At 58.7% G+C, this 57,325-nt stretch carries 52 protein-coding genes, 1 pseudogene and 1 CRISPR repeat array (1 of these 54 cut by a window edge); of the genes and pseudogenes, 24 read left to right on the top strand and 29 right to left on the bottom strand.

Going from position 1 to position 57,325, the window contains the following annotated elements; translation table 11 throughout:
* From casB to B0H98_RS11015, 6 genes are all read right to left on the bottom strand, one after another.
* Nucleotides 1–729, bottom strand: partial view of a type I-E CRISPR-associated protein Cse2/CasB gene (gene casB / locus B0H98_RS11040; RefSeq protein ID WP_106375117.1) — the 5' portion only. Its footprint begins 342 nt before the window's first position; the window shows 729 of its 1,071 coding nt (coding positions 1–729); its start codon is at nt 727–729; the stop codon falls past the left edge of the window.
* Nucleotides 726–2,330 carry a type I-E CRISPR-associated protein Cse1/CasA gene (gene casA, locus B0H98_RS11035; RefSeq protein ID WP_106375116.1) on the bottom strand — a complete coding sequence of 535 codons (1,605 nt, stop codon included), beginning with the start codon at nt 2,328–2,330 and terminating at the stop codon, nt 726–728. Before casA ends, casB begins: the two co-directional genes overlap by 4 nt.
* Before the next feature lie 203 nt (nt 2,331–2,533).
* Nucleotides 2,534–5,332: a CRISPR-associated helicase Cas3' gene (cas3, locus tag B0H98_RS11030; protein ID WP_208623607.1), complete on the bottom strand. Its 2,799-nt coding sequence runs from the start codon at nt 5,330–5,332 to the stop codon at nt 2,534–2,536.
* A gap of 317 nt (nt 5,333–5,649) precedes the next feature.
* Nucleotides 5,650–6,054, bottom strand: coding sequence for a type II toxin-antitoxin system HicB family antitoxin (locus B0H98_RS11025; RefSeq protein WP_106375114.1), 405 nt, complete (start codon nt 6,052–6,054; stop codon nt 5,650–5,652).
* A gap of 23 nt (nt 6,055–6,077) precedes the next feature.
* Nucleotides 6,078–6,281 (bottom strand): type II toxin-antitoxin system HicA family toxin, encoded by a 204-nt coding sequence (locus B0H98_RS11020; protein ID WP_279628388.1) that lies wholly within the window; start codon nt 6,279–6,281, stop codon nt 6,078–6,080.
* Between the two features lie 251 nt (nt 6,282–6,532).
* Nucleotides 6,533–9,124: a CRISPR direct-repeat array (repeat unit 29 nt; unit sequence CGGTTCATCCCCACGCCTGTGGGGAACGG).
* 273 nt (nt 9,125–9,397) lie between these two features.
* Nucleotides 9,398–10,831: an aminotransferase-like domain-containing protein gene (locus B0H98_RS11015; RefSeq protein ID WP_106375113.1), complete on the bottom strand. Its 1,434-nt coding sequence runs from the start codon at nt 10,829–10,831 to the stop codon at nt 9,398–9,400.
* Between the two features lie 156 nt (nt 10,832–10,987).
* Between B0H98_RS11015 and B0H98_RS11010 the strand changes: the two genes are divergently transcribed.
* Both B0H98_RS11010 and B0H98_RS11005 read left to right on the top strand, forming a co-directional pair.
* Nucleotides 10,988–11,179, top strand: a complete 192-nt coding sequence (locus B0H98_RS11010) for a DUF1127 domain-containing protein (RefSeq protein ID WP_106375112.1) — start codon at nt 10,988–10,990, stop codon at nt 11,177–11,179.
* Entirely contained in the window at nt 11,176–12,033 is an 858-nt protein-coding gene (locus B0H98_RS11005) for a PhzF family phenazine biosynthesis protein (RefSeq protein WP_106375111.1), read from the top strand. Before B0H98_RS11010 ends, B0H98_RS11005 begins: the two co-directional genes overlap by 4 nt.
* A 97-nt stretch (nt 12,034–12,130) precedes the next feature.
* Here B0H98_RS11005 and hmuQ read toward each other — a convergent pair whose 3' ends face one another.
* Nucleotides 12,131–12,433, bottom strand: coding sequence for a heme-degrading protein HmuQ (hmuQ, locus tag B0H98_RS11000; RefSeq protein ID WP_106375110.1), 303 nt, complete (start codon nt 12,431–12,433; stop codon nt 12,131–12,133).
* Nucleotides 12,434–12,515: 82 nt separating this feature from the next.
* On the opposite strand from hmuQ, the gene B0H98_RS10995 reads away from it, so the two are divergent.
* Entirely contained in the window at nt 12,516–14,096 is a 1,581-nt protein-coding gene (locus tag B0H98_RS10995; RefSeq protein ID WP_106375109.1) for a cryptochrome/deoxyribodipyrimidine photo-lyase family protein, read from the top strand.
* Between the two features lie 7 nt (nt 14,097–14,103).
* Here B0H98_RS10995 and gabT read toward each other — a convergent pair whose 3' ends face one another.
* The 3 genes from gabT to B0H98_RS10980 are packed head-to-tail and all read right to left on the bottom strand — an operon-like array spanning nt 14,104 to nt 18,282.
* Nucleotides 14,104–15,375: a 4-aminobutyrate--2-oxoglutarate transaminase gene (gene gabT, locus B0H98_RS10990; protein WP_106375108.1), complete on the bottom strand. Its 1,272-nt coding sequence runs from the start codon at nt 15,373–15,375 to the stop codon at nt 14,104–14,106.
* 10 nt (nt 15,376–15,385) lie between these two features.
* Entirely contained in the window at nt 15,386–16,837 is a 1,452-nt protein-coding gene (locus B0H98_RS10985; RefSeq protein WP_106375107.1) for an NAD-dependent succinate-semialdehyde dehydrogenase, read from the bottom strand.
* 29 nt (nt 16,838–16,866) lie between these two features.
* Nucleotides 16,867–18,282 (bottom strand): APC family permease, encoded by a 1,416-nt coding sequence (locus B0H98_RS10980; protein WP_106375106.1) that lies wholly within the window; start codon nt 18,280–18,282, stop codon nt 16,867–16,869.
* A gap of 236 nt (nt 18,283–18,518) precedes the next feature.
* On the opposite strand from B0H98_RS10980, the gene B0H98_RS10975 reads away from it, so the two are divergent.
* The 6 genes from B0H98_RS10975 to B0H98_RS10950 all read left to right on the top strand — a co-directional run bounded on the left by B0H98_RS10975 (nt 18,519) and on the right by B0H98_RS10950 (nt 23,980).
* Complete coding sequence (locus B0H98_RS10975; RefSeq protein WP_106375105.1) at nt 18,519–19,955, top strand: aminotransferase-like domain-containing protein; 1,437 nt, start codon at nt 18,519–18,521, stop codon at nt 19,953–19,955.
* A 37-nt stretch (nt 19,956–19,992) separates the two neighbouring features.
* The gene (locus B0H98_RS10970; RefSeq protein WP_208623606.1) at nt 19,993–20,673 is read left to right on the top strand and encodes a transglycosylase SLT domain-containing protein; all 681 of its coding nucleotides are present in this window, start codon (nt 19,993–19,995) and stop codon (nt 20,671–20,673) included.
* 26 nt (nt 20,674–20,699) lie between these two features.
* Nucleotides 20,700–21,440, top strand: a complete 741-nt coding sequence (locus B0H98_RS10965; RefSeq protein ID WP_106375104.1) for a sulfite exporter TauE/SafE family protein — start codon at nt 20,700–20,702, stop codon at nt 21,438–21,440.
* Between the two features lie 111 nt (nt 21,441–21,551).
* A complete protein-coding gene (locus tag B0H98_RS10960; RefSeq protein WP_106375103.1) occupies nt 21,552–21,923 on the top strand; it encodes a hypothetical protein in 372 nt (123 codons plus the stop codon).
* A gap of 181 nt (nt 21,924–22,104) precedes the next feature.
* Nucleotides 22,105–23,223, top strand: a complete 1,119-nt coding sequence (locus B0H98_RS10955) for an alkene reductase (RefSeq protein ID WP_106375102.1) — start codon at nt 22,105–22,107, stop codon at nt 23,221–23,223.
* A 154-nt stretch (nt 23,224–23,377) separates the two neighbouring features.
* Nucleotides 23,378–23,980 carry a cell division protein ZipA C-terminal FtsZ-binding domain-containing protein gene (locus B0H98_RS10950; RefSeq protein WP_106375101.1) on the top strand — a complete coding sequence of 201 codons (603 nt, stop codon included), beginning with the start codon at nt 23,378–23,380 and terminating at the stop codon, nt 23,978–23,980.
* A 3-nt stretch (nt 23,981–23,983) separates the two neighbouring features.
* On the opposite strand, the gene B0H98_RS10945 is transcribed toward B0H98_RS10950, so the two are convergent.
* Both B0H98_RS10945 and B0H98_RS10940 read right to left on the bottom strand, forming a co-directional pair.
* Nucleotides 23,984–25,573, bottom strand: coding sequence for an ABC-F family ATPase (locus B0H98_RS10945; protein ID WP_106375100.1), 1,590 nt, complete (start codon nt 25,571–25,573; stop codon nt 23,984–23,986).
* An 83-nt stretch (nt 25,574–25,656) separates the two neighbouring features.
* Nucleotides 25,657–26,520 carry a sirohydrochlorin chelatase gene (locus tag B0H98_RS10940; protein WP_106375099.1) on the bottom strand — a complete coding sequence of 288 codons (864 nt, stop codon included), beginning with the start codon at nt 26,518–26,520 and terminating at the stop codon, nt 25,657–25,659.
* A gap of 67 nt (nt 26,521–26,587) precedes the next feature.
* On the opposite strand from B0H98_RS10940, the gene B0H98_RS10935 reads away from it, so the two are divergent.
* Nucleotides 26,588–27,145 (top strand): gamma-glutamylcyclotransferase, encoded by a 558-nt coding sequence (locus tag B0H98_RS10935; RefSeq protein WP_244183118.1) that lies wholly within the window; start codon nt 26,588–26,590, stop codon nt 27,143–27,145.
* 5 nt (nt 27,146–27,150) lie between these two features.
* On the opposite strand, the gene B0H98_RS10930 is transcribed toward B0H98_RS10935, so the two are convergent.
* Complete coding sequence (locus B0H98_RS10930) at nt 27,151–27,678, bottom strand: HPP family protein (RefSeq protein WP_106375097.1); 528 nt, start codon at nt 27,676–27,678, stop codon at nt 27,151–27,153.
* A gap of 172 nt (nt 27,679–27,850) precedes the next feature.
* The gene (locus B0H98_RS10925; RefSeq protein WP_106375096.1) at nt 27,851–28,144 is read right to left on the bottom strand and encodes a hypothetical protein; all 294 of its coding nucleotides are present in this window, start codon (nt 28,142–28,144) and stop codon (nt 27,851–27,853) included.
* Between the two features lie 223 nt (nt 28,145–28,367).
* Here B0H98_RS10925 and B0H98_RS10920 point away from each other — a divergent pair, with 223 nt between their 5' ends.
* From B0H98_RS10920 to madM, 5 genes are all read left to right on the top strand, one after another.
* The gene (locus tag B0H98_RS10920) at nt 28,368–29,129 is read left to right on the top strand and encodes an SDR family NAD(P)-dependent oxidoreductase (RefSeq protein WP_106375095.1); all 762 of its coding nucleotides are present in this window, start codon (nt 28,368–28,370) and stop codon (nt 29,127–29,129) included.
* A gap of 227 nt (nt 29,130–29,356) precedes the next feature.
* Nucleotides 29,357–30,694 carry a malonyl-CoA decarboxylase gene (locus tag B0H98_RS10915; RefSeq protein WP_106375094.1) on the top strand — a complete coding sequence of 446 codons (1,338 nt, stop codon included), beginning with the start codon at nt 29,357–29,359 and terminating at the stop codon, nt 30,692–30,694.
* Between the two features lie 92 nt (nt 30,695–30,786).
* Nucleotides 30,787–32,328 (top strand): malonate--CoA ligase, encoded by a 1,542-nt coding sequence (locus B0H98_RS10910; RefSeq protein ID WP_106375093.1) that lies wholly within the window; start codon nt 30,787–30,789, stop codon nt 32,326–32,328.
* Nucleotides 32,329–32,417: 89 nt separating this feature from the next.
* The gene (gene madL / locus B0H98_RS10905) at nt 32,418–32,885 is read left to right on the top strand and encodes a malonate transporter subunit MadL (protein ID WP_106375092.1); all 468 of its coding nucleotides are present in this window, start codon (nt 32,418–32,420) and stop codon (nt 32,883–32,885) included.
* A 15-nt stretch (nt 32,886–32,900) separates the two neighbouring features.
* On the top strand, nt 32,901–33,662 hold the full coding sequence (madM, locus tag B0H98_RS10900) for a malonate transporter subunit MadM (protein WP_106375091.1): 762 nt from the start codon (nt 32,901–32,903) through the stop codon (nt 33,660–33,662).
* Nucleotides 33,663–33,668: 6 nt separating this feature from the next.
* Here madM and B0H98_RS10895 read toward each other — a convergent pair whose 3' ends face one another.
* Nucleotides 33,669–34,556 (bottom strand): LysR family transcriptional regulator ArgP, encoded by an 888-nt coding sequence (locus B0H98_RS10895; protein WP_106375090.1) that lies wholly within the window; start codon nt 34,554–34,556, stop codon nt 33,669–33,671.
* A gap of 133 nt (nt 34,557–34,689) precedes the next feature.
* Here B0H98_RS10895 and B0H98_RS10890 point away from each other — a divergent pair, with 133 nt between their 5' ends.
* From B0H98_RS10890 to B0H98_RS10865, 6 genes are all read left to right on the top strand, one after another.
* Nucleotides 34,690–35,292 carry a LysE/ArgO family amino acid transporter gene (locus B0H98_RS10890; RefSeq protein WP_106375089.1) on the top strand — a complete coding sequence of 201 codons (603 nt, stop codon included), beginning with the start codon at nt 34,690–34,692 and terminating at the stop codon, nt 35,290–35,292.
* Between the two features lie 432 nt (nt 35,293–35,724).
* Nucleotides 35,725–36,570 carry an alpha/beta fold hydrolase gene (locus B0H98_RS10885; RefSeq protein ID WP_106375088.1) on the top strand — a complete coding sequence of 282 codons (846 nt, stop codon included), beginning with the start codon at nt 35,725–35,727 and terminating at the stop codon, nt 36,568–36,570.
* Between the two features lie 326 nt (nt 36,571–36,896).
* A complete protein-coding gene (locus B0H98_RS10880; RefSeq protein ID WP_244183099.1) occupies nt 36,897–37,328 on the top strand; it encodes a YbaN family protein in 432 nt (143 codons plus the stop codon).
* A 90-nt stretch (nt 37,329–37,418) separates the two neighbouring features.
* A complete protein-coding gene (locus B0H98_RS10875) occupies nt 37,419–37,757 on the top strand; it encodes a DUF6482 family protein (protein ID WP_106375086.1) in 339 nt (112 codons plus the stop codon).
* A 144-nt stretch (nt 37,758–37,901) separates the two neighbouring features.
* Nucleotides 37,902–39,260, top strand: a complete 1,359-nt coding sequence (gene mgtE, locus B0H98_RS10870; RefSeq protein ID WP_106375085.1) for a magnesium transporter — start codon at nt 37,902–37,904, stop codon at nt 39,258–39,260.
* A 149-nt stretch (nt 39,261–39,409) separates the two neighbouring features.
* A complete protein-coding gene (locus tag B0H98_RS10865; RefSeq protein ID WP_106375084.1) occupies nt 39,410–40,495 on the top strand; it encodes an HDOD domain-containing protein in 1,086 nt (361 codons plus the stop codon).
* 43 nt (nt 40,496–40,538) lie between these two features.
* Here the strand turns inward: B0H98_RS10865 and B0H98_RS10860 are convergent, their stop codons facing one another.
* From B0H98_RS10860 to B0H98_RS10845, 4 genes are all read right to left on the bottom strand, one after another.
* Nucleotides 40,539–41,843 (bottom strand): TRAP transporter large permease, encoded by a 1,305-nt coding sequence (locus tag B0H98_RS10860; RefSeq protein ID WP_106375083.1) that lies wholly within the window; start codon nt 41,841–41,843, stop codon nt 40,539–40,541.
* Nucleotides 41,844–41,888: 45 nt separating this feature from the next.
* Entirely contained in the window at nt 41,889–42,452 is a 564-nt protein-coding gene (locus B0H98_RS10855; protein ID WP_106375082.1) for a TRAP transporter small permease, read from the bottom strand.
* A 67-nt stretch (nt 42,453–42,519) separates the two neighbouring features.
* Nucleotides 42,520–43,509, bottom strand: a complete 990-nt coding sequence (locus B0H98_RS10850; RefSeq protein WP_106375081.1) for a TRAP transporter substrate-binding protein — start codon at nt 43,507–43,509, stop codon at nt 42,520–42,522.
* A 17-nt stretch (nt 43,510–43,526) separates the two neighbouring features.
* The gene (locus B0H98_RS10845) at nt 43,527–44,516 is read right to left on the bottom strand and encodes a LysR family transcriptional regulator (RefSeq protein ID WP_106375257.1); all 990 of its coding nucleotides are present in this window, start codon (nt 44,514–44,516) and stop codon (nt 43,527–43,529) included.
* Between the two features lie 539 nt (nt 44,517–45,055).
* Here B0H98_RS10845 and B0H98_RS10840 point away from each other — a divergent pair.
* Genes B0H98_RS10840 through B0H98_RS10830 form a run of 3 tightly spaced genes read left to right on the top strand, consistent with a single transcriptional unit; the run spans nt 45,056 to nt 47,438 of the window.
* Complete coding sequence (locus tag B0H98_RS10840) at nt 45,056–45,808, top strand: 5-oxoprolinase subunit PxpA (protein ID WP_106375080.1); 753 nt, start codon at nt 45,056–45,058, stop codon at nt 45,806–45,808.
* A complete protein-coding gene (locus tag B0H98_RS10835; RefSeq protein ID WP_106375079.1) occupies nt 45,805–46,509 on the top strand; it encodes a 5-oxoprolinase subunit B family protein in 705 nt (234 codons plus the stop codon). Before B0H98_RS10840 ends, B0H98_RS10835 begins: the two co-directional genes overlap by 4 nt.
* Nucleotides 46,506–47,438: a 5-oxoprolinase subunit C family protein gene (locus B0H98_RS10830; RefSeq protein WP_106375078.1), complete on the top strand. Its 933-nt coding sequence runs from the start codon at nt 46,506–46,508 to the stop codon at nt 47,436–47,438. Before B0H98_RS10835 ends, B0H98_RS10830 begins: the two co-directional genes overlap by 4 nt.
* A 69-nt stretch (nt 47,439–47,507) precedes the next feature.
* Here the strand turns inward: B0H98_RS10830 and B0H98_RS10825 are convergent, their stop codons facing one another.
* The 10 genes and pseudogenes from B0H98_RS10825 to B0H98_RS17065 all read right to left on the bottom strand — a co-directional run bounded on the left by B0H98_RS10825 (nt 47,508) and on the right by B0H98_RS17065 (nt 57,277).
* Nucleotides 47,508–49,364, bottom strand: coding sequence for a hypothetical protein (locus B0H98_RS10825; protein ID WP_106375077.1), 1,857 nt, complete (start codon nt 49,362–49,364; stop codon nt 47,508–47,510).
* 96 nt (nt 49,365–49,460) lie between these two features.
* Nucleotides 49,461–50,930: a sodium:solute symporter family protein gene (locus tag B0H98_RS10820; RefSeq protein ID WP_106375076.1), complete on the bottom strand. Its 1,470-nt coding sequence runs from the start codon at nt 50,928–50,930 to the stop codon at nt 49,461–49,463.
* A complete protein-coding gene (locus B0H98_RS10815) occupies nt 50,923–51,114 on the bottom strand; it encodes a hypothetical protein (RefSeq protein WP_340162380.1) in 192 nt (63 codons plus the stop codon). Before B0H98_RS10815 ends, B0H98_RS10820 begins: the two co-directional genes overlap by 8 nt.
* 382 nt (nt 51,115–51,496) lie before the next feature.
* A complete protein-coding gene (locus B0H98_RS10810) occupies nt 51,497–53,443 on the bottom strand; it encodes a DUF2207 domain-containing protein (protein WP_106375075.1) in 1,947 nt (648 codons plus the stop codon).
* Nucleotides 53,444–53,477: 34 nt separating this feature from the next.
* Nucleotides 53,478–54,038, bottom strand: coding sequence for a LemA family protein (locus B0H98_RS10805; RefSeq protein WP_106375074.1), 561 nt, complete (start codon nt 54,036–54,038; stop codon nt 53,478–53,480).
* Between the two features lie 26 nt (nt 54,039–54,064).
* Nucleotides 54,065–54,190: pseudogene (locus B0H98_RS17325) on the bottom strand (IS30 family transposase); the annotation flags it as partial.
* A 17-nt stretch (nt 54,191–54,207) separates the two neighbouring features.
* Nucleotides 54,208–55,278, bottom strand: a complete 1,071-nt coding sequence (locus B0H98_RS10800; protein WP_106375073.1) for a hypothetical protein — start codon at nt 55,276–55,278, stop codon at nt 54,208–54,210.
* Nucleotides 55,279–55,357: 79 nt separating this feature from the next.
* A complete protein-coding gene (locus B0H98_RS10795) occupies nt 55,358–56,059 on the bottom strand; it encodes a hypothetical protein (RefSeq protein ID WP_146130250.1) in 702 nt (233 codons plus the stop codon).
* A 76-nt stretch (nt 56,060–56,135) separates the two neighbouring features.
* Nucleotides 56,136–57,113 carry a tetratricopeptide repeat protein gene (locus B0H98_RS10790; RefSeq protein ID WP_146130249.1) on the bottom strand — a complete coding sequence of 326 codons (978 nt, stop codon included), beginning with the start codon at nt 57,111–57,113 and terminating at the stop codon, nt 56,136–56,138.
* The gene (locus B0H98_RS17065) at nt 57,110–57,277 is read right to left on the bottom strand and encodes a hypothetical protein (protein WP_167392673.1); all 168 of its coding nucleotides are present in this window, start codon (nt 57,275–57,277) and stop codon (nt 57,110–57,112) included. Before B0H98_RS17065 ends, B0H98_RS10790 begins: the two co-directional genes overlap by 4 nt.
* Nucleotides 57,278–57,325 lie beyond the last annotated feature (48 nt).

The following is a 57,325-nucleotide window of genomic DNA, read 5'->3' as shown; positions in this document are numbered from 1 at the left end:
ATGGCACGCGAAAAGGCCTGCCACGAGGTAGCGCGCGCGTCTTCTCGAATCGCCGCTTTCCCATGCGGGGTCAACAAAAGGCTCCACTGATGGGAAAACCGCAGGGTCTTCCCCGGGCGGCAGCGTCAGGCTTCGTCGCAGACGAGATAGTACAGGGGACTCATTGTTCGCGAGCGCCAGCAGATGCTGTTTTAACGCCTCAGAGTCACTTTGAACGTCTTGACCGGCAAGCGCCGCACCATAGAACTCGCGGCCCCAGCGCTGGCGCATCGCCTGCCACCGGTACTCTTTCCTGAAGGGATCTAGCCACAACGCGATATCTGCCATGAGCTGGACGTAATTAAAGCCGTAATCGTCTGACGCGAGCAGCGCTATGGCCTGGCGCAGGCGTACCGCAAGCTGCTGCTCGTCGGATTCCAGCAGAACGATAAAACGTTGCTCTATGCTCGGATTGTGTCGCTCGCGCCAAAGCGCGCCGAAGGCTTCGGCAAGCGTGGTACCTGATTGTTTCGGATGATTCGCGTAAAGACCTGCGATGAGATACAGCGCCTGTCGATACGGGTCGTCCACGTCGCGCTCTGTGCCTACGAAACGCTCGACAATCGCCACCGCGTTTGGATCTTCGCCGATCGGCTGCGCCAGGCTATGGCGTAGCCGGGCAATGGCTCCCCGATTTTTTTCATTCAGCGCTTCGAGATAAGCGACGAATTTGCCTGCATGGGAGGTCATGGCTTTTCTCCTGCGGCGGGGACTGGCTTGGGCGCATATTTGGTGAGCAGACCCAGCAGGCGCGGATAGTACCGGGCTTCTGCGCGCAGTCCGCGCGGCGTGCTGCCCAACCCCGCAACCACATCGCGCCAGCCACGTTGGGCCGCGTCACGCAGTACAGCATTCCAGTGACCTGTTGCAGCTTCGAATTCGTCAGCGGCAAGCTTTGCCATCAGCGTGGACAAGGCACGCTCTGCGGTTGCGAAATAGGTGGGCACCAGTGGCCCGGCCGCCAGCAAGCTTTGAGCGCGGGCCTTTGTCTCCTTGTTCTCCGGATCCGGCATGCTATCGGCGAGCATCGCGCCTGCGAGCGCTCGCAACGCCTTGTAGAGCGCTTCGGCATCCGCCACTTTCTCTTGGAGAGTTTCGGAGCGGTCAGGGTCGACCATCAGGCTGGCGGGCAGCACGACCTGCTCCATACGCCAGCGCAGCAGTTTGGCCTGATCACTGGCCAACCCGGCCACCAACAGCGGCTGATAGCGGTTTGAGCCGGGCCCCAGTGCTTGATGCAGACTTGCGGCGTACGCGATGACCGCTGCGGGACGCTGGTTTTCAGTTACGGTCGCAGGCCCGGGAACGAGCGCGGGTAAATCGCGCCACGTCGCACGACCCTCCGTAAAGCTGATGCGCACGGGGCCGTTGTGACCGGGCCGAAAGCTGGCCATTGGGTCGGGCTGGGTCTCACTGTCGCCCAGGGCCAACCCGGCTCCGAAACGCAGCCAGCGAATATTGCCGTTGTCTTCTCGCTTGAACAGCACAGCTCGACTCTGGCGCGTGTAGCGATCGTTCGGTCCCGTGGCGAAGACCGGCTCACCGGCGAGCTGTTTCTCGGTGAGCGGTTCGCGCTCCCAGCTGGGGAGATCCGACTCCGCGTTCGAGCGGCGCCCATCCGGGTGAAGCCCCAGCGCGATCGTCTCTGCAAGCGTCTGGCCCAAGGGGATAACCGCCGCCGTATTGGCCAGTGCACCGGCCTTGTCCGAACCACGAAACACCTTGACCAGCCCGCCGGGCGTGAATTGCAGAAACCCGAGCAGCGTGTTCAACGCCTGGGCCGGTGTGACTTCTGCCGGCTCGCTGTCATAGGCGTGGTCGAACACCACGGGCGTATTGCCGGTCGCGCTCGCCAACGATATTTGCGCCACGCTCTTGAGTTTATCGCGGGTGGGCCCGGCCATATCCAGAACGGCCGCCTGCATGAACGGGTGGGTATCGTGAAACAGCCAGAAACGCTCTTGCCAGTGCTCAAGATACGCGCGTATCGCATCGACGGGCAGACCGCTTCGGTACCACTCGGCCCGCTCGGACTCTCGCCAACGCCCTTGCGCCATGGTGAGGGCACGATGAGTGATCGCCAGCAGTAACCGGTATTGCGCCACGACACTCGGCGGTGCGGTGTCGGCCAACGCCACGATTTCTTGGCTACGCTCGAACGTTTCGAGCAGCCCCATTGAGGTAACCGTGCCATCTGTTAGGCGGACAGACAACCAAGGTTCTCGGAGCAGGTCATAGGCCGGAATAGGAAGTTCAGCCCACGCCAAAGTACTATCGCTCGTGTCTGTCATATATTCCCCTGTACAGATACAACCCTGACGACCAAACTTTGATTAATAATAGGCCTTTAAAAATCTATTCGTAACCTCGACGATTGGCTTATAGTCGAGCGCTCGAATCAAGCCCAGATAAACCGAATAGCCCTTCTACTTACGCGCGAATTGCTCAACTTCTCCACATAAGTGCGGCCGACAAGGGAAAAAGCTTTTTCTCCTCACTTCTCACCCGCTGCGTAAACGAGTCCCAGAGCCGAATCCAGATAGAGCGACTGCCCACCTAATTCGCAGTGGCTCTCTACCATAGGCATGGGGTGGAGATGTCGCAGCAACGGGTGATCTGCAAACGCCAAAGGCAGTTCACTCTGCTGGCAATGCAGCACGACCGACTTGCGCGATACGCGCAGCTGACGGGTATAGAGGCGGCGTGCGACATCGTCGGAGGGTATTTGCGCTGGATCGATGGCCGTACCGTCTACCGTCCACGCACCGTCGATCACATCGATCGGCACAAGAGTCACCGAATCCGGGCCCAGCCGGGTCACGTTACGCATGCCCTCTTCATCATCACCGCCGAACGGCTTGTTCTGGTAGGCGCGGGCCGGCTCATCCTCCGGGTCGAGCGAGATATCGATCGCCAATTGGTGCTTGCCCTTCTCGACCCCAAGATGCGCGCCGTAGGATTCGATCTCTAAAAAGTCTCGAATCTGTTCGCTGATCGAGGTCGACAACTCCGGAAAGCTGTAGACATGTTGGACGAGCACATCGATATCGGTCGGTAACTGCAGCGTTTCCCGTTCGCGTAGACAGGCCCAGGTATGCCCCAGCACGAGTGGGTCATAGACATATTCCCAGGCGGTTTCCTTGAGCGACGGCAAACGATCGTAATGCAGTCCTGCAATCCAGAAGCGTGCCTGCACGTGCGCGGCCGGTCGCTCCCGGTCATGACGATGCATGCGGCCAGCCCGCTGTAGCAGCAAATCGATGGGTGCGAGATCGCTCAACATGAAGTCGAAGTCCAGATCTAGCGATTGCTCGGCCACTTGCGTGGCGATCAGCACTCCCTTTCCCGGCCGAGTCCCGTCATCAACACTTGCTGATTCGCCAAAAAGAGTGAGCACGCGCTTTTCGATTTCTGCACGCTGATCTGCGGGAAACCGTGCATGAAACAGTACTATCTCAGTGCCGTTTTCTTTTGCGTGCGATTTCAGCAATTGGAACAGTTGCTGAGCACGATCGACGGTATTGACGATCACCGCGCCGCAACCGCCCTCTTCGAGCAACGCGATCGTCTGGTCCTTGATAGTCTCCAACGACTCGTCGAGGCCATGCAGGGTAATGGGGGCCTGCGGCCGGCTTTCGAACGTCTCGCAGCGAATCGGATGTGCGTCGATTTTCGTTAGGCGCGGATAATTAGTTTCCGGCACTTCCTGTGGATCGGCACCCCAGGCCCGCACCAGTCGATCGCGCTTGCTTTTTGGCAGGGTCGCGCTCATGAGTACGACCGAGCTCCCCATGGCCTTGAGCCAACGTACAAGTGCCTCGATCAACACGCTGGTATAGGTGTCATAGGCGTGCACTTCATCCAGCACGACCACGCGGTTCGCCAACCCCCACAACCGCACAAAATGATGTTTAGCATTGAGTACCCCGAGCAGCGCTTGGTCGACCGTGCCCACACCGTACGGCGCCAGCAATGGCCGACGCCGCTGGGAAAACCAGACCGAGGCCGAGACGGTCTCCTGCTTGTCGTGCGCGATGCCGCGCAAATGACGCAGCTGCTCGCTCATTGCCGCACCACCATGGACAAGCTTCACGGTCGTGGTGTCGTCGAAAGCCTTCAAAAACGCCTGGGTGCGGTCGAAAAGCGCATTACCGGTCGCCTGGGTGGGCAAGGCAACATAAAGTCCGCGATGCGCGTTCGCAGCTTGCAAACGCAGATAAGCCAGGTAGGCCAACTCGGTCTTGCCCTCGCCCATCGGTGCTTCAACAAGCAGCAAGGTAGGCCCACGCGCGTCTTGAAGCAGCGCCTCACCGACCTGCTGCAACGGGCGCGGTGCCGTCGGTTTGCCGCGGATACGGCCAAGCAGGGTCTCCGTCTTGATAGATTCAGTCAAAAGCTGGCGAAACTGCGGCCAACCGGCATTCGCCAATGCAACCACAGCGAGCGAGCGTGCGTGCTCGTAGTACTCGTGCAGGTCGTCATGACGCTCGCCGAGCGCGAACCACTCCACATTGGACGCGATCCAATCTGCGGTACTGGTCAAACCGGCCAGCCAGTTCACCGCGACCAGATCCAGGTCCTCGTGACTCGGACACCCTTGAGGATTCAGCGTCTGCCAGTACACATCGAGTATCTCGCGACGCGCTCTTGCCCACTCGGGAGGCTCGCCTACAGGCCGCCCACGCCCTGTCTCATCCGCGCGAAAATGGCGGCCGTGATGGGCAGCGATCGCCTGCACGACCGCCCGCACCCACCCCCATGGCGCCCGTGTCAGCTCGCTGAGCGGCTCTGCCAGAAGGGCTGCGGTGGCCAGTGAATGATTGCTGCGCGCTTCTGCCCGGCCCGGGAAAACAAGACCTGCAGCTTGAGCACGCGCGTGGCCTACCGGCCACTTGAGCACGAAGCCCGGTATGGCCTTACCAAAATCGTGCAATCCGGCAATGGCAGCGATCCAACGAATACAGCCTTCCTGCGGCAGACCAAGCGCTTGACTGGCCCAGCTCAGGCTTTTCTGTGATTCTCGTTCGAGCAGCGTTTCCACCACTGCAGCCACGTCCAGCATGTGCGCTAAAAGATTATGCCCAGGCCCCTCAATGGCGCTTTTCGACCATAGACTTCGCGCAGCTACTGACAGGCTGGAAAAACTATCTACTGGCATGATTTTCACGCCCCCTTTCTGCGCGTCGGCTTGTGTAGCGCCTAAAGGATTCGCCTTGCGACTTGGCCATATACTCAGCACCTCCTGGAAGGCGTGAGAGAGCTTGACGTGGTCGTGCAGGCCAGCAGATGGCAAGCATCTCCCGCCTGCCCCGGCAGGGCCTTGCCGGCATAGCGGTGATAGACCGGCAAACGTGAAGATCGAGTCGGCATGGCCAGAACATTCTCCCTTGATCAGGATGACAGCCACGCTCGCTCAGTAAAATTAGCGAACTGACCAAAACCGACGATAGCGTGTCTACAAGTTGAAGGGAAGGTCCAAAACGACCGTTGGGTGAACGCGTTGCGTCATCATGAAAAAACCCGCTCTCGGTCGAGAGCGGGTTTTCCATTTGGCCTGCGGCTTCAGCGTCGCCACATCAATACGCCTGCCTCTTTGAGCCAGGCTATTCGTTACGCGTGGGTCAGCTTTTCCAACGCCGCCGAGGCAATGAACGCAGAGCGGCTTTTGATACCGTGAGTACTAACGTACTTGTCGATCTGGCGGATGACGTGGCCTGGCAACGTCACATTCACCTTTTCGGTTTTGCCGAGGTAGGGCGTGATATCAATGTCGATAATCCCCCAGCCGTACCCCTCGAACTCCGGATTTTTACGATGCTCCGCAATGCTGCGGGGCATAGGAATATCTTTATTTTCGTTGGCTAATTCTTCCAGCTGGATATGGGCCACTTCCACCGCCATTTCATAGGCGTGTTCGGTCGTGTCACCTGCTGTCACAGCCCCGGGAATATCCGGAATGACGATACCGGTGGCGGTGCGCTCATCGCCCCATTCGATAGCAATCGGATATTGCATGATCTACCTCCTGAACGCCCGGGCTACCTGAGCCCCGCGAGTTTCCTGATATTGTGGATAGTGCCCTTGGGCAAATCCTTTTTCGGATGAGGAACGGGCACGCTGCCGGGTTTGGTAGGGTGCTTGAATACGTGGTGGCTCCCGCTAACACGGTCTAGATACCACCCATCGGCCTCCATCTCCTTGATTACATCCTTGCTTTTCACCCTTTTCCCTTGTTCGTACATGATCAATAAAATATAACTCCAGGGTTATAAATTTTCAAATATTGATAACCCCAGGCGCATATTTTTATCCCAAAACAGTCTTAAAAAGGATATTCCGTCGATGTATCAGCCGAGGGTCATCGGAGTATCAGCTTGATCGCCAGCCGCGGTGTGCACCGCCTTAATTAGTCAGCAAACGCTCCCGGGAAATTGGTTCATCCCCGTGCCGGCGGGGAGCGGCAGTTTTGCACTGCCCTTTGAAAACCCGAAGCCGGTTCATCCCCACGCCTGTGGGGAACGGAAGGTGATGGTTTCGGAGATGGCGCGCAGCACCGGTTCATCCCCGCGCCTGCGGGGAACGGGCGCTTCAGTTGCGCGGCCAGATCGCTGAGCGCGGTTCATCCCCACGCCTGTGGGGAACGGAGCGTTTTCGTGCCGTTGCCGTGAACCACGTACGGTTCATCCCCACGCCTGTGGGGAACGGACGTTATCGAGTACAAGGGCATGCGCCCCCCGCGGTTCATCCCCACGCCTGTGGGGAACGGCCCGGCATTGCAAGACTCACAGATACCGCACGCGGTTCATCCCCACGCCTGTGGGGAACGGCAGCGCTGATCCTTGACGATCACCTCAATCAGCGGTTCATCCCCACGCCTGTGGGGAACGGAAAACCGATCCGGTATATGAAGAGCTAGACAAGCGGTTCATCCCCACGCCTGTGGGGAACGGGTCGTGGTCATGAGGCTAACCTCCTCCCGTGAAGGTTCATCCCCACGCCTGTGGGGAACGGACCGGGAAGAAATGGCGAAGATACGCCAAGCGCGGTTCATCCCCACGCCTGTGGGGAACGGTTGGATTAGGGGTATAGCGTGCGCTGGCTCTGCGGTTCATCCCCACGCCTGTGGGGAACGGCGTAGGATTGTAAAAATTCAGACTGGCCGGGTCGGTTCATCCCCACGCCTGTGGGGAACGGTTCTGCTTCCTGCGCTTTGCGCTTATAGATGGCGGTTCATCCCCACGCCTGTGGGGAACGGTCGTTGATGACGTACTGGCTACCCTGTTCAGTCGGTTCATCCCCACGCCTGTGGGGAACGGCTAGGCGTTTCCAGCCTCGGCGCTCAAGCGACTGGTTCATCCCCACGCCTGTGGGGAACGGGTCCCGCTGACGACGCAAAACCTCGAGGAATTCGGTTCATCCCCACGCCTGTGGGGAACGGTCAATGCGCGCCAGCTCGTCTTCGTGCTGCTGCGGTTCATCCCCACGCCTGTGGGGAACGGGGGTATGGGCAGCATGAGCACTCACTCCAGCGCGGTTCATCCCCACGCCTGTGGGGAACGGGACTGGCGATGAAAAACGTAAGACCATGGGCGCGGTTCATCCCCACGCCTGTGGGGAACGGTCGGAGCATTAGGGCATCGCGACGTTTACGCACGGTTCATCCCCACGCCTGTGGGGAACGGGCGCACGCCAACGACAACACCGACCCGGACGACGGTTCATCCCCACGCCTGTGGGGAACGGACCCATGTTGGAAAGACCGCTGTCGCTGCCGGCGGTTCATCCCCACGCCTGTGGGGAACGGACTCCAATAGCTATTAGCTGGGTTTCTACAGCCGGTTCATCCCCACGCCTGTGGGGAACGGGAAGATTGACACAGCTACGCCGTACTTACGGCCGGTTCATCCCCACGCCTGTGGGGAACGGCTTCCCGAGTTCGTCGAAGACGCCATGGCCGACGGTTCATCCCCACGCCTGTGGGGAACGGACGGCCCCGTCTATTTTGTTGTGGCTGCCCTGCGGTTCATCCCCACGCCTGTGGGGAACGGGTGCCGCGCTTGACTGTTCACGACGAGCTTGACGGTTCATCCCCACGCCTGTGGGGAACGGTTTGCTTGGGATGAATACTACGTGATGGAGTGCGGTTCATCCCCACGCCTGTGGGGAACGGGGGTATGGGCAGCATGAGCACTCACTCCAGCGCGGTTCATCCCCACGCCTGTGGGGAACGGTAATCTAAGGAGAGTTTCATGCAAAGAAAAAACGGTTCATCCCCACGCCTGTGGGGAACGGGATCTTGGCAATAACCAGGCTGCCATTAATGGCGGTTCATCCCCACGCCTGTGGGGAACGGCAGATCCATGCCATCCAACGCATCCAAGATCGCGGTTCATCCCCACGCCTGTGGGGAACGGTATGTGTGGGATTCGTTTTTCAAGATGGAGTGCGGTTCATCCCCACGCCTGTGGGGAACGGGGCGTCTGGGGCAGCTGGTGAACGTTATCCGTCGGTTCATCCCCACGCCTGTGGGGAACGGTGGTTGTTGAGGTGGATGGCCGTCTATCCGTGCGGTTCATCCCCACGCCTGTGGGGAACGGGCGATGCGGGACACCGACCAGTTATAGGCATCTGGTTCATCCCCACGCCTGTGGGGAACGGGCAATGGCCAGGGCATGTCTTTATGTTTCATGCGGTTCATCCCCACGCCTGTGGGGAACGGCAAGGCTCAGCAAGAACGCAGAGCAAAACGCTCGGTTCATCCCCACGCCTGTGGGGAACGGCAAACCGAGGCATAACATGGCGCTCAAAATCACGGTTCATCCCCACGCCTGTGGGGAACGGGTGCGTTCGAATTTCCGATATTGTTTCATGATCGGTTCATCCCCACGCCTGTGGGGAACGGGATACGTGATTAGTTCCAAAACGACCGTGACGCGGTTCATCCCCACGCCTGTGGGGAACGGCTGGCTGGCTATTCATGGGCCGCTTCCGGAAGCGGTTCATCCCCACGCCTGTGGGGAACGGGTTTGGGGGTGACGCCGGCGGAGTACCAGCGACGGTTCATCCCCACGCCTGTGGGGAACGGTCTAATTGTAGATGACTGTTCTGCAAGATAAAAATAGGCAGTAGAAAATCCACCAGCGATTTAGGTCAATTTTTGATCAGTACAATATTATTAAAGAACATAAAAATCAAAACGTTGCAGAAACCTGTAAAAATTGCACCAAGCCTCGTTCGAAGGTATGAGTATGCATCGTTTTCATAATAGAGGCTTCTCTTATGGTATGCGCATTCGCCAACGGCGGGTTACTCGTGCAGAACGCTCGTCAGGCGTGCTTATTAGCTGATTCCGACATTTTCACACAAGCGATGCCCGCGACTCCCCCACCATCTCGCCAGCCAGCTCCCCCACCGTGCGTACCGCGGTTTCGATTGCTGGCGTCAGAGTAAACGCGTAGTTGAGCCGTAAACACTGGCGAAACTTGCCGGAGGCGGAAAACAGCGAGCCGGGGGCGACATGCACGTTATGCCGGGCCAGGCGCTCGTTCAGGCGCACGCAGTCTACCGCGGCAGGAAGCTCCACCCACAGCAGAAAGCTGCCTTGGGGGTAGCTGATGCCTGTGCCTTCGGGAAAGTAGCGCTGCACCCAGCCAATCATCACATCGCGCTGGCGCTGATACTGGCGAATAGCCACGCGCAGATGACGTTCGTAGTGCCCTTTGGCGACGAACTCGGCTACCGCCCGTTGCGGGAGCGTGGCCGATGCGCCGGTGGAGACGTACTTCATGTGCAGCGCTTGATCCCGATAGCGCCCCGGTGCCATCCACCCGACCCGTAATCCCGGCCCCAGCGTCTTGGAAAAACCGCTGCACAGCAGTACCCGCCCGTCGTCATCGAAGGATTTAATGGTGGGCGGCCGGGGCTGAGTGAACGACAGGTCGCCATAGATATCGTCTTCGATAATCGCGACGTCAAAGCGCTGGGCGAGCTGCACCAGGGCACGTTTGCGCGCGGGTGGCATGGTATAGCCCAGCGGATTGTTGAAGGTCGGCGTTACCTGAATGGCGCGGATCGGCCACTGCTCCAGGGCAAGCTCGAGCGCTTCCAGGCTGATGCCGGTTTGCGGGTCGGTGGGAATTTCCAGGGCCTTCAGGCCGCTGGCCTTCAATATCTGCATGGTGCCGTAGAAGCTGGGTGAATCGACCGCGACCACGTCGCCGGGCTGAGTCAACAAGCGCAGCGCGATGGAGAGCGCCTCCTGGCAGCCCGTGGTGATCAGAATGTCGTCCGGGTGAAGCAGGCAGCCTGATGCCACGGCAAGCTTGGCCACCTGCTGGCGCAGTTCGGGGCTGCCGCTCAGCTTGTCGTAATTGAAGCCGTGCAGATCGGCACTTCGATGCAGCCCGCCAAGGATCTTCGACAGCGGCTTGAGCGACGCATACTCGAGGTTGGGCACGCCGCGCCCCAGCAAAAGCCGGTTGTCGTCGCGCTGGGTGGCGACAAGCTCCAGCACCTGATCCCACTGGGAAATGTCCAGCGGCCGCTGGGCCGGGCGCGATATCGAGGGCAGCACCGATGGCGCCCGGCCAGGCAGCACGAAGTAGCCCGACTTGGGCCGCGACTCGATCAGTGTGGCATCCATCAGCTGACGATACGCCTCCTGCGCGGTCGAGATACTGACCTCCATCTCCTGGCAGACGGCGCGAATGGAAGGCAGACGATCACCCGGGCGGTAGATACCGTGCTCGATACGCTCGCGCAATACAGCGGCGACCTTTTCATAGCGCGTCATGGCGCTTCCTCCCGTGGCGCCATACAGTTGATGGCTGAAATGAGCATACAGCGGCGCAACATGGCTTATCTGTATCTCTAAAATAGCCAATCCTATATCTGTATCATGAATCGCGCACTGAGTAATCTGAAATGGCCCATCACCGGAGAGATCACCATGCCCCGTTTCAGCCTTGCTCAGCTTCGCTATCGGCTGCGCTGCTACCGCGAATGCCGCCGTAGCCGCCGCCAGTTACTGACACTCGATGACCGGCTGCTCAAGGATATCGGTATCAGCCGCGCCCAGGCCCGTCAGGAGAGTCGAAAAACCTTCTGGCAACACACAACGTTCAACAAGGAGCAGCCATGAACCGCGCCGAGTACTACCTGCTGGATGTATTCACCGACACGCCGTTTGCCGGCAATCAACTGGCGGTCTTTCTGGAAGCCGACGGCCTTGAAACCGCCACCATGCAGGCCGTGGCCCGTGAGCTCAACCTGGCGGAAACGGTATTTCTCGGCGCGGCAAGGGCGGCCAATCACTACCCGATGCGCATCTTCACGCCGACACAGGAGCTCGACTTTGCCGGCCACCCCACCGTAGGCACCGCGCAGCTGCTGGCCGAGCTTGGTCTGGCAAGCCGCGAGCAGACGCTGATTCTCCAGCCGCCGGTCGGCAAGCTGCCTATCAACTTCGCGGGCAACAAAGCCACCTTCACTACCGCGCGGCCCGCGAGTATCAGCCCAAGCACGCTGGATACATCCCGCGCTGCGACACTACTTGGGCTGCAACGCCATCAGGTCGTCGGCATGCCCGTCATTTCTTCCTGTGGGTTGGCTTTCCACTTGATTGAACTTGATGATCTCGCGGCCTTGCAAAACATACACATATCCGGGACCGAGTGGGCCAACACGGTGACGCCCAGCGGTGCCGAGCAGGTATACCTGTATGTGGCCGAGTCATCGGGCGGTGCAGAAACCGTGCTTCGCAGCCGTATGTTCTCAAGAGAGCATGGTCTGTGCGAAGACCCGGCCACCGGCAGCGCTGCGGCGGCGCTGAGCGGTTACCTGGCTACTACGGGAGATGCCCGGCGCTGGGTCATTCATCAAGGAGTGGAGATGGGCCGGCCGAGCGTCATTGAAACTGCCATGGCTAACGGGCTGGTTCAGGTCGGTGGCAATGCCGTGCTGGTGGGCAAGGGTGAGATTTATCTACAAGACTAATGCCACCTTACCCACTCGCTTAAACCGTTACGATTGCTTTCAGGATCACAGAAATACGCAGCGCAGGATGAAGACCCGGTTCCTGGAAAGCCGGGCTTTAAAGCACTACTTCAAACCCTTCGAACTTCGGCGGGCCCAAGTAAATACCTTCCGGCGACTTGGCCCCCGCATGCGCCTTGCGAAACGCTTCCGACTGGGTCCAGGCGCGAAAGGCGTCTTCCGACTCCCACACGCTGTGAGAGATGAACACGGTGTGATCCTCCTGCTTGTCGCCCTGAAGCATCTGGAACTGCTTGAAGCCCGGCACTTCATTCAGGTGCGAGTCGCGGTTGCGCCACACATCTAGAAAATCCTCTTCGCGGCCCGGGGCGATACGGAAACGGTTCATGGCGATATACATGGGCTTGCTCCTTTGGGGATGGTGACAGTGCAACGCTTGATGGTAACGTCGTCACTCGGGCACGGATAGCCCAGGAGGCGACATGGCAAAGACCGGCATTCAGGTGGTTTGGTTCAAGCGCGACCTGCGCGTTCACGACCATGCGCCGCTTTCCCATGCCGCCGCGGCGGGGACGGTGCTGCCCGTCTTTGCCATCGAACCCAGCCAGTGGCAGGCGCCGGATAGCGCGCTTCGCCACTGGCAGTTTGCCGCCGACTCGCTCATTGACCTGTCCCATGCCCTGAAAGAGCGAGGGCTGCCCCTGTGTCTCTGGCAGGGCGGCATCATTGATCTCTTGAACGCCTTGAAAGCACATTACGGCACGCTGGTGCTTCACTCCCACGAGGAAACCGGCAATGCCTGGAGCTTTGCCCGTGACCTTGAGGTCAAGGCGTGGTGCCAAGCGCATCAAACCCCATGGCACGAAGCGCGCCAGCACGGCGTTGTGCGCGGATTGACCTCTCGCGTGGCGGACCGCGGCGCCTGGGAAGCCCAGTGGGAAGCGCTGATGACCGCGCCGACCTGCCAGGCCCCGCAGAACGCACGAGTAGCCCAGGGCTGGGAAGCCTTTCACCATGTCGAAGCCGACGAGCTTCACGGGCTGACGCTCGGGTTCGACGCCACGCCCTGCCCCGAGCGCCAGCCCGGGGGCCGTCAGGCGGGCCGGGCGCTGTGGCACAGTTTCATCACCCAGCGCGGGCGGCGCTATCGCGGCTCGATCTCCAAGCCGTTGCTGGCCGAGGCGTTCGGATCAAGGCTTTCGCCGCACTTGGCCTGGGGCACGCTCTCCATGCGCGAAGTGGTTCAGTCGCTGCGCCGTCAGCGCAGGAAGCACGCTGATGACTCCGCCTGGGGCCGCTCACTGCGCGCCCTTGCCTCGCGGCTTCACTGGCACTGCCACTTCATTCAAAAGCTCGAGAGCGAGCCGGGTATGGAATCGCACACCCTGCACCCGGCGCTACGCGGCCTGCGCGAACGCGATGCCGAGCACCCCAACCTGATCGCCTGGAAACAGGGCCAGACCGGCGTGCCGCTGGTGGATGCCTGTATGCGCTGCCTGGTTCATACCGGCTGGATCAACTTTCGCATGCGCGCCATGCTGATCTCGCACGCCACCTTTGGCCTCGGGCTGCACTGGCATGAGCCCGCCCTGCATCTGGCGCGGCTGTTCACCGATTTTGAGCCCGGCATTCACTACCCGCAGGTGCAGATGCAGGCCGGCGCGACCGGCACCAACGCGCTGCGGGTCTACAACCCGATCAAGCAGGCCGAGGACAACGACCCGAGCGGCGAATTCGTCGCCCGCTGGGTGCCGGAGCTGACCGTGCTGCCCGTCGAGTGGCGCACCACGCCCTGGGCGCTGCCGGAAAGCCTGCAAACGCGCTTCGGCTTTCAGCCCGGCGAACATTACCCGCAGCCGTTTGATTTCGAGTCTGAGGCGCGCCGCTGGAAAAAGACCCTGCATGAGCGGCGGCAAACGCCGGAGGCGCGTAAAGCGAGCAAGGCCATTCTGGATAAACTCGCCAGCCAGCGCCGCCCGCCGGGGCGACGCTCCAAACCGAAAAAACCCGCCAATCGCCAGCAGCTTTCGCTGTTTGACGAGGGCGGGTTAGATGATGCTTAGAAGGGTATCAGCCAAGCGCTTCCAGAGAGGCTTCGATAATACCCAAGCCCTCTTCCAGCACCTCACTCGATACCGTCAGCGGCACCAGAATGCGGATCGCGTTGCCGTAGAAGCCGCAGGAGAGCAGGATCAAGCCTTGCTCGCGCGCCTTGGCGCAGAGTTTGCCGGTCAGGGCGGCGTCGGGCTTGCCGTTTTCATCCAGAAGCTCGAAGGCGGCCATGGCGCCCAGCTGGCGGCCGTGGGCCACGGCGGGGAACCGCTCTTCCCACACGCCAAAGCGCTCGGCGAGCATCCGGCCCATCTGTTCACTGCGGGCCAGGATATTCTCTTCCTCGATCACCTCGATGACCGCCAGCGCTGCCGCACAGGAGAGCGGGTTGCCGCTGTAGGTGCCGCCGAGCGAATTGGGGCCGGAAGCGTCCATCACCTTGGCGGTGCCGACGACAGCAGAGAGCGGCATGCCGTTGGCCAGGCTCTTGGCGGTGGTGAGAATGTCCGCTTCGATGCCGCTGTGTTCCAGCGCAAACAGCTTGCCGGTACGCGCGAAGCCGGACTGCACTTCGTCGGCGATCAGCAGAATGCCGTGCTCGTCGCACAGGGCGCGTAGCGCCTGCAGGTACTCGGGGGAGGCGATGTAAAAACCACCCTCGCCCTGCACCGGCTCGATCACGATAGCCGCGGTGCGGTGCGGGGCGATATCGGTCTTGAACAGGGTGCGAATGGCGTCCAGGGATGCCTCTTCGCTGATGCCGTGCAGCGGGTTCGGGAACGGCGCGCGGAACACGTCGCCCGGCATCGGGCCGAAGTCGTTCTTGTAAGGCAGCACCTTGCCGGTCATGGCGAGCGTCATCATGGTGCGGCCGTGAAAGGCGCCGTCGAAGGTGATGATGCCGGTGCGGCCGGTGGCGGCGCGGGCAATCTTAACGGCGTTTTCCAGCGCTTCGGCACCGGTATTGACCAGCATCGCCTTGCGCTCGGGGCCGCGTACCGGCGTCAGCTCGCAGAGCTTCTGGCACAGCTGCACGTAGGGCGCGTAGGAGATCACCGCCGCGCTGGTGTGCATCACCTTCTTGAGCTGCGCTTCTACGGCGGCCACGATTTTCGGGTGGCGGTGACCCAGGTTCAAGACACCGATGCCGCCGGCGAAATCGATCCAGCGCTTGCCGTCGGCATCCCAGATTTCCGCGTTTTCCGCACGCTCGGCAAACTGGGTGGTCGGGGTGGCGGCGCCGTTGGCGACAAAACGGTTCTTGAGTTCGTTCAGTTCGTGATTGGTCATCATCAGTATCCTAAAGCCCGCCAACGCAGACGTATTTGAGTTCGGTAAATTCATCGAGGCCGTGGTGGGAGCCTTCGCGGCCAAGGCCGGACTCCTTCACGCCGCCAAAGGGCGCGAGTTCGGTCGAGATCAAGCCTTCATTAACGCCGACCATGCCGTACTCGAGCTGCTCCATGGTGCGCCAGATGCGCCGGTAGTCGGTGGCGTAGAAGTAGGCCGCCAGACCAAACGGCGTATCGTTGGCCATGGCGATGGCTTCTTCGTCGTGCTTGAAGCGGAACACCGGCGCCACCGGGCCGAAGGTTTCCTCATCGGCCACGGCCATGGCGGTCGTCACGTCCGCCAGCACCGTGGGCGTGAAGAAGCGCTCGCCGGCTTCATGGGGCTTGCCGCCGCACAGCACACGCGCCCCTTTGCCCTGGGCGTCATCCACATGGCGCTGCACCTTGTCGACCGCGGCCTGGTTGATCAGCGGGCCGATGGTGCTTCCCTCGGCCAGGCCATCCCCCACCTTCAGGGCGCTGACGCGCTGGGTGAGCTTCTCGACGAACGTATCGTAAATGCCGTCCTGGACCAGAAAACGGTTGGTGCACACGCAGGTCTGGCCCGCGTTGCGGAACTTGGAGGCGATGGCGCCATCCACCGCGGCGTCTACATCGGCGTCGTCGAACACAATGAACGGCGCGTTGCCGCCCAGCTCCATGGCGGTTTTCTTGACCGTGCTGGCGCACTGGGCGAGCAGGCGCTTGCCCACCGGCGTGGAGCCGGTGAACGACACCTTGCGCACGCGCGGGTCAGTGGTCAGCACCTCGCCCACCTCGGCCGGTTTCGAGGCCGTGACCACATTGATGGTGCCGGCGGGCAGGCCGGCTTCCAGCGCCAGGTACGCCGCCGCCAGCGCGGTCAGGGGCGTGGCCTCGGCGGGCTTGATCACCACGGTACAGCCGGCGGCCAACGCCGGGGCGCACTTGCGGGTAATCATCGCCAGAGGGAAGTTCCAGGGCGTGATGGCGGCCACCACGCCCACCGGCTCGCGCAGCACCAGCAGGCGCTTGTCGGCGCCGTGGCTGGGCAGGGTTTCACCGGCCATGCGCTTGGCTTCCTCGGCGAAGAACTCGATGAACGAGGCGCCGTAGGTCACCTCACCCTTGGCCTCGGCCAGCGGCTTGCCTTGCTCCAGGGTCATCAGGCGTGCGAGATCATCAGCGTGCTCGGTAATCAGCTCGAACCAGCGGCGCAGGATTTTTGCGCGCTCCTTGACCGGCGTGGCGCGCCAGGCGCTGCCTGCCGCATAAGCGGCGGCCACGGCGTCGCGGGTGTCATCGGCGCCAAGCTCCGCCACGCGGGCGATGGTCTCGCCGGTGGCGGGGTTATCCACGGCAAAGGTTTCTTTTCCGGTGCGCCACTCGCCGCCTACCAGGGCGGGGACGGCTTCGTGCAACCACTGTTCGATAAAGCTCATGCAATGCTCCTGTGAATGTCGTAGACGGCTTACAGATCCGCCATCATGTGTTGGTCGCTATAGGCGCGGCCGTAGGTACGCAGCGCGTGGATATACAGCACCACGCCCAGTACCGACCAGCCAGCGAAGATGCTCCACTCAGCGCCGCTTAGCGCCGCCGGGCTACCCGGCAGGTAGAGGCAAGCCATGCCGAAGGAAAGAACGATGGCCAGGGTGCCGCACAGCTTGCCATGGCGAATACGGAACGGACGCGGCATGTCCGGCTCGCGAACACGCAGTACCATGAAGGAGATCGCGACAAACAGGTACGCGATCACGATGCCCAGGCCGCCTGCGTTAACGATCCAGACCAGCGCCGGACGGCCGAAGAACGGTGCGATGCAGGAGAGAAAGCCCATCAGGAAGATGGCGTTGGTGGGCGTCTTGTAGCGCGGGTGCAGCTTGCCAAAGGGGGCAGGCAGCATGCCGGCCTTGGCCAGCGCATAAATGGCCCGCGAGCCGCCGATATAGAACGCGTTCCAGCTGGTGACGATGCCGGCGATACCCGCGACGATCATCAGGTTGCTGGCCCAGGAGGCGTTGAACAGCGCGCCCATGGCGTCCGGCACGCTCAGGGAGCTTGCGGCAAGTTCAGAGCTGTCAAGCGCCAGGCTGGTGGCCAGAATGATCAGCGCATACCACACCACGGCCAGAATGACCGAGAGCATCAGCACCTTGCCAATCGCCTTGTAAGGCAGGTTGATCTCTTCGGCGGCCTGGGGGATGACATCAAATCCCACAAACAGGAACGGCACCATGACCAGCACCGCGATGATGCCCGCCATCATGCCGCCTTCGTTATGGGCGAACAGCGGCATCATGTTGATGGTTTCACCTTCGAACAGGGAGCCTGTCACGAACATCACGCCGACCAGCAGAATCAACCCGGTAACCACCTTTTGCAGCAGCGCGGCGGTGGTCACGCCAAAGTAGTTGATCAGCATCATGACAAGCGACCCGCCCACGCCTACGGCCACCCAGGTGGCTTTGACTTCCCAGCCGGCAATGGTCCAGAGATGGCCAACGGCGTAGTTGGGCGCCAGGTGCTCGATCACCGTCGGCAGGGCCACGGCCTCAAAGGCGACCACGCTCAAATAGCCGAGAATGATGGCCCAGGTGCATAAGAAGGAGGGCAGATGGCCCAGCGCCCGGTAGCTGTATACGTGCTCGCCGCCCACCTTGGGCATGGCGGAGGCAAGCTCGGCGTAGGTCAGACCCACCAGCACGATGGCCAGGCCACCCACGATAAAGGCTAGAATAGCGCCCAGGCTGCCAGCGGACTGGATGGCCGTTCCGGTAAGAACGATCCAGCCCCAGCCGATCATGGCGCCAAACGCGAGCGCCAGCACGTCGCCGCGGGCCAACACCCGGACGAGCTTGTCTTGTTCAGAGGAGGAGGTGGTCATGGCAAAGTGTCCTGCAGGTTATTGGATGTTGTCATTGGCGCTCTGTGGCGCGGTATCCTGTTGCCGATTAAACGGTACTTAAACACGCTAGCAGGAAGGGCAGGGAACGCGTATGTACCACTTTTGTGTTTGACTAGACCACTTTTTATCTGCACTAAAATAGTGCAAAAGAGCATCAGCTAAGCGCTTGATAATGCGCACTGCAGGCCTCTCCTACGGGCCAAAAGGAGTTCCAGGTGGATCGTGAACAGGTCCTGCACCAACTTGAACAGCTTTATGCACTCCAGCCCGAGCGGCTGAGCAAGCAGGTGCGTATCGAGCAGGCACTCCGCTACGCCATTACCCAGCAGTGGCCTTCCGGACTGCGCCTGCCCTCCCACCGTCGCCTGGCCGAAGCGCTGGGCGTGGCGCGCCAGACCCTGGCCCTGGCCGTAGGTACGCTGCTGGATGAGGCCCTGCTGAAGACGGCGCATGGCCAGGGCACCTGGACGCACAAGCCCACTGCCCTTACCCTGCCATCGACTCACGACAAGCCGCTTTCCAGGCGCGCCCAGAAAGTGCTTCAGGGGCCCGGCGCCAGCCTGATTCAAAGCGGCGCCTTTGTGCCCGGCATTCCGGATATCGCTCAGTTTCCGATGCGCAAGTGGCGTCAGCTGTATGCCAGCGTCACGGTGCCGCAAAATGCGCTGCTGCTCTCTTACTCCACCGGCGGCTACGGGCCGCTGAAGCGCGCGATACGTGACTTTCTCGAGCGCTGGCGCAATATCCGCTGCGATATCGAGCAGATCATCATTACTGACGGCACCCATAACGGCATCGAACTGTGCGCCATGGCGCTGGCTGACGTCGGCGATACGGTAGCCATGGAGTCGCCCTGTTACTGGGGGGCGCGCAATGTGTTTACCGCCACGGGGCTGAACGTCGAGATGCTGGCCTGGCAGCCAGGCGCAGGCCATACCCTGCCCGACGCGCCGGGCACCGTGCAGCTGGCCTACCTCACCGGCTCCCATCACTATCCGCTTAGCGTGCCGACCAGCGTGCACGACAAGCAGCGCCTGTGTGACGCTCTTTCACCCGCCTATATTCTGGAAGATGACTACGAGTTCAGCCGCGACGACTACCCCAACCTGCTGTTCGATGCGCAGTCCGAGCGTCATTTACTGGTTGGCTCGTTTTCCAAGATGATGTTTCCCGGACTGCGGCTGGGGTATCTGGTGGTGCCCCGCCAGTTGGCCGGGCCGATGAACCGGCTGCGCAGCGAGCTGTTTCGTGAGGGTCGCATGCTGGACCAGGCCGTGCTGGCCCAGTTCATTTTCGATGGCGACCTGGACGCCTGGTGTCGGCGCATTCAGCGCGACTACCTGGGCCGCCAGCAGGTCATGCACGACCAGCTGCGCGCGCTGCCGTTTATACGGCGCATTTCGCCGCCCAGCGGAGCGATCAGCCTGTGCATCGAATTCGAGTCGCACATCAACGATGTGCAGCTTGCCCAGGCGCTGTTGAAAGAGCATTTGATCGTTCGCCCCTTAAGCCCGGTATGCGCCACCCACGACCCGCGCTCGGGTCTGGTGATGGGCGTGGGCATGCTCTCCGGCGAAACACTGGCGCGTGAGGCCCAGCGGCTGCGCCGCTGCCTGGAAAACCTGTTACGCTTGACGCCAACAAGAAGCTGATTTCAACAAGCTAGCCGTTATCCACAAGGACATTTACATGCCCCGCCCTGTTGATAGTTTTCATGCCGCACCCTTTTCCTGGTGGATAACCCTGCGCGCATGGGGGCTGACTGGCGCGGTACTGCTGCTGTCGGGTTGCGCCGTCTTTGCCCCCAGCCCGCCGCAGGATCAGAGCAATATCTGCGAAATCTTCCGTGAGCAGCCCACCTGGTACGACTACGCACGGGAGTCTCAGGACAAATGGGGCACCTCGATCGCTACCCAGATGGCGTTCATTCAGCAGGAGTCCTCCTTCAAGAGCCACGTTCGCCCCGACCGCAAATACTACCTTGGCTTCATTCCCGGCCCCCGCCCCTCCTCGGCCAAGGGCTATGCCCAGGCCCAAGACCCGGTATGGGGCGAGTACCGCGACCAGGCCGGCAGCCTGTTTGCCCGGCGTACCAGCATGAAACACGCCACCGACTTCATCGGCTGGTACAACCGCCGCTCTCAACAGCAGGCGGGCATCTCGCTGACCAACCCCGAGCACCTTTACTACGCCTACCACGAAGGCGCCGGCGGCTATCGGCGCGGCACCTACCGCAATAAACCCCACGTATTGCGCGCCGGCCAGCAGATTGCCACCCGTACAAGCCGCTACCAGGCCCAGCTCAACGCCTGCGAAGCGGAGTTTCAGTGTCGCCGCTTCTATCAGGTCTGGCCCTTCTGTCGTCGTTGATACCTTAGCTAACAAGAAGCGCGCCTATGTCGTTACTGATCGGATTCAGCCTTGTTGTGGTGGTATTCTTCACCTCCCTGCTTTCGGGCATCTTTGGCATGGCGGGTGGGCTGGTACTGCTGTGGTTCCTGCTGCTGGTGTTTCCGGCGGGGGCGGCCATGGCCGTGCATGGCGTTATCCAGCTCACCGCCAACGCTTCACGGGCCTGGCTTTCGCGGCGCTTTATCGTCTGGCGTATCGTGGTGTTCATGCTGTTGGGGGTACTGAGCGCGGCAGGCTTGCTGCTGCTGTTCAATTACTCGCCCAATGCCACCGTGGTATCGCTTTTAATCGGCCTGATGCCCATTCTGGTCTGGCTGCCCAAGCGCTGGTTTCACCTTGATGCCAACCGCGCAAGCCATGCGGTGTGCTGCGGCCTGGCCTCGGGGGGCCTGACCATTGCGGCAGGCGTTTCCGGCCCGCTGATCGATATCTTCTTTGTGCGCTCGCGCATGGACCGCCGCCAGGTGGTGGCCACCAAGGCGATGATTCAGGTATGCGCCCACACCATCAAGATTCTGTTCTACCTTGGCTCGGCGCTTTCACTCGGCGCGGGTGAGTGGGGCATCGTTCTGCTGGCCGCGCCCTTTGCCATGCTGGGCACTCAGGCGGGCAACCGCATTCTGCACCGTCTGACCGATGCCAACTTTCGCACCTGGACACGCTGGATCGTGACCGCCATCGGGGCTTTCTATTTCACTCAAGGGCTTGTGCTGCTCTACCAGTAAACGGTCAGCCTGCCGATAGTCTTTATATTGACACGCCGATTGGCTGCCGCTATCGTCTAAAGATGGAAATGAGAACCAATTTCTTTTAGCGACGTTCAGCAGGATAGCCCCATGACCAGTGAGCAGCGCCAGCTTCGCCAGACCCTTGTGTTTCTGCGCACCTCATTTGAGGCGATTCAGCACTCGATTGCCGGGCGCCTGGACGACCCGCTACCCTGCTGGCTGGATACCGCCATGCTCGCGATGCTGGCCCGTGAACTTGGCCGCTGCGGCCAGGAAGCCAAACCGCTGTTTAGCGCGCCTGCGGTGGAACAGATCCAGATAGCCTCCCGGCAGTGTGAGTTGCTGCTCAAGCAGTGCCCCGGCGTGCTCAACAGCGCCGTTTGCTACCGCCAGCTGGCGGCAATCATGCTGCCGCTCACCAGCGCCATCGGGCAGATCGATACGCCTGCCAAGCGGCGCTGGCCGTGGCAGCGGGCCTGACATAATCCACACTTCCTATTCGACCCCGCCTTATTCAAGGCGGGGTTTTAGTTTGCTTCGCGCAGATCAATACGCAATCGACAGCCAAAGGCATTGATTGAAACAGTCAATTGGCGGTTAGTAGTAAACTGGTCTATTCTAATTTTTATCGTTATCCAATCGCATAAAAGGAGTTTGCTGAATGGCTTTTGAAACGCTTTTTCAACCGATCGAACTGGGCAGCCTGTCCATTCCCAATCGTGTCATCATGGCACCGCTGACCCGTGCCCGCACGCCGGACAGCGTCCCGGGCAAGCTGCAGGAAGCCTACTACGGCCAGCGCGCCGGTTCGGGCCTGATCATCTCTGAGGCGACCAATATTTCCCCTACTGCCCGTGGCTATGTCTACACGCCGGGCATCTGGACCGATGAGCAGGAGGCCGGCTGGCAGCGGGTAGTGAATGCCGTACACGCCAAGGGCGGCCGGATTGCCATGCAGCTGTGGCACGTTGGGCGCGTTTCCCATGAAATGGTTCAACCCGACGGCCAGAAGCCGGTCGCGCCCAGTGCACTGAAAGGCGAAGGCGCCCAGTGTTTCGTCGAGTTCGAGGACGGCAGTGCCGGCCAGCACCCCACCAGCACGCCGCGAGCGCTGGAAACCGACGAGATTCCGGGCATCGTGGACGACTACCGCCAAGCCGCCGTTCGCGCCAAGCGCGCCGGTTTTGACATGGTGGAAGTACACGCGGCCAATGCCTACCTGCTCAACCAGTTCCTGGCCACCGGCACCAACCAGCGTACCGACCAGTACGGCGGCTCCGTGGAAAACCGCGCGCGCTTCCCGCTGGAAGTGGTGGACGCGGTGATCGAGGTATACGGTGCCGACCGCGTGGGCATTCGCCTGACGCCGTTCATCGAAATTTTCGGCCTGACCGACGATGAGCCTGAGGCGATGTCGTTCTATCTCGCCGACGAGCTTGCCAAGCGCGGCCTTGCGTATATCCACCTCAACGAGCCCAACTGGGCCGGCGGTGACAATCAGTTCCCCGACGGCTTTCGTGAGCAGATGCGCAAGCGTTTCAACGGCAGCCTCATCTACTGCGGCCATTACGACGCCGCAAAAGGCGAAGCCCTGCTCAAAAGCGGCAACGGCGATCTCGTCGCCTACGGCCGCCCGTATATCGCCAATCCGGATCTGGCCGAGCGCTTCCTCGCGAACGCATCGCTCAACGAGCCGGACCACGACACCTTCTACGGTGGCGACGAGAAAGGCTACACCGACTATCCGTTCATGGATAACGGCTTTGATCGCATAGGCTAAGCGTGGCTGGCGTTTGATGGTTCAATGCTAGAGAAGCACTACTTCGGTAGTGCTTTTTTTGTGCCTTGATAAAGGTAAAGGCTGGTAGGCTATGAGGATGCAACTATACGGTTAAGTAGCGCCAAACAGCTAACTAGATAAGGATTTCAAGAACATGGATCGCACGACTGCCATTCTGATGCTGGCATTGCTATCGCTTCTATTGGGGGGAGGAGCGGCCGCGATATTCATTTACGTCGTTGTTCCATGGCGGCGGCGGCGTGCAAAAGACAAGGCAGCTAAATTAGCGGCACTATCTTCCAAGACTGACAACGCCGTTGAGCCACCCGAAGACGATACCCCTGCGCCGGCCAAACCCGCCGCCAAGGTTTCGCAACATTCGCTGTTCATCATCTTTGCCGAGCCGGGGCCCGGCACCGAGCAAACGCTGGCCCAGTGGCTTGAGCGAATCAACGCTCACTACGATCCGCTGAAAAAGGTGTTTCTGGTCGCCGGGCAGCAGCCCGCCAACCCGATCACGATCGCCAATGCCTTTCTGCCGGGTGAGCTGCCTGACCTGTTTCGTGACGAGCGCCTTGAGGACAACATCAAGGGTATCAGCCTGATCGTCAAGCCGCCGCTGCGTAAGCGCCGCAATCAGCAGATGATTGCCTTTGTGGCGCTTGCCAAAGAGGCGGCAACGCTGTTCAACGCCGACGTGCTGGACACCCAGCATCAGAACGCCAGCGAAGAGACCTATACCCAGATTATCGGCTAGGCGTTACGCCACGCCTTGGCTACGCAGATAGTCATCGTAGCTGCCGCTGAAATCCACAATGCCGTCAGGCTGCATATCGATGATGCGCGTGGCCAGGGAGGAGACGAACTCGCGGTCGTGGCTGACGAATAAAAGCGTGCCCGGGTAGTTCTCGAGCGCCAGGTTGAGCGCCTCGATGGATTCCATGTCCAGGTGGTTGGTGGGTTCGTCCATCAACAGCACGTTGGGGTTGGTCAGGGTGAGCTTGCCAAACAGCATGCGCCCCTGCTCACCGCCGGAAATCACCTTTACCGACTTTCCGATATCGTCGCTGGAGAACAGCATCCGGCCCAGCGCCCCGCGCACTACCTGCTCACCGCCCTGGGTCCACTGCGACATCCACTCGAACAGCGTGGCATCCACGGCAAAGTCATCGGCGTGGTCCTGGGCAAACACGCCAAGCTCCGCCGCATCCGTCCATTTCACTTCGCCCTTGTCAGGACGCAGGTCGCCGGCCAGGGTTTTCAGCAGAGTGGTCTTGCCGATACCGTTGGGGCCGATGATCGCGATACGCTCGCCGGCCTCGACCCCCATGGAGAAACGCTCGAACAGCGGTGCATTGCCGTCGTACCCCTTGGTGATCGAATCGACATTCACCGCGTTACGGTGAATCTTCTTGTTCTGGTCAAAACGGATGAACGGGCTGACGCGGCTTGAGGGCTTGATGTCCTCGAGCTTGATCTTGTCGATCTGACGAGCGCGCGAGGTCGCCTGCTTGGCCTTGGAAGCGTTGGCCGAGAAACGGCTCACGAACTGCTGCAGCTCGGCGATCTGGGCCTTCTTCTTGGCGTTGTCCGAGTGCTGACGCTCGCGGGCGGCGGTGGCCGCGGTCATGTAGTCATCGTAGTTGCCCGGGAACAGGGTAATCTCGCCGTAGTCCAGATCTGCCATGTGGGTGCACACGCTGTTCAGGAAGTGACGGTCGTGAGAGATGATGATCATGGTGCTGCTGCGCGCAGTCAAAATGTCTTCGAGCCAGCGGATGGTGTTGATATCCAGGTGGTTGGTCGGCTCGTCGAGCAGCAGGACATCAGGGTCGGAGAACAGCGCCTGGGCCAACAGTACACGCAGCTTCCAGCCCGGCGCCACCTCACTCATCGGCCCGGTATGCTGCTCGATGGGGATGCCCAGGCCCAGCAGCAGCTCGCCCGCGCGGGATTCAGCGGTATAGCCGTCAAGTTCGGCAAAGCGCACTTCCAGGTCGGCGACCGCCATGCCGTCCGCTTCGCTCATTTCCGGCAGGCTGTAGATGCGCTCGCGCTCGGCGGCCACTTTCCACAGTTCGGTATTGCCCATGATCACGGTGTCGATGACGCGCTCGTTCTCGTAGGCGAACTGATCCTGGCGCAGCTTGCCCAGGCGCGTGCTGCTGTCCAGCATGACCTGGCCGGATGACGGCTCAAGCTCGCCGCCCAGAATCTTCATGAAGGTCGACTTGCCGCAACCGTTGGCGCCAATCAGACCGTAGCGATTGCCGTTGTTGAATTTGACGGAAACGTTTTCAAACAGGGGCTTGGCCCCGAACTGCATGGTGATATTGGCGGTTGCGATCAAGATAAAGACCCTGGTTGGCGTGATGATTGCGCGTACAAAGGCCCGCGATTCTACGCGCTCTTGGGCGTGGTTACACCTATCGCCTAGCGGGGAGCCTCCTCTAGCGCGGCAAGCTCCAGCAGAAAGCGTTCGTCATCAACTGCTTGGCAAAACCGCGAGTGCAGAATATCGGCAATACCTGAATGCTCGCCCACCAGTTTTGAACTCACGACCTCAAGCGCCGGATGGCGCTCGGCAGCGGCCTGGCAGATCTCGGCGATATCGCCGCCCTCCCCGGCATGGCGGCCCGGTGACAGAAACAGCATGGCCAGCACCACCGGCCCGCGGAACTCGGGTCTGTCCAGCAGATGCTCCAGCAGCGGCTCGTTGAAGCGGTACGCATCGCCCTCACGGCGCTCCATGGAGGCCGCCGCCACGCAGGCAACCTCATCGCCCAGCAGAACACTCAACTGCCCGGCCAGCCGGTTGCGCACGGCGGTCACTTCAGGAATCGGACTGCCGTGATCCACCAGAGCAACGCGGGGCTTCGTACCCGGAACAAGCTGTTCACGCACGTTATCCGCCAGTAGCCGGGCCAGGCGCAGATCATTGCCCCCCAGCTCATCGACCAGGGGCATGGCAACGCGCACCCGCACCTGAGGGAAGCGCGCCTGCAGAGTGGCCATCCGCTCGGGCAGGTAGCCGGTCAACGCGCGGCTCGCGCCAAAGAAGAACGGCACGATCACAAGCTCGGTCGCCCCGGCTTCGGCGTACTGCTCGGCCAGCGGGCCAAGGGTCGTGGCGGCGTCACCGCCAAGCTGCTCGGGGGGAATCTTGTTGGAGTGCAGAAGCGAGGCAGCCAGTACCGGTTCATTCAGCTTTTGCGACAGCGCTGCCGCCACCCGGCGCAGGTTGAGCGTAGCCGCCGGGCGCAGCGAGCCGTTATCTACCAGAAAAATCGCGCGCATGTCCGCTCCAGGAGAAAGTGATGGGGCATGTTACCATGGGCTTTTCACCACGTTCACGGTGACCACGTTGATTGACACCACCGCCATCAACCAGCAGCGCAACCAGTTTGCGCAGCACGCCGATATCTGGCTGTTCGGCTATGGCTCACTGATCTGGAAAGCTGACTTTGCTTATCTGGAAAGGCGCAGCGCCTATATTAGCGGCTGGGAGCGCCGCTTCTGGCAGGGCTCTCACGACCATCGCGGAACGCCAGAAGCGCCAGGGCGGGTAGTCACGCTGACGCCGGTGGCCGGCGCCATCTGCCACGGCATGGCTTACCGCATTACCCCGGAAACCCTGGCGCCACTGGACCATCGCGAGAAGAACGGCTATCTGCGAGAAATTACCTCGATGCACTTTGCTGACGGCAGCGATGCCCAGGGGCTGGTGTATATGGCCACCGAAGATAACCCGGCGTTTCTAGGCCCGGCGCCGCTTGAAGCCATGGCGCGCCAGATCGCCCGCGCCGAAGGCCCCAGCGGCCCTAACCGCGACTATCTGTTGAACCTGGCAAGCGCGCTGCGTGATCTAGAGGTCGAGGATGCGCATATCTTTGCGCTCGAGGAGCAGCTTCAGCGCCTTTAGACGCCTTACCAGTAGCGCGGGTAGCGGCGGTGGCGGGCCAGGTTGTTGACCAGTATGGCGATCACCAGCATCACGACACTGCCCATGCCGATGGGCAGCAGCGGATACCACCAGCCCAACTGATGCACGCTGGCCCCGCCGCCTACGGCAATCAACGCCGCCGCAGCACCAGGCGGGTGTACCGTATGAGTGAGCTGCATCACCAGAATCGACAGCGACACCGCAAGCGACATGGAGAGCGGCGTGGCCCCCAACCACTGAAAACAGCCTACGCCAATGCACGCCGAGAGCACGCTGCCAAACAGGACGTGGCTGGGCTGGGCGAAAGGGCTTTCCGGCGCGGCGTAGATGAGTACCGATGTGGCGCCAAACGAACCCACGATCAGCAGCTGTTGCGAAAGCCACGCGGAGCTTAGCCAGCAGATAACCGCCATCCCGGTGAAAGCGCCCACCCATGACCAGACAGCATCCTGCCAGCCTACACGAGCACGCTGAATACGCTCGCCACGCATCTTGCCCAGATAAGTTTTCATCTCGCCCACTTTGCACTAAAGAAGTGCGAATGATGGCAAATTGCACCAAATAGGCAAATGATAAATGGTCATACTCTTATGAGCGGGCTTCAGGCGCTGGCAGGGCACGCTAACTATCCTCGGTCATACAGATACTTAGCGCGCTTATTTATAAAACGGTGCTGGGGCGGGGCTACATCATCAGCCAGGAAAGTATGAACAGCGCAATGAGCGTCTTGACGATTCCGCCCAGAATGGAGCCGCGTAGAAACGACTTGATTCCCCCCCAGAGCACCAGAAGCCCGATCACCAGTATCGCGATACTCAAGAACGAATCGTTGATCCCCAGCGACCGGGTCAGCCCATCGGTGAAATCGCCAAACGCACCAAAGAAATTGGTGAAGATGCCCAGAAGAAACTCCACTACCGCGCGAATGACATCGCCAATCGTGGAGCCCGCTCGGTCAAAAAATCCGTTTTCCTGCATGCAAGTGTCTCAGCTCGGCTGTCGTGTTGTTGTGCATTGTCGGCTAAAACCCGGCGGGGGGCAAAGCAAAGCGCTACTGGCAAACCCATTCAGGAATGCGCTTTCTCAACAGCGGGCATGCATACGCGTTCGATATACCCGCGCACGACAAGCCTTCATTAAACACGCCCAAACAGGCTACATTAGGGCTTCGCTACTTGCCTATCTCAAAGGAGTCATCGCGATGCCTAGCGTTTTAATTACCGGTGCTACTTCAGGCTTTGGTAAAGCCGCCGCCATGCGTTTTGCCAAGGCTGGCTGGTCACTGATTCTGACCGGCCGCCGGGAAGAGCGTTTGAAGGCCCTGGAAAGCGAGCTTTCCCAGCACGTGCCGGTGCTCACCCTGACGCTGGATGTTCGTGACAGCGAGGCGGTCAGCAAGGCACTGGGCGAACTACCGGAACCGTTCTTGCCGCTTACCTGCCTGATCAACAATGCAGGCCTGGCGCTGGCCCCGGAGCCTTCCCAGAAAGTCGATCTGAAAGACTGGCACACCATGATCGACACCAACATCACCGGCCTTGTGAACGTGACCCACGCCGCCCTGCCGCTGCTGCTGGCACAAGGCGAAGGCGCCAGCATTCTCAATCTGGGGTCGGTGGCAGGCCAGTGGCCCTACCCGGGCGGGCACGTTTACGGCGCCTCCAAGGCCTTCGTTCAGCAGTTTGGCTACAACCTGCGCTGTGATCTGCTGGGCACCGGTGTGCGGGTTACCGACCTTGCCCCGGGCATGGCGGAAACCGAGTTCACGCTGGTGCGCACCAAAGGTAACCAGGAAGCCTCTGACGCGCTTTACCGGGGTACCACGCCCTTGCAGGCCGAGGATATCGCCGAACAGCTTTACTACCTGGCCACACTGCCGGCGCATATCAATATCAACCGTCTGGAAATCATGCCCGTACGCCAGGCGTGGTCAGCGTTTGCGGTCGACCGCGACGCCAATTAAGCCGTTCTCCTGCAACCCTTTCTGAACCCGCTGCGCGGTCAGCTGCGCGGCGGGCTCTGCGTCTTGACCCTGCTGTATCCCGCCAGGTTTCAACCCTGCACCTTCACCCTATGTCTAATCCGCCTCTATTGACCTGCATATCGTAAACCTCTATTTGTTGTATATAACAAAGCAGATGATGAATTTCTCTAACGTCCATCCAGAGGTCGATGTGCATGAATGTGAACATGACGTTTCTTCAAGGACTACTCTCCAATATCAGTACACGCACACGCCTGCTGGGCAACGCTTCGAATACCGTGAAGGGAAGCGCGGCCCACCTTCACGCCCTCGCTTCGGCCTGCGAAGCGCTGATGCAGCGCGGCGGTGAAGCCTCCCAGATCATGACCGCCCAGCGTGCCCTGACCCACTACCAGCAGCTAGATCAGAAAGAGCAGCTGGCTTTTTTCAACCTGCTGGCCGATGAGTATGCCGCCGACCCTCAGGCCATTCATGCCGCCTACCAGGCCTATGCTGAATCGGAAGACAATGCCGCGCTGGAAACGCTGTTCAACGCCTGTGAGCCGCGCCGTCAGGACCTTCTGCGACGCTTGAACCTGTGCCCGGGCGGTACGTTCGAGCTTCTCAAGATGCGTGCCGACCTGCTCAAGCAGTTGCGCCAAGCGCCGGAGCTCTCCGCACTCAACGGCGATTTCTCGCACCTGTTCAACTCCTGGTTCAACCGCGGATTTCTGGTACTGGAGAGCATCGACTGGAACACGCCCGCCGCCGTGCTCGAAAAGCTGATTCACTACGAAGCGGTGCATGCCATCAGCGACTGGCGCGACCTGCGACGGCGTCTCGACCCCGACGACCGCCGCTGCTACGCCTTTTTCCACCCGGCCACGGGTGACGAGCCGCTGATCTTCGTGGAAGTTGCGCTCTGCAAGGGAATTCCCGATAACGTGCAGCGCATACTGGAACACGGCGAAGAGGTGCCGCTGGATGAAGCCGACACTGCCGTGTTCTACAGCATCAGCAACTGCCAGGCGGGGCTGAAGGGCGTCTCCTTCGGCAACTTCCTGATCAAGCAGGTGGTGCAGGAGCTGAGCCGCGAGCTTCCCCAGCTCAAGAATTTCGTCACTCTTTCACCGGTGCCGGGCTTTGCCGAGTGGCTTGCCGAGCAGCGAGAGGCCCAGTCCGTCACGCTTTCCACGCCGCTGCAAGGCTTTATCGACTCGCCCGAGACCCCTGAGCTGCCCGCCGCAGCCCACAAGGAGTTCATGCGCCTGGCCGCCTATTATCTGGTGGAAGCCAAGCACAAGAGCGGTCAGCCGCTTAATCCGGTGGCTCGCTTCCACCTGGGTAACGGCGCCAGCCTGCACCGGATGAACTGGCTGGCCGACACATCGTCCAAAGGCATACAGCAGGCGCACGGGCTGATGGTCAACTATCTGTATCAGCTGGATCGCATCGAGCAGAACCACGAGGCCTATACCCGCGACAACAGCGTGGTGTGCGCCAATGATATCCGCCGCCTGGCAGGCCAGGCCGAGCAGTACTTCAGTGCCGAAGCGAGCGCTTGAAAACGCTGTCTGTTTTCAGGGTATCGCTTTCAACGTACCGCGTTTAAAACACCGCTTTTTAAAGACTGTTTTAAAATAACAAGGAATCTCCCATGAACCACAACCTCTATCTAACGTTCTACCCACACTTCGAGCGCCAGCCCAACAAGGTGCTGATGGATACGCTGGACGGCAAGCGCTACCGCTATGGCGATGTGCTCGCCACCAGCCGCCAGCTTGCAAGCGTGCTGCTGGAACTCGGCGTAAGCCCCGGCGACCGAGTCGCGGTGCAGGTCGATAAAAGCCCTGAAATCGTCATGCTCTATCTTGCCTGCCTGCAGGTAGGGGCGGTTTATCTGCCGCTCAATACGGCCTACACCGATAGCGAAATCCGCTACTTTCTGCAGGATGCCGAGCCGCACCTGTTTGTTTGCCGCCCGGGCGTATTTGAAGAGGCAAAAGCCAATGCGGCAGCCACCAGTGTTGCCCACGTAGAAAGCCTGGGTACCAACGCCGATGGCAGCCTGATGGACAAGGCCGCTAAAGCGCCGGAAAACGAATCGGTATGCGAAGTGGGTGAAGATGATCTGGCTGCGATTCTCTACACCTCAGGCACGACCGGGCGCTCCAAGGGCGCGATGCTGAGCCACAAGAACCTGGCCTCCAACAGCCAGGCGCTGAGCGAGGCGTGGCACTATACCGATCAGGATCACCTGATCCACGCGCTGCCCATCTTTCACACCCACGGGCTATTCGTGGCTTGCAATATCACGCTGATCAACGGCGCCTCGATGACGTTCCTGCCCAAGCTGGACGTCGATGAGCTGCTCGACCTGGTGCCTCACGCCAGCGTATTGATGGGCGTTCCCACCTTCTATACCCGCCTGCTGGATTCCAAGCGCCTCAACCGCGACGTGGTAGCCAACATGCGCCTGTTCATTTCAGGCTCGGCGCCGCTGCTGGCCGAAACCCACGAGGCGTTCGAAGAGCGCACCGGCCACGCCATTCTCGAGCGCTACGGCATGACCGAAACCAACATGAACACCTCCAACCCTTATGACGGCAAGCGCCGCCCGGGCACGGTGGGCATGCCGCTACCCGGCGTAGAGGTACGCATCGCCGACCGTGAAAGCGGCAAGGCACTTGCCCAGGGCGAAACCGGCATGGTGGAAATGCGCGGGCCTAACGTGTTCCAGGGGTATTGGCGCATGCCGGAGAAAACCCAGGCCGAGTTTCGTGAAGACGGTTTCTTCATTACCGGCGATCTGGGGCTTATCGACGAGCACGGCTATCTGAACATTGTGGGCCGCGACAAGGATCTGGTGATCTCCGGCGGTTACAACGTCTATCCCAAAGAAGTAGAGCAGCTCATCGACGAACTGCCGGGCGTAGCCGAGTCGGCGGTGATTGGCGTTCCTCACGGTGACCTGGGCGAAGGCGTGGTCGCCGTCGTGGTGCCGGATGCCGCGCAAAGCGTGAGTGAGGCGCAGGTACTGGACGCCCTCAAGGACCAGCTTGCCCGCTACAAGCAGCCCAAGCGGGTCTTCTTTACCGAGGCATTGCCGCGTAACGTCATGGGTAAGGTACAGAAGAATCAGCTGCGCAGTACCTACACGGATACCTTTGCTCGGGAGGGAACCGCCGCCAACGCTTGATATCGAAATATCCGCAGGCGAGCCCATGCCCGCCTGCGGCCTGTCACCAACTCAGTGCCTGACAACAACGATAATATAGGAAAATCGCCATGGTAATTTACGGTGTAGCCCTCTTGGCAGGGTGCATGCTGGTAGGCCTGTGGGCCGGAGACGTGCTGGGCATGCTGCTCGGCGTGGAATCCAACGTGGGTGGGGTCGGCATCGCGATGCTGATGCTGATCTTTCTGGGCGGCTATCTGATGGACAAGAAAAAGATGCCCGCCAGTACCGAAAGCGGCATCACGTTCTGGAATGGCATGTACATTCCTATCGTGGTGGCCATGGCCGCCAGCCAGAACGTGGCCGCAGCGATTGATGGCGGCATGATTGCGCTGCTGGCAAGCCTGCTGGCGGTCGTGGCAAGCTTTGCGCTGGTGCCGTGTCTCAACCGTTTGGGTCGTGCCAAATCGGAAAAGCCCCGGCCGGAAAAGGATGAGCCCACCGCTCTGAAGCAGGATACGCGCCAACGCAAAAGCGCCTCCTCCCCCGTCAGCGCTCGCCCGCGCCATGCCCGCTAACCAGAGGCCGTCATCATGATCGAATCCTTTCTTACCCAACTTGAAAAACAGCACCTGATTGCCGCCTTTGCATTGGTAGGCGGCGCCATGTATCTCTCTTACCTGATCAGCGACAAGCTGACCCGGGGCCGCGTTCACGGCTCGGCCATTGCCATCATGGTAGGCCTGGCGCTGGCCTATTTCGGCGGTATCTATACCGGCGGCAGCAAGGGCCTTGCCGATATCAGCCTGTTTGCCGGGCTGGGGCTGATGGGCGGCGGCATGCTGCGCGACCTGGCCATTATCGCCACCGCCTATGGCGTGCGCTTTCAGGAAATTCGCGAAGCGGGTATCAGCGGCATCATCGCGCTGTTTCTGGGCGTCATTATCTCGTTTATCGCCGGTGTGGCCGTGGCGTATGCGTTTGGCTACCGCGACCCGGTGTCCCTGACCACCATTGGCGCCGGCACCGTCACCTATATCGTTGGCCCGATTGCCGGCGCCTCGATTGGTGCGCCTTCCGACATCATCGCGCTCTCGATTGCCGCCGGCCTGTTCAAGTCGATTCTGGTGATGATCCTGACCCCCATGGCCGCCCGTCACATCGGCCTGGACAACCCCCGCTCCGCCATGATCTTCGGCGGCCTGATGGGCACCACCAGCGGCGTGGCCGCAGGGCTTGCCGCCACCGACCCCAAGCTTGTGCCCTACGGCGCCATGACGGCCACCTTCTACACCGGCCTGGGCGCGCTGCTGGCGCCTTCGGTTCTGTATATCGCCGTACGAGCGGTGTTCTAAGTGCTTCTAAAGCGGCACCAGCACCTTTAACGCTGCCCGGCGCAGATGCCGGGTCAGCTCGGCCAGCAGGGTGCCGCCGTTGCGCCAGTAGTGCCAGTAAAGCGGTACATCGATAAAGCGCGTGGGGAACAGCTCGACAAGTTCTCCGCGCGAAAGCGGCCCCTCTACCTGAAGCTCCGGTACCAATCCCCACCCAAGCCCACTTTGCAGAAAGCGCACAAAGCCTTCGGAAGAGGGGCATAGGTGGTAGGCAAAATCCCCCTTCACTCCAAGTGCGTCCAGGTAGCGGTGCTGCAGCTGGTCGTCCACGCCAAACACGATGGCGGGTGCCTGCGCTAGCGTGCTTACGCTTGGCCCACCGGCAAAGTAGTGCGCCATATAAGCCGGACTTGCCAGCGCCCGATAACGCATGGCGCCCAGCAGCAACCCCTGCGCCCCCGCGACCGGATGTTCGGCCGCACAGATGCAGCCCGCCACTTCACCGGCCCGCATCCGCTTCAGGCCTACCTCCTGATCCTCAATCACCAGTTCCAGCAGCACATTATGCTGATGACAGAAGTCCTTCACCGCCTCTGCCCACCAGGTGGCGAGACTGTCGGCGTTGATGGCGACCCGTAAACGCTCGGGCCTGGCGCCTTCAAGCTCGGGTACCTGGGCCTGAAGATCGCGCTCCAGCAGGCGTACCTGCTGTACATGGTTGAGCAGGCGGCGGCCAAGGTCGGTTGGCGTAGGTGGCGCGGCCCGCACCAGTACCGGCTGGCCCACGCGCGCTTCCAGGAGCTTCACCCGTTGAGAAACGGCGGATTGAGATAAGCCCAGCGCGTTCGCCGCACGTTCAAAGCCGCCCTGCTCTACCACGGCTGCCAGCGCAGCCAACAGTTTGTAATCCAGCAATCACTTTTCCTTATAGGGCATCAGGAGTATTCGTTTTTCTTATCACGCTTATTTTAGCAAACTGCCTGCTTCAAGAGCCGTATTACGCCAATTCAAGGCTGACGATTAACGCACCCCCTATAGGAAAAACACGATGTGGCAGAGCTATGGTAACGGCCTTTTGGTGGCCATCGGGCTGATCATGGCGATTGGTGCTCAAAACGCCTTCGTGCTCGCACAAAGCCTGCGCCGCGAGCACCACGTGGCGGTCGCCCTGCTGTGTATCGTGTGTGATGCAGCGCTGATTACCGCCGGCGTATTTGGCCTGGCCCATGTTCTCACCCAAAGCCCGCTGCTGTTGGCACTTGCTCGATGGGGCGGCGCTGCGTTCCTGCTCTGGTACGCAAGCCAGGCACTATGGCGTGCCTGCCGTCCTCAGACGCTACAGACGGCTGAAGCCGCACCACGCTCACGGCGCGCGGTACTGTTGGCGGCACTGGCTGTCACGCTGCTCAATCCTCACGTGTATCTGGACACCGTACTACTGATTGGCTCGCTCGGCGCTCAGCAGCCCCTACCCGGCGCTTTCGCTCTCGGAGCTACCAGCGGTTCGATAATATGGTTCAGCGCCCTGGCACTGGGTGGCGCTTGGCTCGCGCCCTGGCTTGCCCGCCCACTTACCTGGCGATTGATCGATATCGGCGTTGCCCTCATGATGTTCAGCGTTGCCTTACAACTGCTCACAGCAGACATCTGATCGTTCAAGCATAGAAAGAAAGGCAGGAATATATCTCAAACAGGCTAGCTAATTAAAACTATAAAAAGAAACCTTAAGCAACAAAAAGAAACACTTTAAATGCATATTAAAATGTTTGCTCGCATAAATATTATTCATTTATTACATTGATAATAATTTTTGAAAACATCAGTAGAAAAAAGCATGGGCGTTAGCCAATGTCTTACAATCTTATCGTCGATTGCCTACATACTTCCCCGCTTTATTCTATAGACTGACTACCACCCTTGATAAAAACAATCGGGCTTAATAAAAACACATAAAACCATAATAACAATCCCTTATTTGCACTGCTTGAGACCGTCAGCGCGCTTAGGTAAGTCATCTCACAATTAATCAGCACGCTTTAGACTTGCTTCATCCAAGTGAACATCAACGCAAAGCGGGGATAACATGAAAGCTACCACCGAACTTTTGACCATTGGCGAACATCGCGTCCATGTCGAGCTGTATCAACAGCCATCCAATAAAGAAAGTATCATCATGGTGAATGGAGCCTTGGCAACGACTGCTTCCTTTACCAACTGCGTAAAGTATCTGCACAATGACTTGAATGTCATTCTTTTCGACCTGCCCTTTGCGGGCCAGTCCAAGCCGCATAACCCGGCAGGCGGAATTATTACCAAGGATGATGAAGTCAATATCCTGCTGGCGCTGATCGATCATTTTCAGCCAGATTCACTGCTCTCCGTCTCCTGGGGAGGCTATGCCGCCATGATGGCACTGGCGCAGTCACCTGCCTCCATCAAGCGCGCTGTACTGGCATCCTTTTCGACCCAGTTAAATGAGCCGATGCTCAATTACATTCATGGGGCGAGGCACAATATAGAAATTGGCGATGTCAAAACGGCAGCCAACCTGCTCAATGACGAAGTAGGCAAATATTTGCCACGACTTTTGAAGTACGTCAATTACCGCCATCTCTCCCGGCTGGATAAGCAGGAGCTCGCCCAGGTCTGTTTTCATATCGAGCAGATACTTTCGCTTGATGCCACTGACTATGAACAACTGCTGGGCGATATCAATATACCCACACTGTTTGTCAACGGTGAGCTTGATGAGTATACGACGCCCGAAGATGTTCGCGAAGCTGCCCACTATATGCAGCACTGTGCTTTTGAAACCGTACCCAACACCGGCCACTTCCTGGATATGGAACACCATAAAGCGCGGGCAGCCATGGAAGAAATTCTGCGTGGTTTCCTGACACCCGATGAGCGCAAGTACAAAGCGGCTTGAATATACTGAACATGAAACAAGCGCCAGTTTTAACCGTACCTCCGTGTTTAAACTGGCGCACTAGATTTTTTAGCCACTCCCCTTTCAGCATCAAGGAAAGCTTAGCCAAAGCCCCGCCATTTCCTCTTTCAGCAACAGACTTGGCCTGAGGAGCGCTCTGCTGCGCAGGCCCAGAAAATTTTAAAAAGTCGTTACCCAAGCTGCTATCCAGTAGAGAATATACAAGGCAGTCACTACGCTACAGCACAAGCCTGTGGCACCATGAGAGCTGCCATGGGCACTGACTGCTCAGGGCCAATCAAAGTGGCCTGTGAGAAGCTCGATTGATGAAAGAGAAAACACCCGGTAACGCGCAAGCTGAACAGGATATTCAGAACAGACCGATGACGCTGGTACGCGCCCTGTGGGTGGGTGTGGCGGCGTTGAGTTTTGGCGTTGGCGTGCTGGGTATATTCATTCCTTTATTACCCACCACCGAGTTCATGCTGGGTGCTGTTTACTGCGCTTCAAAAGGCTCACCGCGCTTTGAGGCGTGGATTCGCTCACGGCGCTACGTTGGGCCGCTTATTAAAAACTGGGAGTGCGAACGCGCAATCTCTCGGCGCGCCAAACTGGTGGCGGTCAGCATGATCGGTGCAAGCGCGCTGTTTATTCTGCTGCATCTGAGCAACGGCTGGCTGCGGTGGGTAATCGTCGCGATGTTGGCGGGGGTGGCTCTCTGGCTGGTAACCCGCCCCGAGCCTTCGGCCCGCGGTTAGGCACTTCCCATACAGGGCTTGCTGATTATTCAGGTGGTTATTGGCATCATGTGAATTGGAGCATACGTCAGCAGTCCAAGAGATTACGCCATGTCCTTAATACTTCCTGCCACGCTTACCCTTGATGAGCTGGCGCGCCTCTCATCCCCGCTTCCCGAGGTGGAACTGCTTGGTATCGACACGGGCTGGTATATCGTTCGCCTGCATCGACAGGAAACGGCAAGCCTGCTGGTGGATGAACGGGGAGAAACCCGGCGTTTCAGCGGCACACAATGGGTCAGCCGCGCACTGGCACCGCTGGGCTTTACTCATGGCACGCTGACCTGGTCTGAGGCTGCCGATGAAATGATTGGCAATCCGACACCACCTGTTTCTGCCCGGCAGCGCCTTGCTTACGGCGTTCGCGTAGCATTTGTTACCCGCCATTAGGGTTCGCCGATGCCTGAGCGCTGCTCTTGCTGCCGAGAATCAGCTGCGTAGCTTTTAGCCCACCCGACCGATAAGCTTCACAGTGAGCCATCAAGCGCTTCACGTGGTTGTGTCAAAAATCTGATTTTCCAAAGGATGGACTCCATGCGCGACGAAGAGAAATACACCACTACCGAGGAGCAGCTGCTGTATCTTCAAAAGCGGCTGGATGAAGAAGATACGGCCGCCTTGAACGAGCTGTTCAATGAACTCGATATTCTAGCGATTGCGCGCACTCTTGAGTCTTTCCCCGCCAAGACCCGCGACCGTCTATGGGTGTACATTCCTGACGCCTTGCTCGGTGAAGTGCTTGCCGAAGTCGATGAGGACATTCGCGGCGACTATATCGAGGGCCTGACCGCCAGCGACGTCGAACAGATCGTCAAAGGCCTGGATGCCCAGGAAGTCGCCGAGGTTCTCGATGTTGCCGACGACGAGATCAAGACCACCGTCTATGCCAGCCTCGATCAGGAAATTCGTGCCCAGGTCGAAAACCTCTATACCTATGAAGAGGACATGGTGGGCCGTTACATGGACCCGGAAACGGTCAATGTAAAGCAGGGTGTCTCACTTGAGGCGGTACAGCGCTACATTCGTATCCATCACCTTCTGGATGACGAGTCCCAGCAGATCATGATCACCGACAAGGATAAGCGCCTGCTGGGCACCCTGACGCTGATCGACCTGGTCAAGCAGGCTCAGGAGAGCATCGTTGATGAGTTCATGGACGATGCTCCTTACACGCTCAATGACCAGATGAAGGTAAGCGATGCCGCCGCCCTGCTGCGCTCCAAGGAGCTGCCTTTCGTGGCGGTGTGTAACAGCGACGGGCTGCTGGTGGGTCAGCTAAACGTCGCCGACGTGCTGGAAATTACCCAGGACGACGCGGACATGACGCTGAAGCACATGTCCGGGGTGAGCGATGAAGAGGAAGTGTTTACCCCTATTCTGCGCAGTGCCAAAAGCCGTGGCGTCTGGCTCGGGATCAACCTGCTGACCGCCTTCTTGGCAGCCTTTGTGATTGGGCGGTTTGAAGCCGTGCTGGATCAGATCGTGGCGCTTGCCATCTTGATGCCCGTCGTGGCCAGCATGGGCGGGATTGCGGGAAGCCAGACCCTGACAGTGGTCATACGCGGCCTGGCCCTTGGCCAGCTGGCGGGTAACAACAAGCAGTGGCTCTACAACAAGGAGCTGTGGGTCGGCATGAGCAACGGCCTGGTGTGGGCGCTGGTGGTCGGCGCGGTTTCCTATCTCTGGTTTGGCGACCCGCTCATTACCCTGGTGATTACGCTGGCGATCTTTATCAATATGAGCCTTGCCAACCTGTCCGGCGTGCTCATTCCGCTGGTGCTGAAAAGGCTGCAGATCGACCCGGCGTTATCCGGTGCGGTGATCTTGACCACGGTGACCGACGTGGTCGGTTTTCTGTCTTTTCTGGGGCTGGCGACGGTGATTATTCTGTAATCACGCCAGCTGATGCGCCCAGCCGATAGCAGGCTTGAGCTGCTATTCACCACGCGTATCGAGTAGAAAATGTCAGCGCCCAGCGGCGATAGGGTAAAATCCACACGTTTAACCGCTGCCCTTGGCGTTGAAATGTATCAGGAGGAAATATGACGGGGCCCAACGATACGCTCTATATGTCGCTCACCCATGAGCTGCCGGCGTTTCTAAGCAAATCACTGCTACAGTGCACACGCTTGCCCGCCATGCCCTCCGTTGCCCTTCGCGTGCTGGATATCGCCCGTGCACCTAAAGCGACGCTCAATGACTATGCCAAGGCGATCGAGAACGACCCGGCGCTTACGCTGCGCCTGATTGCCCTGGCCAACAGCGCCTACTACGCCCGCAGCACTGCCCGCGCCCAAACGTGCCTGGACGCCATGCAGCGCCTGGGGCTGAACGCAACGCTTGCGGTGATACTCGGGTTTACCCTGTTCAAGCATGCCCAGGGCGATGATCACCACAACCGCATGTGGCAGCGCTCCATCACCTCGGCACTGATTGCCCGCTACCTGGCCGAGCAGCTTTGCCCGGAAAGCAGCGGCACCGCCTTTACCCTGGCCCTGTTGCAGGATATCGGCATTTTGGCGCTTCAGGCGGCCTATCCTGAGGAGGCCGACGCCCTGTACGCCGACGCCACGCTTTCCCACGGTGAAACAACCCAGGGTGAACGGGCACACTTCGGCTGCGACCACACGCTGGTGGGTGCCTGGCTTGCCGCCAAGTGGGGCATGCCCGACCCAACGGTCATGGCCATACGTGAAAGCCACGACAGTTTTTTGGTGAAGGATAAGCTGCTGCTGTGCGTGCGGCTCGCCGGCCCGATTGCAGATGCCTGGGTCTCCCGAAGCGCAGCGTCAAAACTTGCCGCCGTGCTGTATCAATTAAAAAGCGTAAGCCATACCAGCGCGCTGGAGCTGGATGATGTGCTGCATCATGTTCAGCAGCAAAGCGACATACTCGCCAATGCGTTAAGAATGACCGCCCCGGTCGAGGTAGACAGCACGACCCTGCTCAGCGAAGCCCACCAGCTGCTTTTCCAGCACACCTTGGCGCTGGGCACGCAGTTGGACGACCAGCAGCAGGCGCTAGCCTCGTTACGCTCCTCTGATGCAAACCAGCAAGTGCGTAGCCTGCGTGACGCCTCGCTCGCCATTCGCCGCTCGGGATTGGGCCGCAAAGCCGGGAAAATCTGATTCAGCCGTGACCATCAGGCCGCCAAGTGGCGGCCTGAGGCTGTTAGCTGTTCATGGCGTAGGGCAGGTAAAGCGCAATCGCGGGGAAAAAGTGCATCAGCGCGATGGCCAGCAGCATCAGCAAGAAAAACGGCAGCGTCGCCCGGGTGATGGTCAGAATATCCTTGCCGGTCAGCCCCTGAATCACAAACAGGTTGAACCCGACCGGTGGGGTAATCTGCGACATTTCCACGACCACCACCAGGTAGATACCAAACCAGATCAGATCAAACCCGGCGGCGTTGATTACCGGCATGATAACCGCGGTTACCAGCAGAATCAGCGAGATACCGTCCAGAAAGCAGCCCATGATCAGCAGCAGCAGCGTCAAGGCCACCAGCAGCATGGTGGGCGACAGGCCCATTTCGCCAATGGTACGGGCCAGCTGGATGGGCACCTGGGTAAAGCCCATGGCCGAGGTCAGAAACGATGCGCCGGCAATGATGAAGGCGATCATGCAGGCGGTGCGAATCGCGGCAAACAGCGAGCTCTTGAATATCTGGGCGGTAAAGTGGCCGTTCCAGCGGGCGATGGCCATGGAAAGCACGACCCCGACCGCTGCCGCTTCCGTTGGCGATGCCAGCCCGCCATAAATAGACGTGATGATGCCGCCAATCAGCACCAGAATCGGCGCCAGCGCCCAGGTATTGCGAAGCTTTTCGGCGAAGCTCATGGAGGACTCGTCCTCACCGGTAAGCCCGGCGCGATTGCCCTTGAGCAGTGCCCACAAGATCAGATAGGCCATGAACAGCGCCAGAATCATGAGGCCGGGCCCCACACCCGCCATGAAGAGCCGCGAAATCGACTGCTCGGTCACCACACCATAAACGATCAGCATGATGGAAGGCGGAATCAAGAGGCCGAGCGTCGAGGCACTGGCCAGCGTGCCGATCGCCATATTGCTGTCGTAGCCGCGCCGCTCAAGCTCCGGCAGGGTCATCTTGCCTACGGTGGCGCAAGTGGCGGCAGAAGAGCCGCATACCGCCGCAAACATGCCGCTACCGATGATATTGGTGTGCAGCAGCCGTCCCGGCAGGCGGTTCAACCAGGGCGAGATGCCGCGAAACATGTTGTCGGCAAGTCCGGAGCGAAAGAGTATTTCGCCCATCCAGATAAACATGGGCAGCGCGGTCAGGTCCCAGCCGTAGCTGGCGCCCCAGAAATCCGAGGCCAGAATAGAACCCGGGGCAAACGGGCTAAAGAACTGTAGCGCCACCCACGCGGTGCCGATCAGGGCAAAGGCGATCCATACGCCTCCACCCAGCAGAAGCAGTAGGGTGAAAATAGTCACCAGGCTGAGTGTTAGCACGAGGTGTTCTCCAACATAACGTGGCCAAGCGGCGTCGGCAGGGAATCAGTGTATTTCGCTGTCATCAATGGAAGTCGCTTCGCGAAAGCTTGAGGGGTCACGCAGGGCAATGCGCAGCGCCATCAGCAGTGCTTCCAGCAGGGCAAGCACCAATAGACTCACGCTGACCACCAGCACGCTTTGAGGAATCCAGAGCGGTATGGACAAGAATCCCGAGGAGACGTCGTTGTATTGCAGGCTTTCCCTGGCCAGAGCTATCAGCTCGTAGCCCAGTATCAGGCTGATAAACAGCGCCATCAGTAGCGCCGCCACCTCAAACCATACGCGAATGGCCGAAGGCAGGCGCGAAATCAGCAGCGTCACGCGAATATGGGCGTGGTGCACAAAGGTATAGGCAAGACCCAGAAAGGTAGCCCCTACCAGCAAATAGGCTGCCATTTCGGAAACGCCGGTGATGCTGATCCCCAAGCGTTTCATACCTGCCAGAATCAGCAGCGCGTCTACTAAGCGAAAGGTGACCTGCAGCGCAATCAGCGCACAAATCGCCATCATGCAAGCCGCGGCCCCCCACGCACCGAGGCGGTAGAGCTTGTCGAATTTGAACGTCATTTCGTTATCTCACCGAGCGGGTGGGTGAAAGAGGCGGCCAGGCCGCCTCTGGAAAGGGTTATTTCTCTTAATTGCCCTGCTGTTCGCGGTAAGCCTGAAGGGCCGCTTCGGCTTCATCATCAGCACGGCTCAACCAGTCTTCAAAGAGTTGATCACCCGCTTGCTGAAGCGCCGCCGCCACCTCTTCGTTGGGCGTGGATACGCTGATACCGTTCTCCTCAAGCTTGGCAAGGCTTGCGTCGTTGTCGTCACGGCTCAACTGCCAGCCACGCTCTTCGGCGCGCGCGGCGGCTTCCATCAAGGCTTCCTGAGTTGCTTCATCCAAACGGTCGAAGCTGCGCTGGCTGATAAATACGATGTTCTTGGGCAGCCACAGATTCGCATCGGTGTAGTAGGACACGTAGTCCCAGGCGGTCATGGAATTACCGGTAGAGCTTGAGGTAATCATGGCATCCACCCGGCCCGTGCTGAATGCGGTCGGGATGTCGGACTCTTCGGTCTCGGTAGGGCTGCCGCCCAGGTTGTTAACGAATCGTTGGGTATTGATGTTGGGCGCACGCACCCGCAGGCCTTCGAACTGCTCGGGGTCGGTCAACTCGTTGGCGGTATAGATGCCCTGGGCGGGCCAGGCCACGGCATACAGCGGGATCAGGCCTTCGTAGGCAAAAAGCTCGGTAATCATCGGCTTGGTAGCCTGCCACAGCGCGTAGGCGTCGTCGTAGCTGCCCGCCACGCCGGGAAGCGTATCGACCTCGAAGATCGGGTCGTCGTTGGAAAGCACCGACAGGAACACTTCACCCGCATCGATGGTACCGCGGCGTACCGAGGGTTTGATCTCCCCGTGGGATACCAGCGAGCCACCGCTATGCACGGTAATCGTCAGCTCGCCATCGGTAGCTTCCGCCACGTCTTCGGCAAACTGCTTGGTGTTCTGGGTGTGGAAGCTGGCATCACCGTAAGGGGTAGCCATGGTCCACTGGGCCGCCTGAGCGGAGGCTGATGCCGCCAGGCCATAGGCGGTTGCGAGAAGCAATGGGGTCGCGATACGCATACGCATGATTGATATCCTTGTGTTTATATTAGTGGAGGTGGTGCGTTGGGGGTGGTAAGGGAGGCGCCTGGCTGCACCCAGCGCCCCTTGAAAAGTGCGTTGGTCAACTCGGTACGGCGGTCATGCGCGTAGGCGTAGGCCGTCTTCTGGGCCAAGCGGCCTACGCTTCTGCAAAAGCGGGGATGATTGGCGCGACGCCAGATCACATCATAGTTCATGGGCGGTAGCGGCACCGGCAGCGCCAGGCGTAGAAGCTCGCCACGCCGCCATTCATCCAGCACCGTGGCGACCGGCAGTGCGCCGATGCCCAAACCCTCAGTGGTCAGGCGTACGATGGTCATCAGCGTACTGACGCTATGAATGCGTGGATGGGTCACGCCCTGCTCCGCCAGGTACTGCACCAGTTCGACGTAGGGGCGGGCCAGTTTGCCAAACGAAATGAATGGCAACTTATTGCACCACGCCTCGGCGCTTTCGTTGAGCATGTCGGCATGCCGGGGCGATACGAACATGCCCATCTCATACGGGCTTAACGCTTCGTATTCGATCTGCGCCTGCGGCAGATAGCCGTTCATGGCCAGCAGAATGTCCAGCTCGTTACCTGCCAGCCGCTCGTTCAGGGCGGGTGAGTAATCCACCGTCAGCTCGATGATCAATCGCGGATAGCGCTCGGTCAGCTGATGCATGAATTCCGGAAACCAGCTGTGCACGATCGTTTCAATAGTGCCCAGGCGCAGCGGTGCGGAGTACTCTTCCTCACTGTCGAAGAGCCTCATGGCTTCATCGCGCTGGTTGAGCATACGCTCGGCATGCGGAAAAAATTCTCGCCCGCGCATGGTGGGTTGAACCGGGCGGGCCGAACGCTCCAACAGCAGCTCGCCTACGGTCGCCTCCAGGCGTGAGATACGCTCGGACACCGAAGGCTGGGTCAGATGCAGACGCGCCGCCGCCTTGCGAAAGGAGCCGAGCCTGACGGCCCACACAAAGGCTTCAAGTTCTTTGAAATCGAGCATAGTGTTGCCTAACCCACGCGTTGAATCATTGAACGGCATCGGCATGGCAGCCATCTTTCAAGATATCTGCTCGCCGGGCTGGTAACGGGCATCAAACCCCGTTGCTGCCGATAATGCAATTTCAAGGCCAACGAACCTGTTATCAGGTCATATCGTTGCCACGTGGCGGGCGTGCGCATGGCTTACTCCTCGAAGCGGCTTTTGCTGCTCATTATTATTAACGGCTTGAGGCAAAAATACGTTCCGGCTTGTCGCTTATTAATGGCTGTTTATTTATTTGATAATCGTATCGAGCGCCAGCGTCAACACTTTTTATAATAAATAACAATATGATAGAAACCGCCGATACTCAATATCGCCAAAAACGATTGGCACTGAAAAGCGTCTCTCCCATATATTGAAACGCACACAAAGCGCGTCTTATATCCGGCTTCAATAATAATCGCTATAGCATCACCAGCACTTTCTCTCTCTTAGCCGCCGTTTAAAAACGTTTAATAACGCTTTCAACAATATTTTCAACAACAACAGGAGTCGTCATGGCCGTTCCTCTGCTCAACTGCGACATGGGCGAAAGCTTCGGTAACTGGACCCTTGGCCTGGATGCCGAGGTCATGCCTTACGTTGACTGTGCCAATATCGCCTGTGGCTTTCACGCCTCCGACCCTCACGTGATGCGCCGCACGGTCGCGCTGGCCGCCGAACACGGCGTGCGTATCGGCGCCCATCCGGGCTATCCGGATCTGGTGGGTTTTGGACGACGCTCCATGGCCTGCTCGGCGGCAGAAGTCGAGGACATGATGCTTTATCAGGCCGGCGCGCTTGCCGGCATCTGCCGCGCCGAAGGCACCGAGCTTGCCTATATCAAGCCCCACGGCGCCATGTATAACGACATGGCGGCCAACCTGGAGCTACTGGAAGGCGCCATGCGCGCCGTGCGGGCGTTTGATCCAAGCCTGCCGCTGATGGTGATGTCCACTGCGGATGCCGACTCGCACCGCGAACTGGCAGCCAGAATGGGCATCACGCTGTGGTTCGAGACCTTTGCCGACCGCGCCTACGAGGCCAACGGCCACCTGGCCTCGCGCCGCCTGCCGGGGGCGGTGCATCACGACCAGGCCACGATCGTCGCTCAGGCCATTGCCCTGGCCAAGGGCGAAGCCCTGACCGCGCGCGACGGCACGCCGCTGTACCTGCCCTGCGATACGCTCTGCGTGCATGGCGACAACCCTGAATCCATGGCGGCCGTACACGCCATCCGCCAAGCCTTTCAAGCGTTGGAGTCAGTGTGAAACCACGTCTGGAAACCGCTGCCATGGACGCGCTGACCGTGCGTTTATTCGATACCATCGATGAAGGCAACATGGCCTGGATCATCCCCGCCGATACCGCCTTGCGTCAGGCGTTCGGTGATGCGCTGATCGACCTGATCCCCTCCTACACCACGCTGCTGGTTCACTACGACTGCCGTCAGTTGGGCTTTGCCGAGGCCACGGCCCTGGCGCGAAACGCTCTGAATGATTTACAGCCTGCCGATATTCAGAACGGCCAGCTGCATGAAATCCCCGTGTGGTACGACGCAAGCGTCGGCCCCGAGCTTGCCCCGGTCGCCAAGCGCGCCGGTATCAGCGTCGAGCAGTTGATTACACGCCACTGCAGTCACGATTACTGCGTGTTTGCCCTGGGCTTTGCACCGGGTTATGGCTTTATGGGCCTGGTGGATGAGGGGCTTGCCACGCCGCGCCTGAAAACACCGCGCCAGCGCGTGGCCGCCGGAAGTGTGGGTATCGCCGACCGGCAAACCGCTATCTATCCTCTGCTCTCGCCCGGCGGCTGGAACATTCTAGGTCGCACCGCCGTGCCGCTGTTCGAGTACGCCAAACGCGGCGAGCCTCTCTTTCGCCCCGGCGACAAGGTACGCTTCAAGGCAATTTCGAAAGCGGAATTTGAAGCGGCAGGCGGCGATACCACCCCGCTGGAGGAGCGCTCATGAGCACCGCCACCCTTAGCGTGAAACAGGCAGGGCCACTGGCGCTGATTCAGGATGGCGGGCGGTTTGGGGTCGGTCATCTTGGCGTTACCCAGAGCGGAGCGGCGGACTGGATCTCGTTTTACTGGGCCAACTGGCTGCTGGGCAATGCGCTGGACAGCACTGCGCTCGAGATCGTGCTGGGTGGCAACCTGACCCTGGAAGCCAGCCACGACGTTTGCCTAGCCCTGGCCGGCGCCGACCTGGATGCTCGGATCAACGATCACCCTCTGGCGCCTAATACCTGCTTTACCCTGAAAGCCGGGCAGCGCTTGGTATTTCGTCAGCCGCGCGCCGGGCTGCGGGCCTATCTCGCCTTTCCGGGTGGACTGAAGGCGCCGGAAGTCCTTGGCAGCCACGCCTGCACCGCCCGCGAGCAGCTCGGTGGCCTGCACGAAGACGGCAAGCCGCTGCAAACCGGCGATCAACTTGTCTGGCTGAGCCAGAAGCCACAGGCCACCCGTCAGTTGCCCGAGGCGCTCGCCCCGGCCATGCCCGGCCAGCACTGCACGCTCCCGCTGGTGCTGGGCTCCCAGGCAGCTCACTTTGCCGGGCGCAGCCTGTATCAGGCGTTCAACCAGCCGTGGAAGGTGGACCAGCGTGCCGACCGCATGGGCGTTCGCCTGACCGGCCAGGCGCTGAACAGCAGGCTGGGCGGGATCATTTCTGAAGGGATTCCCCTGGGCGCCGTACAGATACCGCCGGACGGTCAGCCCATCGTGCTGATGAACGACCGCCAGACGATTGGCGGCTATCCCCGCATCGGCGCCATCACACGAAGCGCCTGCGCCCGCCTCTCCCAATGCCTGCCCGGCACCGAGGTGTGGCTTCAGCCAGTGAGCGCGACCCAAGCGCAGGTGGATTATCGAAAGCAGCTGGCGGTGTGGCGTTAAATCCACTTATGGTAGAAGGCACTTATCGGCGTGCCTTCTACCGCTGACGGCTGGTTGACCGCAGCAGGACTAGGCTTCAAGCGCGCTTTCCTGCTCCTCTATCGAAGCAGGGAGGTCGGTGTCCATTTTCAGCTTGATGACTTCGATTTCCCCCTGTTGCCAGATTTCTATCGACTCAGGCAGGCCATAGAAGTAATAGATCTCCCTAGCCTCACCAGATTCAGTAGGCAGTGATGTATTGGTAACTTCCTGCAGATAACGCTCACTTTCATCCTTGGCAAAGAAGTAACTCGTCGTACCGCTTTCCAACCCAGCGGCCTCGAACGAAAAGGAGGCGTGATCAATGATGAGCGCGTTCCCTTCGATTTCAATGCCCTCTGGGAGGGCTTCCAAAGAGAAGCGCTGTTTGACGATATCAGGCGCGGTCTGTACGGGAAGTGTGACTTCAAGGCGTGCAGGATATTCGGGAAACGTGTCCGGATTGTACTCGACACGGCTTACCATGAATCGATACAACTGCTCATGATCAGCGGGCAGTGCGATGCGATTACCCTCGGCATCAAAAAATCGTACACCCTCCTTTCCGGGTTTCTGATAACGTTCCAGGGAATCGATAAACAGGTCGCTGGCAACAGCAGGGTAATCGAAGAACACTCGATCACCATACTCATGGTCTTGTAGATATTCTCGACGTCTCTGCTCTTTTCTTACTTCAATCAACGACTGCAATTCGTCGCTGTCGTAATCTGATCGCGCTCCATCAAGAATGTACCGGTCATCGTAAACAGGTCTATCGAAATACAAGAGTGAGCTTACCGCATCTTCATCAGTAATAAGGGCGTGCCTGGAGAAGACAGATGCGTTAATTTCCTGGCGCATTTCAACGGCATCTTCACTTCTTGCCAGCAGCGTCACCCTGGCTGTATCGACATCCCCATTAAAGCCAAAAGCCTTGTAGTGAATGTGCTCTTCTTGTGCCCATTCCTCTCTATACGCCATGATTTCCTGGCGAATCTGCTCTTCATCCAGCTCCCCTGCGGCCAATCTATCGACAAGATCATCCAACAGCACCTCGAACTCCAGATAGTAGGCCAAGGGCTCGCTGCGATTGGAGTTTCTGCTCACATAGCGGCCATTGGCGGAAATAGCTTCGCCGACGATATCGTGATCCCTCAAGGGCAGTGCATCGCTCTGCGCCTCGTTGACCTCTATCACATAGGCATACTCGCTCATATCCACCAGAGTCACATCGATCCCCGAGGCACTCTTGGTCGACCCTATATCTTCTGCAGAGAACTCGAGCGCCACGACATTATCGGGTAGTTGAGTAAAAAACTCTCCTTTCAGGGCAACGGGTTCAGCTTCATGGTCAACCGGATAGTCCACAATACAGTAGCGACCTTGCTGCGAGCTGAAGGGTCCTGGAGAGATATCAGGAAGATCCGCCACCTCGCCATTATCGAACGCCACTTCCCACCAATCTAATCTCTTCGCGAAAGGGTAGTCGAAGGGCTCCTGCACAACGAGACACTCATGATTATGCTCAACTGCAAAATGTACTGCATGGCTTTTGAGATAAATATCGGTCAGCGCTTCAGGACTCTCATAATCATTCAATCGCGCAAAGCGTGGCTCCGTGTATTCGTTGCCGTAGGACGGCCCAGCGGGCAGTGCCAGTGCACCAAGTGCCTCATAGATAAATTCCATGGATTCGTTCCAGAGCAGCCCTGCCAACGCTTGATCCTGCATTTCCTCGAGCCTGCTCCCCCTGGCGTCGTGCCGCTCAATGATCCGATCTTGTTGCTTGAGAATTCGTAGCGTTCTTTCCCGATGACTCTCGTTCTCATCGCTGGCAGCCGCCAAAAGTGAGTAGGCCGCGCCTACTAGGCAAACCAGCCCCATCGCAATCCCTGCCGTTTTCTTCATTTTTATCACCACGCTTTTATTGTCCACAAACGCTAAAGCCGTTGATAACGAACGTCTGAAAATTGAATTGATTACTGGTACGTTTCTACACTCGCCTCATCGGCGGTTCAGTGGCCCATCATCGACCGCCCACAGAAACGCATCGACGGATGGCACGTGGGGCTTGGTAACCAGGCTGACGCCCACAAACAAGAACGTGGCGACAACGATTCCCCAGATGCCGGCCGGCAAACCCAGCAAGGAATTACCCGTAGCGTACATCAGCAGCACAAAGGCGCTGGTGCCCAGCACGCTTGCCAGCGCCCCGGCGGCCGTACCGCGCCGCCAGTAAAACGCGCCGATGATGGCAGGCACGACGGCCACCAGGCCTGACGAAGTGGCCACTGACAGCACCGCTATCAGGTCCAGCTGCAGCTCGGCAAAGCCAAGCGCCAGCAGGGCAATCACGGGAATCACGATCTTGCCCATCAACAGTTGGCGCTTCTCGTTCACCCCCGGTTTAGCGTTGGCATAGACATCCCGTGACAGCATGGACGCCAGGGTCAGCATGATCGAATCAATGGTGGACACCGCTGCCGCCATGATCCCCACCATCACGATGACACCCAGCACCGGAGGCACAAGGTTGGATGCCAACAGTGTGGGGGTTGCCAGGTCCGCACGGGCAAGGTCCGGGAACGCCGCCAGCGCGGAAAAGCCCCACAACACCGACACCAGCGTATAGACCAGACCGAACACCAGAAAGCCAATCAACATCTGGCGCATGGCGCGCAGCGAAGACGGCATGAACAAGCGCTGGCTTACCTGTGGATTGGAAAGGCTGAAAAAGAACCAGGGAATGCTCAATCCCAGAAAGGTTACCAAACTGAAGACACCTGAACCCGGTACGCTCAGCGAAGCCGGGTGCTCGGCTTCAAGGGTACCGAACAGGCCGCTGAAGCCGCCCAGCCCTTGAACCACCAGAAAGGCCACCAGGGTAGAGGCGATAATCATCATCAGCGCCTGGAGGGAGTCGGTCCACATGACCGAGCGGATACCGGCAATGTAGGAGAAGAAAATGGCAATGGCCGTGGCGATCACGATACCTGTGGTAAAGGGGATGGCACCGTCCGTCATCCCCTGCAGCAGGTAGCCCACCCCAGCCAACTGAACGGCAGAGTACGGAATCAAGAACACACAGCTGGCAAGCGAAACCGCCATGGCCACGTGCCGGTTGTTATAACGGTAGCCCAGCATCTCACTGGGTGTAACAAACCCGAATTTCCTGCCCACCGCCCAGAATCGAGGCCCGAAAATCGCCACCAGCGATACACCGGCAAAGTAGATAATTTCAAAGCCCAGTGCCCCGACACCGCCTGCATAAGTAAGCCCGGCAAGACCCACCATCATGAAAGCGCTATAGGTGGTTGCGCTGTAGCTCAAGGCCGACACCACCCCGTTCATCTGCCGGTTACCCAGAAAATAGCCCGACATGCTGTCTGCCGCACCCTGGCGTGAGAGCACCGCAATCCCTGTCGCCGCCAGTACATAGATGGCAATCGACCACCAGATCATCGACTCACTCATGGTCATGATCCTCGAAATCTCGAGTAATAAAGATATTCAGGGCGATAACGGCCACCCCCGCACAGGCCCAGAACAGAAAGCTGCCGTACCAGGCCGCCACATTGGTCAAAAGTGTATAAGGCACCAGGCAGCTCAAGAGCACCACGCACCAGACTGCCCATATCCATTTGCTGCGCTTCACCATTCACCTCGTATTTCAGCATGACGCAAGCATGTTTATGCCCGCCTACGGCTGGATAATCGATAGCCTAAATACAGGCTTGCCATAGCCAAGCATACCGCAAACGCCGCGGCTCTCCCTCCGCCCTGCAGGCATCGCCGCCTACGTGGTCTGTGCCTAGCATTAAAATGACAGTGATCGAGCTTGAGTGGCAGGTGTAAACATCTCGGTTTTAGCGGCATCGCTGATCAGGTGCTTGGTCCCGGCATGTAACGGTTTATGGCATGACCCCTACACTCCAGGACCAAACAACTGAGTACTCTAAGGAAAAAGTCACCCTCGACGAGTTTCGTCAGTGAATCAGCCAGTGCATAGTGTCGCTGGCGGCCCCATCATGCGGCGAAAACTACCAACCACCGCCACCACCACCACCACCGCCTCCGCCTGAAAAACCACCACTGGAGGAGCCGCTGCTGCCGCTCGAAAAGCCGGAGCTAGAGGAAGAGGCGGGCTGCGCTGCCATCATGGCCGACGTGACGCCTGTGGTGATGCCACTCATGCTCGGAGAAAGACGCTCCGAGGTGAAACCGTCCCCGCTATACCAATGAGGCCGGTAATCCGACTCGACGTCGCTGATCGCGTGTCGTGTCAGATCATTCTCGAAGCGCTCCGTCCAGGGCTTCTCGACACCAAGTGCCATGGCGTAGGGTAATATCGCCTCATAGCGCAACACCGTCATATCTGGCTCGTCACGGAAGTTGAGTCGCTCCTTCTCTGCGGTCTCAAGATACATCTTGAAACCTTCGATTTCGTCCATGACCTTGCGTCCTTGCAGGGTATGCGCTCCCATGTAAGTACCGAAGATGATACTGATCGCCAAACTCAACAAAAGGGCAATGAAAATCAAATCCATCCCGACCACATGGTAAATGCCGATCAAGTGTTTCAAGTAACTGAATATCGCCATTGCCACGATGGCACCCACCACCAAACTAACTACAAGTGGCTTCCGCCTCGCCCACTTCATGACCAGCAATAAGAGCAAAAGTGGTATGCAAGAGAGCAGCATGAAGATGAACACACCGAATTCCAACACGTTGAAATAGAGCATCTGGAGTATCGACACAACAAACAGCGCCAAGCCGAAGAGGGTATAGCCCCAGTTGCTGGTGAAGAACACCGAACGATTCTCATTTTTCAGCGCTGATATAAAACGAGACTTTGTGCGCTGGATAGCCCCCCCATGCTTGGCATCGGTAGTGACCGGACTTTTTTCGCGCAGGAAATCGAAAACGACTCGTTCGCCCGGGGGAAGCGAGTTGGGCACCTTGCCTGTCGTCTCTATCGTCATCGCCTTCTTGCCCTCCTGGTCGAGGGTCACCAACCCCTTGACGGCCAATGACACCAAGGCAGCAGAAAAAGCGGTCCAGCCGTCCTTTTCCCAGCGCCCCTTATAATAGACAAAGTGGATCAGCGCAGGAGAAAACCCTGCCGGCGGATAGAAGCGAGGAATGATGGTACCCTTGGCCGGGCTTCGGCCGACTCGATACCAAGCACAGAAGAAATAGAGGAAGACCACTAAAAGCAGAGCGGTCGGCCCGACCACCTCTCGGTAGTCCAACAACCAGTAGAGCATTTCATGAGCGACATCAGGAGAACGCAGCGTTCCTTTTTCAAAGGATACGGCAACCGTCATGCCCTCCTTAACCGCCAGCGGTTGTGTTATATCAAAACGAGCGACGTTATCCTTGAGCTGCTCCATGTGTGCCGCTTTTTCGGTCGCCCCGTGACGTCCGGTAAAGACGTCAAGCTCACGGATCTCGGCATCGGCGGGCAGTGTGACGAGTGCCGATGCCTCTAGAATCGGAAACACCCAAAAGTTTCCAGTCACATTCCAGTAGAGTTCATCGTGCTCTTGGAACATACGAGCCGCCCGATTGATTCGATAGCGTATCTCGTAGGTGTGCGTGCCATGCGGCAGGGTGGCACTGGCGCGCCCGATCCGGATACGCTTGCCGGTACTCAACGCATCGACCGTGTAGCTTTCGCGCTCTCCATCGCGCTTCACTGAGAGCACATCAAGCGTCTGCCTCACGCGGCGTCTGCCTTCGCCGCTCAGGACAGTTGGAATATCGCGAAAGATCCCACGTTGAATCTGCTCGCCCTCGGCATTAACACGGATCGTCTCGGTGATTTCCACCGAGGAATCGGGCTTTACCGTAATATCAACCTCGAACCGTTCTATGGCCTCTTCCGCCACTACCGGCAGTGCTACCATACCGGACAGCATGAGGGTAACAATAGCGAGACATAAGGTAATCGCCACCTTGCGCATAGACACTTTACTGATCATTGGATATCCCTTGCTCTATTTCCCTACCGCGCCGCTATTGGGCAAAAGCCACCTGCGGCACGCTACGACCTTCGTTATTTAGCTCGAAGTATTGGGCTTTTTCGAATCGAAAGCTTCGGGCGACGATATTGGAGGGGAAAGACTCTACCGCCACATTCAGGTTGCGCACCGTGCCGTTGTAATAGCGTCGTGCATACTGAATGTCGTTTTCCACCGTCTGCAACGCACGTTGAAACTCTAGAAACGTAGTATCTGCCTTGAGGTTCGGGTAGGCTTCCGCCACCATCAGTAGCCGCCCCAGCGCTCCAGAGAGTTGATCCTCAGCCTCACCACGCTGCACCAGAGCCCCCTTGTCTTGCGCCTCAAGTACTGCCTGCCGGGCAACCGTCACCTCATGCAACGTTGCGCGCTCGTGTCGCATGTAAGCCTTGACAGTTTCCAGCAAGCTGGGGATCAGATCGGCTCTGCGCTTCAATTGCACATCAATTCCGGACCAGCCCTCCTTGCTCAATTGCCGATACCTAACCAGACCGTTGTATAGATGAATAAAATAACCCATGAGCGCCACAAACAGCGCTACCCCTGCCCACTTCATGCTCCCCCTCCCTGTAACACCTGCATTCAACTCATAAGTGCAGCACCCGCTGTGTCCAAGGCGCTTGAGTACTCGCTCAAAAACACCTGTGCCTATGTTCTTTAACCGAGTCGCTTTCGAGGACGGTCGCTGAGCTTCTTGACCACCTGTTTCTCGACTTAGTAGAGATTCATGCCATCGATGCCGCATTCTTTGCCTGATAAGCCGCCATCTCGATCTTTCCAAGCTGTGGCGTGAGCTGGCAACGCTGGCGGCTCCAAGGGAAATCGACTTGGGCCTGGCGCTTTGCTGCCCCTTCGTTTTCCTTCCAAGCTTCCAGATCAAGATCGCGCCAGTATCGAGGGTCGCGCCCGGTTTGTCGGTCATGTTCAGCCGTGGTGGGGTCGAGGTGACGAAAGGGCTCCAATCGCGGAACATCAGGTAATGGCTGGCTGACGTCCATATAGCGTTGCAGCATGTCCCACGTCGCACGGACTTCATGCTGGTGATCCACAATGGCACTCAATGAGGTCTGGTTGAACTGTTTACCGGTGTAGCGATGCACGAACATCAGCCGATAAAAGATACCTCCCCGCTGCACCACTCGTTCAACGTAGGCATCGAATTCGATGAAGGGCGCAACGAGCGGTGGCTTTTTCTTGCCTTGGGCAAAGCTCACCATACCCGTTTGGCGGTTGAGTTCACTTTGGCGGTTTTTAAGATAGCTATTGCTTTGCTTAGCTAACCAGCCTCTCCAAGGCCTCACCAGATAAGTGCCACAGCGAATAATACCGTTCATAACGGACTGGCAGGTGTAGGCTCCGATTATTCCAGCGGCTACAACCCCCCCCCCTAAAATAAGTAGTGCGACAAACATTCCAAGAAGGCCATTATACTCAAAAACAGGGTTTAGGACCCTAGTGGACAACCAGTAAGGAAAAATTAAGAGTGAAAAAAAATATAACGCCGGGAAAGCAATTAACAATGCAGATAACCCTAGCTGACTTTTAATGAAAATTATTTTTTGATGGGTCCACCACCAATCATCTGATTCATAGAATTGCTTATTCTTCTGTTCCATATGTTGAACCAGATCCGCATCCGCACTGATCTGCTGAGCGGGATCGATATGAGCATAATCACCAAAAGGCAACAGCTCTTCGCCGACCCGACCTCTTTGCTTGGGTGTTTCCGGCAACGGGGGGATTGTTTCGCTTGTATAGGCTCCTGACGTATAGGAAGAGCAAGCAGCTTTATTCATACCTGGAACTCCTTGGTATAGCAATACTGTGGCTTCTGCTGCTTGCTGCGTTAACGTATAAACGCGTTAACGGAGTTAATCAGTTCAAATAACGGCTTTGTCTGGATAGAATCAGTTCGGTTTTCACAATCCTCGCTCGTGCCTCTTCGTTACCGCACTTTTCTGTACTACAAATGGACTCATCAAAATTATATTGTTCTAAGTTATCCGAGGCTTCAGTGTAAAAATCGTCCGCGGTATAATAATCACCCTCCTGCTGATAAGCTTTGGCAACTTCTAGTTGAACGATAGCGATACTGAGCGTATTTGCAAGATGTGGAATAATCGCCTCGGCATTTTCCACGTCGCCCTGCCTGGCCAATGAAATACCATACTTTTCCAAACGGCTATTTCTAACTTGAGCAATGGGAATTGAGCTTAATTCAATAAATTTCACTTCGTATTCTGTTAGTTGAGACGCTGCCTCTTGTTTAACTCTATTCGCCTCGTTCAAGATATCTTCAATAGATCTGCCGCCCTCTAAAGTAGGGTTAGCCTTTATTTCCTCTCCCTTACTGGTAGCGGCATACTCTGTGCGGAGTATTTCAATTCTGTGGCTCGCCTGGCTATACAGGAATAGCTTGTCGACAGCCGCTGCCGTACTGTCCAGCGAGTTAATCTCATCGACGTTCTGCATTAAATCGTTATAGAGCGCTCTTGATTCGCGAGTCTCTTTTGAGCAGCCTGCCAGCAGAAAAAAGGACATAACCAGGATTAGCACTGCACCGCTTGATATTTTCATCTATTACCCTGCAAAATAAAAATCGCTAAAATTAATATAATAATTAAAAAACATATCTGAAAGTTATTTAATCACTTCATGGACCAAAAAATTTCATCGGAAAATAGGAAAGTGGCGGCTCACGGCTGAGCCACTCCATCATCCTGCGCTCACCTTCTTCGCGCTCTTCAGGAGTGATCTTTCCCGTATCTTCAAAATAGTGAAGCGCGTTTTCAACGTGTATGTTCGGCGCTTCTTCATTCACCGCCAAGAGAATAGCCCACCCCTCGGCCGGGTCTTGTTCTACCTGACAGATGGCGTTTCTCTCATCGTTAGACTCTATGTAGCAATAGGCCAACCACTGCCTGGCGTTGATATGCCCGGCGTTAGAAGCACGTGTCATCCATTCCCAAGCTTCGTCATCATTTCCTTGCTCATGCAGAAGGCGTGATAAGCTGCTCATTGCACGTGGATATCCAGCTTCTGCGGCCCGACGGAACCATCCTTCGGCGGCGTTTAAGCGACTTATCTCATCTGGGTAGTTACTCTGGTCATTGCGTATCCGCCCTCCTAGCTTAAGCTGTGCTTCGGCATTGCCTGCTTCCGCCGACTTTTCCAGCCAGTAAAGAGGTTCGTCGTCGTATCCCAGAGTGGCGTAAAGAGGGTACAGAGCAAACATGGCTTCAATGTCGCCCGCTTCAGCACGCTGTAAAGCAATGGAAACAGCTGACTCTATCCAGTTCTCGCCTTCGTCTGGACATATCTGATGTGTTTCACAGGCTTCGCGCAGGTACAGCATGGCATACACTTCACCTTCCTGAGCGGCACGATACAGCCATTCCTGAGAATGGCTGATATGACCTAAATAAAACATTGCGTCAATATCGCCCGCTTCAGCTGCCTTCTCCAGATAGGGAATACTCGCTTCTCGCTGATGAGCATTATAAAGCCGCATGCCTTCGTTTTTTGCAGCTTGGGCCTCTTCGTTCAACGCCCAAGCCGAAGGCAACGTTAGTGCTGCTAAAGCTAACCCTGCGAAAGTGGCGACTGTCGTAGATCGTTTGAATAACATCACGGGCCAAACTTCTCGGGGAAATAGGAGAGCGGCGGTTGCAGGCCCAGCCACTCGTCTTTCATGCGCTCGCCTTCAGCGCGTTGTTCGGGGGTAAGGCTATCGCGATAGACTCGTAGTGCTCGCTCTGAGGAAGTACCCGGTACTTCCTCATTTCTGGCCAGCATAATCGCCCATCCTTTCGCAGGCTGTTTTTCTACCTGACACATTTCTCG

Source organism: Vreelandella songnenensis (assembly GCF_003002925.1).
GTDB lineage: Bacteria > Pseudomonadota > Gammaproteobacteria > Pseudomonadales > Halomonadaceae > Vreelandella > Vreelandella songnenensis.
This window is presented reverse-complemented; position numbering and strand designations above follow the sequence as displayed.

Bases quoted from the DNA above. Each gene is read 5' to 3' on its own strand.
- B0H98_RS10910 (WP_106375093.1), top strand. From the start codon at position 30,787: ATGAACCACAACCTCTATCTAACGTTCTACCCACACTTCGAGCGCCAG.
- B0H98_RS11025 (WP_106375114.1), bottom strand. From the start codon at position 6,054: ATGCAATATCCGATTGCTATCGAATGGGGCGATGAGCGCACCGCCACC.
- B0H98_RS10850 (WP_106375081.1), bottom strand. From the start codon at position 43,509: ATGCGTATGCGTATCGCGACCCCATTGCTTCTCGCAACCGCCTATGGC.
- B0H98_RS10845 (WP_106375257.1), bottom strand. From the start codon at position 44,516: ATGCTCGATTTCAAAGAACTTGAAGCCTTTGTGTGGGCCGTCAGGCTC.
- casA (WP_106375116.1), bottom strand. From the start codon at position 2,330: ATGACAGACACGAGCGATAGTACTTTGGCGTGGGCTGAACTTCCTATT.
- B0H98_RS11020 (WP_279628388.1), bottom strand. From the start codon at position 6,281: ATGTACGAACAAGGGAAAAGGGTGAAAAGCAAGGATGTAATCAAGGAG.
- B0H98_RS10880 (WP_244183099.1), top strand. From the start codon at position 36,897: ATGAAAGAGAAAACACCCGGTAACGCGCAAGCTGAACAGGATATTCAG.
- B0H98_RS10820 (WP_106375076.1), bottom strand. From the start codon at position 50,930: ATGAGTGAGTCGATGATCTGGTGGTCGATTGCCATCTATGTACTGGCG.
- B0H98_RS10885 (WP_106375088.1), top strand. From the start codon at position 35,725: ATGAAAGCTACCACCGAACTTTTGACCATTGGCGAACATCGCGTCCAT.
- B0H98_RS10840 (WP_106375080.1), top strand. From the start codon at position 45,056: ATGGCCGTTCCTCTGCTCAACTGCGACATGGGCGAAAGCTTCGGTAAC.
- B0H98_RS11005 (WP_106375111.1), top strand. From the start codon at position 11,176: ATGAACCGCGCCGAGTACTACCTGCTGGATGTATTCACCGACACGCCG.
- B0H98_RS10825 (WP_106375077.1), bottom strand. From the start codon at position 49,364: ATGAAGAAAACGGCAGGGATTGCGATGGGGCTGGTTTGCCTAGTAGGC.
- B0H98_RS10960 (WP_106375103.1), top strand. From the start codon at position 21,552: ATGACCAGTGAGCAGCGCCAGCTTCGCCAGACCCTTGTGTTTCTGCGC.
- mgtE (WP_106375085.1), top strand. From the start codon at position 37,902: ATGCGCGACGAAGAGAAATACACCACTACCGAGGAGCAGCTGCTGTAT.
- B0H98_RS10810 (WP_106375075.1), bottom strand. From the start codon at position 53,443: ATGATCAGTAAAGTGTCTATGCGCAAGGTGGCGATTACCTTATGTCTC.
- B0H98_RS10940 (WP_106375099.1), bottom strand. From the start codon at position 26,520: ATGCGCGCGATTTTTCTGGTAGATAACGGCTCGCTGCGCCCGGCGGCT.
- B0H98_RS10805 (WP_106375074.1), bottom strand. From the start codon at position 54,038: ATGAAGTGGGCAGGGGTAGCGCTGTTTGTGGCGCTCATGGGTTATTTT.
- B0H98_RS10875 (WP_106375086.1), top strand. From the start codon at position 37,419: ATGTCCTTAATACTTCCTGCCACGCTTACCCTTGATGAGCTGGCGCGC.
- B0H98_RS10985 (WP_106375107.1), bottom strand. From the start codon at position 16,837: ATGAGCTTTATCGAACAGTGGTTGCACGAAGCCGTCCCCGCCCTGGTA.
- madL (WP_106375092.1), top strand. From the start codon at position 32,418: ATGGTAATTTACGGTGTAGCCCTCTTGGCAGGGTGCATGCTGGTAGGC.
- B0H98_RS10980 (WP_106375106.1), bottom strand. From the start codon at position 18,282: ATGACCACCTCCTCCTCTGAACAAGACAAGCTCGTCCGGGTGTTGGCC.
- B0H98_RS10800 (WP_106375073.1), bottom strand. From the start codon at position 55,278: ATGAATAAAGCTGCTTGCTCTTCCTATACGTCAGGAGCCTATACAAGC.
- B0H98_RS17065 (WP_167392673.1), bottom strand. From the start codon at position 57,277: ATGCTGGCCAGAAATGAGGAAGTACCGGGTACTTCCTCAGAGCGAGCA.
- gabT (WP_106375108.1), bottom strand. From the start codon at position 15,375: ATGACCAATCACGAACTGAACGAACTCAAGAACCGTTTTGTCGCCAAC.
- B0H98_RS10920 (WP_106375095.1), top strand. From the start codon at position 28,368: ATGCCTAGCGTTTTAATTACCGGTGCTACTTCAGGCTTTGGTAAAGCC.
- B0H98_RS10995 (WP_106375109.1), top strand. From the start codon at position 12,516: ATGGCAAAGACCGGCATTCAGGTGGTTTGGTTCAAGCGCGACCTGCGC.
- B0H98_RS10795 (WP_146130250.1), bottom strand. From the start codon at position 56,059: ATGAAAATATCAAGCGGTGCAGTGCTAATCCTGGTTATGTCCTTTTTT.
- B0H98_RS11015 (WP_106375113.1), bottom strand. From the start codon at position 10,831: ATGACGCGCTATGAAAAGGTCGCCGCTGTATTGCGCGAGCGTATCGAG.
- B0H98_RS10970 (WP_208623606.1), top strand. From the start codon at position 19,993: ATGCCCCGCCCTGTTGATAGTTTTCATGCCGCACCCTTTTCCTGGTGG.
- B0H98_RS10815 (WP_340162380.1), bottom strand. From the start codon at position 51,114: ATGGTGAAGCGCAGCAAATGGATATGGGCAGTCTGGTGCGTGGTGCTC.
- B0H98_RS11010 (WP_106375112.1), top strand. From the start codon at position 10,988: ATGCCCCGTTTCAGCCTTGCTCAGCTTCGCTATCGGCTGCGCTGCTAC.
- B0H98_RS10950 (WP_106375101.1), top strand. From the start codon at position 23,378: ATGGATCGCACGACTGCCATTCTGATGCTGGCATTGCTATCGCTTCTA.
- hmuQ (WP_106375110.1), bottom strand. From the start codon at position 12,433: ATGTATATCGCCATGAACCGTTTCCGTATCGCCCCGGGCCGCGAAGAG.
- B0H98_RS10925 (WP_106375096.1), bottom strand. From the start codon at position 28,144: ATGCAGGAAAACGGATTTTTTGACCGAGCGGGCTCCACGATTGGCGAT.
- B0H98_RS10930 (WP_106375097.1), bottom strand. From the start codon at position 27,678: ATGAAAACTTATCTGGGCAAGATGCGTGGCGAGCGTATTCAGCGTGCT.
- B0H98_RS10855 (WP_106375082.1), bottom strand. From the start codon at position 42,452: ATGACGTTCAAATTCGACAAGCTCTACCGCCTCGGTGCGTGGGGGGCC.
- B0H98_RS10890 (WP_106375089.1), top strand. From the start codon at position 34,690: ATGTGGCAGAGCTATGGTAACGGCCTTTTGGTGGCCATCGGGCTGATC.
- B0H98_RS10830 (WP_106375078.1), top strand. From the start codon at position 46,506: ATGAGCACCGCCACCCTTAGCGTGAAACAGGCAGGGCCACTGGCGCTG.
- madM (WP_106375091.1), top strand. From the start codon at position 32,901: ATGATCGAATCCTTTCTTACCCAACTTGAAAAACAGCACCTGATTGCC.
- B0H98_RS10955 (WP_106375102.1), top strand. From the start codon at position 22,105: ATGGCTTTTGAAACGCTTTTTCAACCGATCGAACTGGGCAGCCTGTCC.
- B0H98_RS10965 (WP_106375104.1), top strand. From the start codon at position 20,700: ATGTCGTTACTGATCGGATTCAGCCTTGTTGTGGTGGTATTCTTCACC.
- B0H98_RS10915 (WP_106375094.1), top strand. From the start codon at position 29,357: ATGACGTTTCTTCAAGGACTACTCTCCAATATCAGTACACGCACACGC.
- B0H98_RS10865 (WP_106375084.1), top strand. From the start codon at position 39,410: ATGACGGGGCCCAACGATACGCTCTATATGTCGCTCACCCATGAGCTG.